Here is a 56,004-nt window from a genome sequence, read left to right on the forward strand (position 1 = left end):
CCCGGAGTCCGTCGACGCCGCGGTCGTCCGGCAGACCCTGGCCGCGGCCGTCGCCGACCCCCGCTCCCCGGTCCACGGCCGGGACCCGGCCGGTCTGGAGGCCCTGCTGACCGGCGAGAACGGCGCCGAACGCCGCCTGGACCTGATGCTGCGGCTCGGCCCGTACGGCGACGGTTTCGGCGCGGACCCGGAGGGCCTGACCCTGGCGGGGCTGCTGGAGCACCCCCACGGCATCGACCTCGGCCCGCTCCGCCCCCGGCTGCCCGAGGTGCTGCGCACCCCCTCCGGCACGGTCGAGCTGTGCCCGGAGCCGATCGCGGCCGACGCCGCCCGGCTGCGCCGGCACCTGGCGGAGCGCCGGGAGTCGCCCGGCGCCCTGGTGCTCGTGGGCCGGCGCCACCTGCGGTCCAACAACAGCTGGATGCACAACGTCCCCGGGCTGAGGGGCGGCAGCAACCGCTGCACCCTCCGCGTCCACCCCGACGACGCCGCCCGGCTCGGCCTGGCCGACGGCGGCCTGGCCGAGATCCGCGGCGACGGGGGCGCGGTCCGGGCGCCGGTGGAGGTGACCGGCTCGGTGCGCCCCGGAGTCGTCAGCCTGCCGCACGGCTGGGGCCACGACCGGCCCGGCACGCGGACGCCGACGGCCTCCGCCGACCCCGGGGCCAACGTCAACCGGCTCCTGGACGGCCGGCTGCTCGACCCGCTGTCGGGGACCGCCGTGCTCAACGGGTTCCCGGTGGAGGTCGCCCCGGTGCCGGCCCCCGCGGACGTCCCCGCGGCCCCGGCGCCGGATCCCGTGTGACCCACGGCATGCGCCGCCCCCGTGACACCCCAAACTAGCGCCGCTAGTTTGGGGTCATGCAGGCACACAACGGCATGTACATCGACGGGGACTGGCGGCCCGCCGCGGGCGGCGGGACGATCGAGGTCGTCAACCCGGCCACCGAGGAGGTCATCGGCGCCGTCCCGGCGGGCGCCGCCGAGGACGTGGACGCGGCCGTGGCCGCCGCCCGGGCGGCCCTGCCCGGCTGGGCCGCCACCGAACCGGCCGAGCGCGCCGCGCGGATCGGCGCGCTGCGCGACGCCCTGGCCGCCCGGCGCGAGACGATCGCCGCCACCGTCACCGCGGAACTGGGCGCCCCCCTCTCCTTCTCGCGGGCCGTCCACGCCGACCTGCCCATCACGGTCGCCGGGACGTACGCCGAACTCGCCGCCGGGCACCCCTTCGAGGAGAAGCTGGGCACCTCCCGGGTGCTCCACGAGCCGGTCGGCGTCGTCGGCGCCATCACGCCCTGGAACTACCCGCTGCACCAGATCGTCGCCAAGGCCGCCCCGGCCCTCGCGGCCGGCTGCACCATGGTCCTCAAGCCCGCCGAGGACACCCCGCTGGTCGCGCAGCTCTTCGCCGAGGCCGTCCACGAGGCGGGCCTGCCCGCCGGGGTGTTCAACCTCGTCACCGGACTCGGCCCGGCCGCCGGGCAGGCCCTGGCCGAGCACGAGGGCGTGGACATGGTCTCCTTCACCGGCTCCACCGCCGTGGGCCGCCGCATCGGGGCCGTCGCGGGAGGCGCGGTCAAGCGGGTCGCGCTGGAACTGGGCGGCAAGTCCGCCAACATCGTCCTGCCCGGCGCCGACCTGGTGAAGGCCGTGAAGATCGGCGTGGGCAACGTGATGGCCAACTCCGGCCAGACGTGCAGCGCCTGGACCCGGATGCTGGTCCACGCCGACCGGTACGACGAGGCCGTGGAGATCGCCGCCGCCGCGGCGGCCAAATACGTCCCCGGCGACCCCGCCGACCCCGCCACCCGCCTGGGCCCGGTGGTCAGCGCCCGGCAGCGCGAGCGCGTCACCGGCTACATCCGCACCGGGATCGCCGAGGGCGCCGAGCCGGTCGCGGGCGGCCCCGACGCCCCCGAGGAGCCGCGGCGGGGGTACTACGTGCGCCCCACCGTCTTCGCCGGCGTCACACCGGAGATGACCATCGCCCAGGAGGAGATCTTCGGCCCGGTCCTGTGCGTGATGCGCTACGAGGACACCGAGGACGCGATCCGCATCGCCAACGACTCCGCCTACGGTCTGGCCGGCGCCGTCTGGGCCGGGGACGACGAGGAGGCCGTCGCCGTCGCCCGCCGCCTGCAGACCGGTCAGGTGGACGTCAACGGGGGCCGGTTCAACCCCCTGGCGCCCTTCGGCGGCTACAAGCAGTCCGGTGTGGGCAGGGAGTTGGGGCCGCACGGCCTGAGCGAGTACCTCCAGACCAAGTCCCTGCAGTTCTGAGCGTCCGCCCGGGAGGCCCGCACCTCCGCCCGACCCGCCCACCCGCTCGTCCCGTTCGCCCAGCCCCGACCCGTCCGACCCGCCCGTCCGACAAGGACACGAGAGGAAACGCCACGTGGTCCGCGCCGTCGTCCTGCCCGCCGTCAACGCCCCGCTGGAACTGGGGGAGATAGAGCTGCCGGAGCCGGGCCCCGGCCGGGTGAGGGTCCGCCTCGCCGCCGCCGGGGTCTGCCACTCCGACCTGTCGCTGTCCAACGGCACCCTGCGCCAGCCCGTCCCCGCCGTCCTCGGCCACGAGGGCGCGGGCACCGTGACCGCCGTGGGCGAGGGCGTCACCGCCGTCTCGCCGGGGGACGCGGTCGTCCTCAACTGGGCGCCCCCGTGCGGGAACTGCCACTTCTGCGCCCGGCTGGGCGAGCCCTGGCTGTGCACCGAGGCGAACGCGGCCTCCGCCGTGCCCTACGCCCGCGCCGCGGACGGCCGGGACCTGTACCCCGGCCTGGGCACCGCCGCGTTCGCCGAGGAGACGGTGGTGAGCGAGCGCGCCGTGCTCCCGCTGCCCGAGGGCGTCCCGCCGGCCGACGCGGCCCTGCTGGGCTGCGCGGTCCTCACCGGCTACGGGGCGGTCCACCACAGCGCCCGGGTGCGGGAGGGCGAGTCCGTGGCCGTCTTCGGCGTCGGCGGGGTGGGTCTGGCGGTGCTCCAGTCCGCGCGGATCGCGGGCGCGGGGACGATCGTGGCCGTCGACGTCTCCCCGGAGAAGGAGGAGCTGGCCCGCGGCGCCGGGGCCACCGACTTCCTGCTCGCCTCCGACGCCACCGCCAGGGAGGTCCGCGGGCTCACCGGCGGGCTGGGCGCGGACGTGGCCGTCGAGTGCGTGGGGCGCGCGGAGACCATCCGCGCCGCCTGGTCCTCCACCCGGCGCGGCGGCCGCACCACCGTCGTCGGCATCGGCGGCAAGGAGCAGCGGGTCTCCTTCTCCCCGCTGGAGATCTTCCACTTCGCGCGGACCCTGTCCGGCTGCGTCTACGGCAACTGCGACCCCGTCCGCGACCTTCCGGTGCTCGCGGACCACGTCCGCGCCGGGCGGCTGGACCTGGGCGCGCTGGTCACCGACCGGATCGGCCTGGACGGCGTGCCGGCGGCCTTCGAGGCCATGCTCGCCGGACGCGGCGGCCGGACGCTGGTGGTGTTCTAGTCCGCGTCCCGCCCCGCTCCGTCCTCCCGCCCCGCCCCGCCCCCGCCGCCGGGGAAGCGGAGCGCCAGCCCGTCGACGAGGGCGCGCAGGCCCGTCTCGAACGCGCCCTCGTCGACCCGCTGCTGGTGCTCGGCCAGCAGGTGGGCCTGGTCCAGGTGCGGGTAGTCCCGTTCGTACAGCGCGGCGTCGTCGACGAAGCCCCGGGCGAAGGAGCCGAGCGCCGAGCCGGCGACGAAGTACCGCATCGTCGCGCCGATGTGGGTCGCCTGGGCGCGCGGCCAGCCGGCGTCGCGCATCGCCCCGTAGACCGCGTCGGCCATCCGGAGCTGGCTGGGCCGCCGGCCGGGCCCCCGCGCCAGGTGGGGGACGATGTTGGGGTGCGCGGCGAGTGCCGCGCGGTAGGAGCGGGCCCAGGCCACCAGGGCGTCCCGCCAGTCGGTGCCGTCGGTGAACATCGACAGGTCGACATCGGCGCACACCGCGTCGGCGACGGCGTCCAGGATCTCGTCCTTGGTGCGGAAGTGGTTGTACAGGGACGGGCCGCTGACGCCCAGCTCGGCGGCGAGCCTGCGGGTGGAGACGGCCGGCAGTCCCTCGGCGTCCACCAGCGCGAGCGCTGCCGCCACGATCCGCTCCCGGCTGAGCAGAGGGGTACGGGGGCGTGCCACGGATCACATCCTCGGGTCGTGTGCGATGTCTGGGAAGCTGTAACTAGCGCTGCTAGTTTAATGGGCATGGATCTGGAGCTGTCCGAGGAGCAGGCCGCCGTACGGCGGCTCGCCAAGGAGTTCGTCGACCGGGAGATCGTCCCGCACGCCGCCGAGTGGGACCGCGCCGAGAGCATCGACCGGGCGGTGGTGAAGGCGCTGGGCGACCTGGGCTTCCTGGGGCTGACGATCCCGGAGGAGTACGGCGGCTCCGGCGGCGACCACCTGGCGTACTGCCTGGTCACCGAGGAGCTGGGCCGCGGCGACTCCGCCGTGCGCGGGGTGCTGTCCGTCTCCCTCGGCCTGGTCGCCAAGTCGATCGCGGCCTGGGGCGACGAGGAGCAGAAGCGGCGGTGGCTGCCCCGGCTCTGCTCCGGCGAGGCCATCGGCTGCTTCGGCCTGACCGAGCCGGGCACCGGCTCCGACGCGGCCGCCCTCACCACCCGCGCCCGGCGGGACGGCGGCGACTGGGTGATCGACGGCGCCAAGATGTTCATCACCAACGGCACCTGGGCCGACGTGGTCCTCCTCTTCGCCCGCACGGGCGCCGAGCCGGGCCACAAGGGCATCACCGCCTTCCTCGTCCCCACCGACACCCCGGGCCTGACCCGCCGGGAGATCCACGGCAAGCTCGGACTGCGGGGACAGGCCACCGCCGAGCTGGCGTTCGAGGGCGTCCGCGTGCCGGACGGCTGCCGGATCGGCCCCGAGGGAAAGGGATTCTCCGTCGCCATGTCCGCCCTTGCCAAGGGGCGCATGTCGGTGGCGGCCGGATGCGTCGGCATAGCGCAGGCGGCGCTGGACGCGGCGGTGGGGTACGCGCGCGAACGCGAGCAGTTCGGGAAGCCCATCGCCCACCACCAGCTCGTCCAGGAGCTGATCAGCGACATCGCCGTGGACGTCGACGCCGCCCGGCTGCTGACCTGGCGGGTGGCCGACCACATCGACCGGGGCCTGCCCTTCGCCACGGAGTCCTCCGTCGCCAAGCTCTACGCCTCCGAGGCCGCCGTGCGGGCCGCCAACAACGCCCTCCAGGTCTTCGGCGGCTACGGCTACATCGACGAGTACCCGGTCGGCAAGCTGCTGCGCGACGCCCGGGTGATGACGCTGTACGAGGGCACCAGCCAGATCCACAAGCTGCTCATCGGACGCTCGCTGACCGGGGTCTCCGCCTTCTGAGGCCCCTCGGCGGCCCGTCCGCCGGGAGCCCCCGCCCCCTTCGCCCCGCTCCCCCTAAGCGGCTGCTCAGCAGTCGATGTATGGTGTTCGCCCGGCCGACGAGACGGAGCGGGGCGAGGTGCGGATGACGGCGGAGACGGAGCCCGGGGCGGAGCCCGAAGTCGTGGACGAGTCCCCGGGCGGCGCGGCGGACGGCGCCGCCCCCGGCGCGGGGGGCGCCGACGCGAGGGAGCCGGACGACGCCTGGGGCGGAGTGACCCCGGACGCCGCCCGGCGGCTGCTGCTGGCGGCGGTCGAGGCGTTCGCCGAGCGGGGCTTCCACGCCACCACCACCCGGGACATCGCCTCGCGCGCCGGGATGAGCCCGGCCGCGCTCTACATCCACTACCGCACCAAGGAGGAGCTGCTCTACCAGATCAGCCGGGTCGGTCATGAGCGCTCGGTGCGCATCCTCACCGAGGCGAACGACAGCGCGACGAGCCCCGCCGACCGGCTGGCCGCGGCCGTCCGCGCCTTCGTCCGCTGGCACGCCGAGCGCCACACCACGGCCCGGGTGGTGCAGTACGAGCTGAACGCCCTCGCCGAGGAGCACTACACCGAGATCGTCGCCCTGCGGCGGCGCAGCGAGGAGATCCTGCGCGGCATCCTGGAGGACGGGGTGGCCGTCGGGGAGTTCGCGGTCGCGGACGTCCGGGGCACCGCCCTGGCGGTGCTCTCGCTCTGCATCGACGTCGCCCGCTGGTTCCGCTCCGGGGGGTCGCGCACCCCCGGGGAGATCGGCGCCCTCTACGCCGACCTCGTCCTGCGGATGGTCGGCGCCCCGGCCGGCGCTCCCCGCGGGGACGGCCGGCCGGAGCGGCAGGGGCCTCAGAGGTAGTAGCGGACGACGCTCTCGGCGACGCACACCGGCTTCTCGCCGCCCTCGCGCTCGACCGTCACCCGCATCGTGAGCTGCGCGCAGCCCTCCGACACCTCGGCGACGTCCAGGACGGCGCCGGTCGCGCGCAGCCGGGAGCCGACCGGCACGGGGGAGGGGAAGCGGACCTTGTTCACGCCGTAGTTGATGCCCATCCGCACCCCCTCGACCCGCATGAGCTGGGGCACCAGCACCGGCAGCAGGGAGAGCGTCAGGTAGCCGTGCGCGATGGTCGTGCCGAACGGCCCGGCCGCCGCCTTCCCGGGGTCCACGTGGATCCACTGGTGGTCGCCCGTCGCGTCCGCGAAGAGGTCGATCCGCTTCTGGTCGATCTCCAGCCAGTCGCTGACGCCCAACTCCTCGCCGACCGCCGCCCGAAGCTCGTCGACCGACGCGAAAACCCGCGGCTCCGCCATCGAAGCTCTCCTCCCCAACCGTGTGACCGTGGTGTCCCTGTGCGCGACTAAGCGCTTGCTCAGCATGCTGGGGAGGCTCGGACATGTCAACGGCCGTCCCGCTCCCGGCCACCCCGCCGCCCACGGCGCGCCACGGCGTGTCACGGCGGGCCCCGGTGCATCCGGGACTCGCCGTGACACGCCGTGCTCCTCCCGTGCCCGAGACCGTGCTCCGCCCGTGCCGGAGCCCTCGGTCCTCCCGGCCTTCCGGAACGGCCCGGGCCGGGAACCGGACGGCGCCCGGCCCGTACGGAAGCCGGCCCGGCGGCCGGACCTCCGGCCGTCAGTGACTGACCGCCATCCTCCCCACGGAATTCGCGGAGCGGCCCGCCGCCTGCTGCGCCTGCCGGGCGGTGTGCATCGCCTGCGCCGCGCGCTGCGCCTCGCGCACCTCCGCCTCCCGGACCAGACGGCGCACGACGTCGGCCAGGGGAGCGGGCGGCGCCGCCTCGGGGTCCTCGACGGGCAGGAGCCCGCGACCGCCCCAGCAGCGCCGGTGCCAGGCGTCGCCCGGCGGCTGCCGGACGCCCTCGTACTTCTGCTCCCTGCGCCGCCGCGCGAAGTCGCGCTCGTACGCCAGCCAGACCTCCCGGGCCTCCTCCAGCTCCTCCAGCGCGGACACCAGCCGCTCGGGGTCGGGGCTGCGGTCGTCCGGGGAGATGCCCGCGCGGGCGCACAGGTGGTGCCAGGTGGCACGGTGCCCGTACGGCGCGAAGCGCTCCAGGCACTTGCGCAGCGCCTGCCGGCGCTGCGACGGGTCTCTCCGGGAATCGCGGACCTGTTCCGCCAGGGCGTTGAAACCGGCCAACGCGTACCACCTCCGACGTAAGCGACCACAGCCGTCATCGCTGGGACGTACCGGACCCTCCAATGGATCCGTGTGCCCCCGAATCTTCCGATGCCACATACCGACTGGTTAGTCTGTGGAGAAATCCGTGGATCACCGGTCACCGGCCCCCGCGGGCCGGCTCCGGCGACCGGCACGAGCCGAGGGGTGGGCACATGGAGAGCTTGCGGGACACGGCGGTCGTGGTGACCGGAGCGGGCGGCGGCATCGGCGCCGCCCTCGCCCGGGCCTTCGCCGCAGCCGGCGCCCGGGTCGCCGTCAACGACCTCGACGCGGGCCGGGCGCGGGCCGTCGCCGAGGAGATCGGCGGCGTGGCCGTCCCCGGCGACGCCTCGGAGATCGTCCCGGCCGCCCGCGAGGCCCTCGGCGGCACCGTCGACACCTTCTGCGCCAACGCCGGCATCGCCCCCTCCGGCGGCCCCGAGGCCGGGGACGCCGTCTGGGGCGCCGCCTGGGACGTCAATGTGATGGCCCACGTCCGGGCGGCGCGCGAACTGCTGCCCGAGTGGCTGGAGCGCGGCCGCGGCCGGTTCGTCGCCACGGTCTCCGCCGCCGGGATGCTCACCATGGTCGGCTCCGCCCCCTACAGTGTCTCCAAGCACGCCGCCCTCGCCTTCGCCGAGTGGCTGTCGGTCACCTACCGCCACCGCGGCGTCGATGTCCACGCGGTGTGCCCGCAGGGCGTGCGGACCGACATGCTCGCCTCCGCCTCCACCGCCGGCGAGCTGGTCCTGAAGGACACGGCCATCGAACCGGAGGACGTCGCCCGGGCCGTGCTGGAGGCGATCGCCGAGAGGCGCTTCCTCGTCCTGCCGCACCCGGAGGTCGGCCGCTACGCGGTCGCCCGGGCGTCCGACACGGACGCGTGGCTGGGTGCGATGAACCGTGTGCAGCGGAAGCTGGAGACAATCCAGCGGCAGCGCCGAGAAGACGGCGGGCACCAGGACGAGCACCAGCATCAGGAGGAAGCGCCATGACGAGCCCGGCGACCAGGCGGCAGGGCAGCACCACCCAGCCGGTTCCGCAGCGGCTGCTGGCAGCCGCCACCCGGCTGTTCGCCGACCGCGGCTACGACCGCACTTCCGTCCAGGAGATCGTCGAGGCGGCGGGGGTGACCAAGGGCGCGCTCTACCACTACTTCGGCTCCAAGGACGACCTGCTCCACGAGATCTACGGCCGCGTGCTGCGCCTCCAGCAGGAGCGCCTGGACGCCTTCGCGGAGGCCGACGCCCCCGTGGAGCAGCGGCTGCGCGACGCCGCCGCCGACGTCGTCGTCACCACCATCGAGAACCTCGACGACGCGTCGATCTTCTTCCGCTCCATGCACCAGCTCAGCGAGGAGAAGCAGAAGCAGGTGCGGGCCGAGCGGCGCCGCTACCACGAGCGGTTCCGCGCCCTGATCGAGGAGGGGCAGAAGGCGGGGGTGTTCAGCACGGCCACCCCGGCCGACCTGGTGGTGGACTACCACTTCGGCTCCGTCCACCACCTCAGCACCTGGTACCGCCCCGGCGGACGCCTCACCCCCCAGCAGGTCGCCGACCACCTGGCGGACCTGCTGCTGCGGGCGCTGCGGCCGTAGGCCCGGGCGGGCCGTGCGGCGGCCGGGAGGGGACGGCCGCCGCGTCCCGGCCCGCCGCGTCCGCCGCCGGTCCGTGCCACTGGTTCACACCCGCCGGTCCGTGTCGCGGGGCCGGACGTCCGCGCCGAGGGGGCACGCCCCCTGGTGGGAGCGCGTGTCCCCCGGAGGCGGCGGCCGGCGCGGTCCGGCGTGTCGCCGGCGGCACCGCCGGCCGGGCGAGCGCCCGGCCCCGGTTCCGGTCCCGGCCCGCGGAGACCGTGGCGGGACGCCGTGCGCCGGCCGCGCGCGGTGCCCCGGTGGGACGCCGCGGCCGCGGACGGCCCGTCACATCCCGTGCCATGCGTTCCGGAAGCTCTCCGGAACTTCCGATACTTTCGGCCCGGCCCTTTGCTCCCAAGCCAGGGCTCCCATAGGGCGATTCGATGGGGAAGTCAGTCAGGCAGGTCTGTGAACAGGGGAGATGACCCCGCGGGAGATTTTCAGCCGTGATCGGGTTTCCGTAATCCTTGCGAGAACCGTTGACAACCCGGTGGGCCGACCCAAAACTGTCGCCATCGACAGACCCCAACGCTGTCGATCCGGGGCGCCGTGGTGCCCCGGTTCTCCGGTCGCCCGCCGCATGGCGACCGGCCATCCCCCCACCGTCGTCGATGCGACGCCGGCGCGCGGCGGCCCTCCCAGGCCGCCGACGGCTCCGCCGCGCCGCATCACGCTGTCCGGCCCCCGGCCGGCCTTCGCAAGGAGGAAGCATGCACAGGAACGACGCCCCCACCCCCCGGCAGATGAGCCGCAGAGGCTTCATCGGCCGCGCCGGCGCCCTGGCGGTGGCCACGTCCGGGCTGATGCTCCCCGGCACCGGCATCGCCCACGCACAGACCATCACCTCGAACCAGACCGGCACCCACAACGGGTTCTTCTACTCGTTCTGGACCGACGCCCCCGGCACGGTCTCCGCGACCCTGGGATCGGGCGGCAACTACAGCACCTCGTGGCGGAACACCGGCAACTTCGTCATCGGCAAGGGCTGGAGCAACGGCAGCCGCAGGACGGTGTACTACTCGGGCAGCTTCAACCCCTCCGGCAACGCCTACCTGTGCCTCTACGGGTGGACCTCGAACCCGCTGGTGGAGTACTACATCGTCGACAACTGGGGCACCTACCGGCCCACCGGGTCGTACAAGGGCACCGTCTACAGCGACGGCGGCACGTACGACATCTACCAGACGACGCGGTACAACGCCCCCTCCGTCGAGGGGACCAGGACCTTCAACCAGTACTGGAGCGTCCGGCAGCAGAAGCGGACCGGCGGCACCATCACCACCGGCAACCACTTCGACGCCTGGTCCCGGGCCGGCATGCGCCTGGGCAGCTTCAACTACTACATGATCATGGCGACCGAGGGCTACCAGAGCAGCGGCAACTCCAACATCACGGTGAGCGGCTGACCGTCCCCCGGCCCAGGAGGACCGGCCCGTCCCCCGGAGCACCGCGCCCGGGCGCTCCTCAGCCCCGCTCGTACCGCTTCAGCTCGCGGCGGGCCAGGGAGCGCTGGTGCACCTCGTCCGGACCGTCCGCGAGGCGCAGGGTGCGGGCCGACGCCCACAGCTCCGCCAGCGGGAAGTCCTGGCTGACGCCGCCCGCGCCGTGGAGCTGCACCGCCCGGTCCAGGATGTCCACGACCGCGCGCGGTACCGCGATCTTGATGGCCTGGATCTCGGTGTGCGCGCCGCGGTTGCCGACGGTGTCCATCAGCCACGCCGTCTTGAGCACCAGCAGCCGGAGCTGCTCCACCGTCACCCGCGCGTCGGCGATCCACTCCCGCACCACGCCCTGCGCGGCCAGCGGCCTGCCGAAGGCGGTGCGGGAGACGGCGCGGCGGCACATCAGCTCGATCGCCCGCTCGGCCATGCCGATCAGCCGCATGCAGTGGTGGATGCGGCCGGGACCGAGCCGCGCCTGGGCGATGGCGAACCCGCCGCCCTCCTCGCCGATCAGGTTCGAGGCCGGGACCCGCACGTCGTGGAAGACGACCTCGGCGTGCCCGCCGTGCCAGTGGTCCTCGTAGCCGTAGACCTTCATGGCGCGCCGGACCTCCACGCCGGGCGTGTCGCGCGGCACCAGCACCATCGACTGCTGGCGGCGGATGTCGGCGGCGTCCGGGTCGGTCTTGCCCATCACGATGAAGACCGCGCAGTCGGGGTTCATCGCCCCGGAGATGTACCACTTGCGGCCGGTGACGACGTACTCGCCGCCCTCGCGCCGGATCCGCGTCTCGATGTTGGTGGCGTCCGAGGAGGCCACCTCCGGCTCGGTCATCGCGAAGGCCGACCGGATCTCGCCGGCCAGCAGCGGCTTCAGCCACCGCTCGCGCTGCTCCTCGCTGCCGAACTGCGCCAGCACCTCCATGTTGCCGGTGTCCGGGGCGGCGCAGTTGGTCGCGGTCGGGGCGAGCTGCGGGCTGCGGCCGGTGATCTCCGCCAGCGGCGCGTACTGGAGGTTGGTCAGCCCGGCGCCGTACTCGGAGTCGGGCAGGAAGAGGTTCCACAGCCCCCGCTCCCGCGCGGCGGCCTTGAGCTCCTCCACCACCGGGGGCGTTTGCCACGGCGAGTCCAGCGCCGCGCGCTGCTCGTCGGCCACCGCCTCCGCCGGGTACACGTGCTCGTCCATGAAGGCCAGCAGCCTCTTGCGGAGCTCCTCGGTGCGGGCGTCGAATCCGAAGTCCATGGCTAGCCCTCCTGAAGGGTGGTGAGGCCGCTGTCCACGAAGACCGGGACGAGGTCGCCGATGCGGTCGAAGCCCGCGCCGACGGTCTGCCCGAGGGTGTAGCGGTAGTGGATGCCCTCGAGGATCACGGCGAGCTTGAAGTACGCGAAGGCGGTGTACCAGGCGATGTCCGACACGTCGCGGCCCGAGCCGGCCGCGTACCGCTCGACCAGCTCCCGCGGCTCCGGGTGGCCGGGGGCCGCGCCGGTGGTCGCGACGGGCGAGCCGGGGAGGTGCCGCCGGGCGCTGTACATCACCAGCAGCCCGAGGTCGGTGAGCGGGTCGCCGAGCGTGGACATCTCCCAGTCCAGGACCGCGGCGATCCGGTCGTCCGCGTCGGCCAGCACGTTGTCGAGCCGGTAGTCGCCGTGGACGATCGCGGGGGCGGGAGAGGCCGGCAGCCGCCTCCCGAGCGCGGCGTGGAGTTCGTCGATGCCCGGCAGGTCGCGGCTGCGGGAGGCGCCGAGCTGCTTGCCCCAGCGCCGCAGCTGCCGCTCCAGGAAGCCCTCGGGGCGGCCGAAGCCGTCCAGCCCCACCGAGGCGGGATCGACCGAGTGCAGCGTGACGAGCGTGTCCACCAGGGAGAGCACCAGCGCGCGGGTGCGCTCCGGGCCGAGCGGGACGAGCTGCTCGGCAGTGCGGTACGGCGTGCCGTCCACGTGGTCCATCACGTAGAAGGGCGCCCCCAGGACGGACTCGTCCTCGCACAGCAGCACCGCGCGGGGGACGGGGACGCCGGTGGGGTCCAGCGCGCTGATCACCCGGTGCTCGCGGGCCATGTCGTGGGCGGTGGCCAGGACGTGGCCCAGCGGCGGACGCCGGACGACCCAGCGGGACGTCCCGTCGGTCACCCGGTAGGTGAGGTTCGACCGCCCGCCCTCGATCAGCTCCGCGCTCAGCTCTCCCCGTACGAGTCCGGGACGCTCGCGGTCCAGGTGCGCGCGCAGCCGCACGGGGTCGAGGCCCGGTGGATGGTGCTCGTTCATCGGATGCTCCTCGCGGGGAGAGGGGGCGTGACGTTCCCCGTCATGATGCCGACCAGTCGGTATGGAGTCCAGGGCGGGGCCGGAAAACCGGAGGGCCGGTGAGGCGGCCGCCCCCCCGCCCGCCGCCCGAGGCGTCGGCGAGGCGGCGTCGGGGCGGCGGCGAGGCACCCCTGAGGAAGCGGCCGGGCGCGGCGTCAGCGGGGCACGGCGGCGTAGGCCAGCGCGACGGTCTCCTCGGGCGTCCCGTCGACGGGCACCACGGCGCCCCTCTCGTCCGGCCCCAGCGGCTCCAGCGTCTCGATCTGGGACCTCAGCAGCGCGGGCGGCATGAAGTGCCCCTTGCGCCGCGCGATGCGCCCGGCGATCAGCTCCGGCGAGCCGTGCAGGTGGACGAAGAACAGCTCCGGAGCGGCCCGGCGGAGGCGGTCGCGGTACCGGCGCCTGAGGGCGGAGCAGGTGACCACGCCGCCGCCGTCCCCCCGCTCCTCCAGCCAGGCGGCGATCGCGTCCAGCCAGGGACGCCGGTCCTCGTCGGTCAGCGGAACGCCCGAGGCCATCTTCGCCACGTTCTCCGGCGGGTGGAAGTCGTCGGCCTCCGCGTACGGCACGCCCAGCCGTTCGGCCAGGGCCGTGCCCACCGTCGTCTTGCCGGAACCGGACACACCCATCACCACGACGAGCGGGCTCACCACAGCCACACCACCACCCCACAGATCGGCACCGTCAGCGTACAGATGGCCACCGCGGCGACCGCGGAAACGCCCAGGGGGCCGGGCCGGGGCACCGCCAGGGCGCGGACGCGGAGACCGGCCACCGCCAGGACCACCGCCCACGCGAGCACGGCCGACGCGGCGAGCACGGCCGGCCCGGCCGGCACGCCCCCCTCCCGGACCGCCCGGCGGACCGCCAGCACCACGACCACCGCGAAGGCCAGCGCCGTGCGCCGCCACGCCAGCCGGGTGCGCTCCGGCTGCGCGGCCGGATCCCGTACGGCCGGGTCCCGCACGCCCCCGGCGCCCGTCCCGGCCCCGGGCCCCCGCCCCCGGCTCACCGGCCGAGCCCTCCCAGCACCACACCGGCCACCACCAGCAGCGCGGCCAGCGCCGTGCCCAGCGCCAGCAGCACGGGGAAGCGGGACAGGGGCAGGTCCTCGCCGCGCCGCATCGCCCGCTCGGTGCGCAGCCAGTGGTTCACCGCCCGCACCGCGCACAGCGCGCCGCCCGCCAGGAGCACCACGGCGATCGCCGTCCGCGCACCCGGGCGCATCCCGGTCAGGAACTGGTCCACCGCGAGCCCGCCGCCGACCAGCGCCAGAGCGGTGCGGATCCACGCCAGGAACGTCCGCTCGTTGGCCAGGGAGAACCGGTAGTCGGGCGTGGTGCCCTCGGCCCGCAGGCGCTCCGGCGCCCACCACAGCCGCGCCGCCGTCCGGAACCTGTCGATCACGCTCCGACCCTACGCCGAACCCGGGCGGGGCTCCCCGCCCCCGTGCGCCCGGTGCCACTCCCGCAGCCGCCGGTGGCACTCCAGGCCGTCGGGCACCACGTCCCACTCCGGCAGCCGCCGCTCCACCTCGTCCTCGGGCAGGAACGCCCACCAGGCCACCTCCTCCGGCTGCGGGGCCACCGGCAGTTCGCACCGCACCTCGTACACGGACAGGAACCAGGTGTGCTCCGGCGACTCGTAGAGGAACGTCAGCCGGTGCTCGGGGCGCGGCAGCCCGCTCACCCCCAGCTCCTCCTCGGCCTCCCGCAGGGCCGCCTCGTCGTAGCTCTCGCCGGCGCCCACCACGCCCCCGACCACCACGTCGTACATCGAGGGGAAGACCAGCTTCTCCGGGGTGCGGCGGTGGACGAAGATCCGCCCCTCGGCGTCCCGCACCCGGACCGAGACGCTCCGGTGCCGCATCCGGCGCGCGGTGGCCACCCCGCGCGGGGCCTGCCCGACCACCCGGTCGTGCTCGTCCACGATGTCCAGCAGCTCGTCCGCGGCCCTGCCCGCCGTCTCGTCGGTCATACGGCCATCCAAACGCATCCGGGCCTCCCACAGGGGTGCCGCCCGCCCGGACGGGGGGTTACTCTCCGGTTCACCAGCGCGGACGAGCCGAGGGACGGGTGGGCAGATGGCGTACGACGCCGACGTGATCGTGATCGGGGCGGGCCTGGCCGGACTCGCGGCCACCGCCGAACTGGCCGACGCCGGACGCCGGGTGATCCTGCTGGACCAGGAGCCCGAGGCGTCGCTCGGCGGCCAGGCGCACTGGTCCTTCGGCGGCCTGTTCCTCGTCGACTCCCCCGAGCAGCGCCGCCTGCGCATCCGCGACAGCCGAGAACTGGCCTGGCAGGACTGGCTCGGCACGGCCGGCTTCGACCGGGAGGAGGACGCCTGGCCGCGCCGCTGGGCCGAGGCGTACGTCGACTTCGCCGCGGGCGAGAAACGCGCCTGGCTGCGCTCCCGGGGCGTGCGGCTGTTCCCCGTGGTCGGCTGGGCCGAGCGCGGCGGCTACGACGCCACCGGCCACGGCAACTCGGTGCCGCGCTTCCACATCACCTGGGGCACCGGGCCCGGCCTGGTCGAGCCCTTCGCACGGCGGGTGCGGCAGGGGGCCGCGAAGGGCCTGGTGGACCTGCGGTTCCGCCACCGCGTCACCTCCCTGGCCCGCAGCGCGGGCGCCGTGGACACCATCGCCGGCGAGGTGCTCGCCCCCAGCGGCGCCGAACGCGGCACCGCCAGCAGCCGCGAGGTGGCCGGCACCTTCGAACTGCGCGCGCAGGCCGTGATCGTCGCCTCCGGCGGCATCGGCGGCAATCACGACCTGGTCCGCGCCAACTGGCCCGAGCGCCTGGGCCCCCCGCCCCGGCGGATGCTCTCCGGCGTCCCCGCCCACGTCGACGGCGCGATGCTCGGCATCGCCGAGCGGGCCGGCGGCCGGATCGTCAACCGCGACCGGATGTGGCACTACACCGAGGGCATCGAGAACTGGAACCCCGTCTGGGCCCGCCACGGCATCCGCATCCTCCCCGGCCCGTCCTCCCTGTGGCTCGACGCCACGGGGAAGCGGCTGCCGGTGCCGCTCTTCCCCGGCTTCGACACCCTCGGCACCCTCGAGCACATCATGCGGACCGGCTACGAGTACACCTGGTTCGTCCTCACCCGGAAGATCATCGAGAAGGAGTTCGCGCTCTCGGGCTCCGAGCAGAACCCCGACCTCACCGGCCGCAGCGTCCGCCAGGTCCTCGGCCGCGCCCGCTCCGGGGCGCCCGGACCGGTGCGCGCCTTCATGGACAAGGGCCCCGACTTCGTCGTCGAACGCGACCTGTCCGCCCTGGTGCGCGGCATGAACGCGCTGACCGGCGACGGCCTGATCGACGAGGAGGCCCTCCGGCACGAGATCACCGCCCGCGACCGGGAGATCGGCAACCCCTTCACCAAGGACCTCCAGATCACCGCCATCCGCGGCGCCCGCGCCTATCTCGGCGACAGGCTGATCCGGGTCGCCCCGCCGCACCGCCTGCTGGACCCCGAGGCGGGCCCGCTGATAGCCGTCCGCCTGAACATCCTGACCCGCAAGACCCTCGGCGGCCTGGAGACCGACCTGTCCTCGCGCGTCCTCACCGAGGGCGGCGAACCGCTGCCCGGCGTCTACGCCGCGGGCGAGGCGGCCGGCTTCGGCGGCGGGGGCATGCACGGCTACCGCTCCCTGGAGGGCACCTTCCTGGGCGGCTGCCTGTTCTCCGGCCGCACCGCCGGCCGCGCGGCGGCGAAGGCCGTCGGCTGAGCGCGGGCGGCCCGCCCGCGCCCCGACCCGCATTCGCGACCGCCGCCGGAACCGTCTGCGGCGGGGAACGCATGGCCGGAAACCGCCGGCCGGCGGCGCACGAGGGAGCACGGGAGTGGGGACGCGGACGGCGGGCCGCGCCGCGGGCGGGGCTCCGGGGAGCACGGCCGGGCGGGAGCGCGGCGGCAGGCCGGGGCCTTCCGCCGCGCACCTCCGGCGTCCGGGCCCGCACGACGCCCGCCGCGGCCCGGAGGATTCCGCGCACGACGCAGCGTCCCCCGTGGGAGACCCACGGGGGACGCTGCGTCATCGGTGTCCGGAGGGGGACTTGAACCCCCACGCCCGATAAAGGGCACTAGCACCTCAAGCTAGCGCGTCTGCCATTCCGCCACCCGGACGAGGTGTGCGCCGCCGGTCACTGCCGCGGCGACGTGTAAACCATAGCACTGGAGCGGGGGAGGGCGATCACACCCGCTGCTGCGCGGAGGGGCCCCGAGGCGGGAGGATGGGGCGATCCCGCTACAGGAGGAGGCAGTGTGAGCGAGCCGAGCGCGACCGCGGCGGACACCGTCAGGGGCGAGGACGAGGTCGTCGGCCTGTGCCGCGATCTCATCCGGATCGACACCAGCAACTACGGGGACCACTCCGGGCCCGGGGAGCGGGCCGCGGCCGAGTACGTGGCCGAGAAACTCGCGGAGGTGGGACTGGAGCCCAGGATCATCGAGTCGCACCCCGGACGGGCCTCGACCGTCGCCCGGATCGAGGGCGAGGACCCCTCGCGGCCCGCCCTGCTCATCCACGGCCACACCGACGTCGTCCCGGCGAACGCCGGCGACTGGACCCACCACCCGTTCTCCGGCGAGATCGCCGACGGCTGCGTGTGGGGCCGGGGGGCCGTCGACATGAAGGACATGGACGCGATGACGCTGGCGGTCGTCCGCGACCGGCTGCGCAGCGGCCGCAGGCCCCCGCGCGACATCGTGCTGGCCTTCCTCGCCGACGAGGAGGCGGGCGGCACCTACGGCGCGCGGTACCTGGTGGACCGGCACCCGGAGCTGTTCGAGGGCGTGACCGAGGCGATCGGCGAGGTCGGCGGCTTCTCCTTCACCGTCAACGAGAAGCTGCGGCTGTACCTGGTGGAGACCGCCGAGAAGGGCATGCACTGGATGCGCCTGACGGTGGAGGGCACCGCCGGGCACGGCTCGATGACCAACACCGACAACGCGATCACCGAGCTGTGCGAGGCCGTCGGGCGCCTGGGACGGCACCGGTTCCCGGTGCGGGTGACCAAGACGGTCCGCTCCTTCCTCGACGAGCTCTCCGACGCCCTCGGCGTCGAGCTGGACCCCGAGGACATGGACACCACGCTGGAGAAGCTGGGCGGCATCGCCAAGCTCATCGGAGCGACCCTGCGGAACACCGCGGCCCCGACGATGCTCGGCGCGGGCTACAAGGTCAACGTCATCCCCGGCCAGGCCACCGCCCACGTCGACGGCCGCTTCCTGCCCGGCCACGAGGAGGAGTTCCTGGCCGACCTCGACCGGATCCTGGGCCCGCGGGTGAGGCGCGAGGACGTGCACAGCGACAAGGCGGTGGAGACCACCTTCGACGGCGCCCTGGTGGACGCCATGCAGACCGCGCTGCGGGCCGAGGACCCGATCGCCCGCGCCGTGCCGTACATGCTCTCCGGGGGCACCGACGCCAAGTCCTTCGACGACCTGGGCATCCGCTGCTTCGGCTTCGCCCCGCTGAAGCTGCCGCCGGAGCTGGACTTCGCCGGGATGTTCCACGGCGTGGACGAACGGGTCCCGGTGGAGGGGCTGCGGTTCGGCGTGCGGGTCCTGGACCGCTTCATCGACCACTGCTGACGCCCCGCGCCGGGTGCCCCGGTAATTCGCCACCGTGTGCGGCCGTCACCGGGACGGGTGAAAGCGTCCATGGGCCGTAGCCCGGTTCCTCCGTTGTCGTTACAGGGAGTGCGGTCCGCGGCTGGGATCGCACTGCCAACAAGGAGGAAGAATGATCAAGAAGGTCGTCGCTGTCGCGGCTGCCACGGGCGGTCTCGTGCTCGCGGGTGCGGGCGTGGCCTCCGCCAGCTCCGGCGCCCAGGGCGCCGCCTTCGGTTCCCCCGGAATCGTCTCGGGCAACGTCGTCCAGGTGCCCGTCCACGTCCCGGTGAACGTCTGCGGCAACACGATCAGCGTGATCGGGGCGCTGAACCCCGCCTTCGGCAACGTCTGCGTCAACCACTGACGTCGCGGCCGGGCCGGTGAGTCCGGCGCACGGCGGCCCCGGAGTGCGCGCCATGCGCTCCGGGGCCGCTGTTTCGGCGGACGGAGAGGCCCAAGCGCCCTCCGGTCGCGGCCCGGCGCAGATCGCAAGGCACCCCATCAGCAGAGGGCAGGGAAGTACACATGCGACAGGTCACCAGGAAGGGCCTGATCACCATCGCCGCGGCCGGCGGAGTGCTGGCCGTGTCGGGCGGTTACGCCCACGCGGACAGCGGCGCCCGGGGCGCCGCCGTCGGCTCCCCGGGCATCGGTTCGGGGAACGCCGTCCAGGCCCCCGTATACGCGCCGGTGAACGCCTGCGGCAACACCGTGACGGGCGTGGGCGCTCTCAACTCCTCCTCCGGCAACGCGTGCGCCAACGGCGGCTCCCACCACTACCACGGTGGCGGCCACCACGGCGGGTACGGCGGTCACGACGGGGGGTACGAGAACCCCGGCCACGACTGGTACCCGGGGGGCCACGAGTGGGACGGCGGCCACGACGGAGGGTACGACGGCGGCTACGGCGGGGAGCACGACGGCGGACACCACGGCGGGAACGGCGGGGAGCACGACGGCGGACACGGGCAGGACACCGGGGCCCGGGGCGTCGCCGCGGGTTCCCCCGGCATCGCCAGCGGCAACACCGTCCAGATCCCCGTGGACGTCCCGGTGAACGCCTGCGGCAACACGATCAGTGTGATCGGGGCGCTGAACCCCTCCACCGGCAACGGATGCTCCAACGGCGACTCCGGGCACGAACCCGGCGAGCCGGGCGAGCCCGGGGAGCCGGAGAAGCCGGGCGACCCCGAGGAGCCGGGCAAGCCCGGGAAGCCGGGCACGCCCGACGACCCGGAGTGCGAGAAGGAGGACGGCAAGGGCGACGGGGACGACTGCGGGAAGCCCGAGAAGCCCGGAAAGCCGGGCGGCGAGAAGCCCGGGCCGGACACCCGGGCTCCGGAGCGGCCCGCTCCGCACGCGCCCGAGGGCGTGCTGGCGGACACCGGCGCACCCGCGCTGGGCACGCTCCTCCCGCTGGGCGCCGGTGCGCTGCTCGGCGGCACCCTGTTCTACCGGCGCGCCCGCACCGCACGGCGCTGACCGCCGGCGGGGCGAACGGAGACACAGCACGAGGAGCGGGTCCCGCCCCCTGCCGGGGGCCGGGGCCCGCTCCTCGTACGGGCCGCGTCACCAGGTGGCGCGCAACTGGCGGATGATCCGCCGCCGCAGCCGCACCTGGCGGCTGCCGTCGGAGTTCAGCCTCAATCGGTCCAGTTCCCAGTGTCCGTACTCGGCGTGTTCGGTCAGCAGGCGTGTGGCGGCCTTGCGGGAAACCCCGCGAGGGACGTACACATCGCGAAATTCGTATTCCGGCATCACATCTATTGTGCGGGCAGGGCCCCGGTACGGATAGCGTCTGCACTATGTCTGATGCTGCGCAGCCCAGCGCTGCCGAGGTACGAGCCGCCGCCGAAGCGCTGAAGACCGCGCTGGACCGTCACCTCGAAGCCGTCGAGCGACGGTCCGCCGGAGGAGGCACGGCCGCCGAGGCCGCCCGGGCGGATGCCGCCGTCCTCGCCGCGTTCGACGAACTCGCCGCGGCGGGGGAGGCCTACGACGAGCTGTTGTACGACGTCTACGACGAGGTCACCCCCTTCGAGGTCCCCGGCGGGGAGAGCATGCCCGCCTACACCGGACCGGAGGAGCCCAGCACCCTCAGCGTCTTCATCCGCCGCGACTACACCGTCGCCGAGCCGCAGCGGCTGATGGCCCAGGCACAGCGGGTCACCGAACTCGACCCGGACTCGGTGGACGGCGACACGGAGGCGCTGGAGGGCCCCTTCGCGGGAAGCGGCGTGCACGCCGCGCTCGGAGTGCTGTTCGGCGAGTACGAGCCCGACGAGATCGCCACCCGCCACAGGGAGTTCGGCCTGGAGGAGGGCGACTCCACCCTGTGGGTGATCGCGGGCGACGAGCCCCCCGAGCCCGGGGAGTGGCTGGGCGCCCCCTTCGAGTCGGCCGATCCGGAGCGGGTCGTGTGCCGCTTCGACGTCAGCGCCGTCTTCGACGAGGAGGACGGCTTCTACGGCATGGCCGTGGAGGAACCCGAGGACGGCCTCGCGCTCGAGGAGGACGAGCCGGAGGAAGACGGACCGGAAGAGGACGAGCCGGAAGAGGACGGACCGGAAGAGGACGAGTTCGAGGAGGCCGCCCCCGAGGAGGACGGGGACGGCCCGGGCCGCGGCCCCTCCGGGACCGCGGCCGGCTAGTCCGCCGCTCCGGGCTCCCGCACCGCCGCCTGCGCGCGCAGCAGCGCGCGCAGGCGGGTCGTGCGCTGCCGGGCCGGTACCTCCGCCACCGCCTTCGGCAGCGCCGGACCCACGCCGTGCACCACGGACAGGTGCCGCTCGCCGCGCCCGAACGCGGTGTACACCCACGCCCGGTCGAGGGCCGGGACCGCGTCGCCCGGCAGCACCACCACGACCGCCGGCCAGCGTGTGCCCACGGCCTGGTGGGCGGTGACCGCCCAGCCGTGCCGCACGGCGCGGGCCACCCGCTCGCGGGGGACGGTGACCCTGCGCCCGGCGCACTCCAGGTGCAGCCCCTCGGCGTCCGCGGAGACGACCGTGCCGAACGCGGCGCGGCCCGGGGCGGGGGAGTGGACCACCCGGTCACCGGGGTCGAACCCGCCGAACCGGCCGGGGCCGGGGTTCAGCCGCTCCTTGAGCGCGGCGTTGAGCACCCGGGTGCCCACGGCGCCGCCGTGGCCGGGGGTGATCACCTGGGTCCGCTCCGCGGGCACCCCGATGGCCCTCGGCACCGAGTCGGCGACCAGCTGCACGGTGCGGTGCACCGCCTCCCCGGCGTCGCGCACGGGGACGATCACCACTTCCCGGCCGGGGGCCTCCACCTCGCCCAGCTCGCCGATCCCGACGCCCGAGACCAGCTCGCCGATCGGGCCCGGGTCCGGCGTGCGGGAGACCACCTGCGGGCAGAAGCGCGCCGCGGCCAGGTCGGCGGCCACCTGGCCGGGCCCCGCCGAGCCGAGCAGGTGGGGGTCCCCGCTGAGCACCAGCCGCGCGCCGTCCGGCATCGCCTCCACCAGGGCCGCCGCCCGCTCGGTGTCGAGCTGGGGGGCGTCCAGCACGGCGAGCAGGTCCAGCGCGTACGCGCCCTCCTCGTCCCGCCCGGGGCCCTCCTGGCCGGTCAGCAGCCCGTCCACGGTCACGGCCGCCGGATCCCCGCCGTCACCGTTGCCGAGCAGCTCCGCCAGCCGCCGCCTGCCGTCCTCGCCGTGGGCCGCCGCGTACGCCCGCAGACCCAGCGACCGGGCCGCCGCGACGAGCGCCGCGGGCTCGGCTCGGGCGGCCTCGGCGCCGGTGTGCACGACCAGGGCGCTGCGCGCGGACGCCCGGACCAGCTCGGCCGCCGACGGGACGGGCGCCGCGGCCGCGGCCGCCTCCCAGCGTTCCGCCTCCTCGCCGCCGGGCGCGGCGAAGGTGCCGGCCAGCCGGGCCAGGCCCTCGGCCAGGCTCTCCTCGGCCAGGGCGTGGCGGTCCAGGCCCAGCAGCAGCCGCACCGGCCGCTCGTCCCCCTCCTCCCCGGCGTCCCCGCCGCCGGAGCGTCCGGCGTCCCCGGTGTTCCCGGTGTTCTCGGTGTTCCCGGTGTCCTCGAAGGCCAGCACCGCGCCGGAGTCGACCGCCTCGCGCACCGCCTCCTCCGGATCCGGCACGGTGTGCCGGGCCAGCTCCCGGACGAGGGCCTCCAGCGGCAGGACCGTGTGCCCGGCCCGCGCGGCCCGCTCCAGCAGCCACACGGCCAGGGCCCGGGTGCGCCGCTCGTCGCCGGGTCCGCACTCGGCGCCCAGCAGCGCGCGGGCGAAGCCGTCCGCCTGCTCCGGCCGCACGCCGGGGACCGCCAGGAGCTGCCACGGGTCCGCGCGCAGCACCTCCTCCGCCCCCTCGCCCAGGACCTCCACGGCCCCCTCGCCCAGGGCCTCGGGCGCGCCGCCCCCGGCGAGCAGCGCCGTGACGCCCGCGGGCACCGCCACGGGACCGGCCGGCGCCGGACGCGCACCGGGCGCGGGCGCGGGCCGCGCGGGTGCGGGACGCCGGGGCGCGGGCTTCGGCTCGGCGAAGAACTCGGCCGCGGAGCGCTCGCCGCTCTCCACGGCGCGCACGGCGGCCATGAGCTCGGCGGCCTTGTCCGCCCTGCCCGCCGCGCCCGCCCCGGCGGCCCCGCCGGTCTCGTTCGCGTCTCCGCTCCGGGACGCCTCCCCGGCGGCGGTCCGGGGGGTGTCCCGGGCGGTTCCGCCCCTGGCGTCGTCTGGGTCCTCGGCACCGGACGCGGTCACAGCGTGCTCCAGTCGTGGTCGGGATAGCGGTGCACCGGGGCCGACACGTCGTCCAGCGCCCGGCGGATCTCGTCAGGAAGAGTAAGGCTCTCCACCGACAACACCTCGTCGAGCTGCCGCGACGTGCGCGCGCCGACGATCGGCGCGACCACCCCGGGCCGGTCCCGCACCCAGGCGAGCGCCACCTGGAGCGGGGTGACGGCCAGCCCGTCGGCCGCCGTGGCGACCGCGTCCACGATCCGCGCCGCCGCGTCGTCGAGGTAGGGCGCGACGAAGGGCGCCAGGTGCTCCGAGGCCCCGCGCGAGTCCGGCGGCGTGCCGTCGCGGTACTTGCCGGTGAGCACGCCCCGCCCCAGCGGCGAGGACGGCAGCAGCCCCACCCCCAGGTCCAGCGCGGCGGGCAGCACCTCCCGCTCCACCCCGCGCTGGAGCAGCGAGTACTCCATCTGCGTACTGGCCAGCCGGGTGCGCGTCCCGGGCGAGGCGAGCTGCCAGGCGGCGGCCTTGGCGAGCTGCCAGCCGCAGAAGCCCGCCACCCCGGCGTAGCGGGCGCGGCCGCTGCTCACCGCGGTGTCGATCGCCTGGAGGGTCTCCTCCAGGGGCGTGAAGGGGTCGTAGGCGTGGATCTGCCACAGGTCCACGTGGTCGGTGCCCAGCCGCTCCAGCGAGGCGTCGAGCGCGGCCAGCAGGTGGCCGCGCGAGCAGTCGAAGCGGCGGTCCGGGTCGGGCACGCCGCCCGCCTTGGTGGCGATCACCAGGTCCCGGCGGGGCACCAGATCGGCCATCAGCCGCCCCAGCAGGTACTCGGCGCCTCCGTCGGCGTACACGTCGGCGGTGTCCACCAGGGTGCCGCCCGCCTCCCAGAAGGCCTTCAGCAGGCCGGCCGCCTCCCTCTCCCCGGTGTCCCGCGTCCAGGTGAGGGTGCCGAGCCCGATCCGGGATACGCGGAGGCCGGTGCGGCCCACGTGCCTGTGCTCCATGGGCGTTGAGCGTACTTGCGGCCGCGCGCTAGAGTCCCGGGGACAAGAACGTTACTGATCGGTAAGGGGACGCGGATGCGGCTCGGGATCAACCTCGGCTACTGGGGAGCCGGGATGGACGCGGACAATCTCGCGGTCGCCAGGGAGGCCGACCGTCTCGGCTACTCCGTCTGCTGGGCCGCGGAGGCCTACGGCTCCGACGCCGCCACCGTGCTGGCCTGGGTCGCCGCGCAGACGGAGCGGATCGACGTGGGATCGGCGATCTTCCAGATCCCCGCCCGCACCCCCGCCATGACGGCCATGACCGCCGCCACCCTCGACACCCTCTCCGGCGGGCGCTTCCGGCTCGGCCTCGGCGTCTCCGGACCGCAGGTCTCCGAGGGCTGGTACGGGGTGCGGTTCGACAAGCCGCTCGCCCGCACCCGCGAGTACGTGGAGATCATCCGCAAGGCGATGTCCCGCGAGCGCCTGACCCACTCCGGCGAGCACTGGACGCTGCCGCTGCCGGACGGCCCCGGCAAGCCGCTGAAGCTCACCGTGCATCCGGTCCGCGAGCACATCCCGCTGTACATCGCCGCCATCGGGCCGAAGAACCTGGAGCAGACCGGCGAGATCGCCGACGGCGCCCTGCTGATCTTCTTCTCGCCCGAGCACGCCGAGGAGACCACGCTCGGCGCGCTGCGCGCCGGACGCGAGAAGGCGGGCAAGACCCTCGACGGCTTCGACGTGGCGCCCACCGTGCCGCTGGCCGTGGGCGACGACGTCGACGCGCTGGCCGACACCTTCCGCCCGTACACCGCGCTGTACGTCGGCGGCATGGGCAGCCGCAAGCAGAACTTCTACAACCGGCTCGCCCAGCGGATGGGGTACGAGAAGGAGGCCGCCGAGATCCAGGACAAGTACCTGTCCGGCGACAAGCAGGGGGCCGCGGCGGCCGTGCCCCGGCAGCTCATCGACTCCACCGCGCTGCTCGGGCCGGTCGACCGGATCGCCGACCGGATGCGGGCCTACGCCGAGGCCGGGGTGACCACCCTGTCGCTCTCGCCCGCGGGCTTCACCCTGGAGGAGCGGATCGCCGCGCTGCGGGCCGGCGTGGAGGCGCTGGAGCGCTCCGGAGTCGCCTCCTGAGGGACGCGCCCGCGCCGGGCGTCCCCGGGACGTGTTCACGGCCGTGGTGGGGGCTCGGGGTCCTCCCCGCCACGGCCGTCGCAGGGCACAACGCCCGGCTCCGCCGCGGGTTACGGCCCCGGCGGGGAACCCTCCGTTCGGCCCAAGGGGCGCGGTGAGCTGTTGCCGCGGACCGGGCGTCCCGTTTGACTCGACTTCTGCGGACACGTCCACGGAGGTACCGGTCATGCCCTGGACAAAAGACCTGCTGCGCGAAGCCCTCGACGACGACGCCTCCTTCCGTCTGCTGTGTTCCCTGGCCGTCGGCGCCGAGGCCCGCAACGGCCGCGGGAACGGCAGGGTCGCCGCGTCCGTCCCCCCCGCCCGGCGCGATCTGGCGCCCGGCATGGCGCGCCACGGCGCCCGGCAGGAGAGGAACGCCCGCCTGCTGGGCGAACTGCCCGGCAGGCGCGGCCTGGAGACGGTCGCCGTGCCGCCCGAGGCCGACCACGCCCTGCTCCTGGAACGGCGGGGAGCCTGCCCGGCGCACGTCAAACTGGACCGCGGGGAACCCCTGAACGAGCGGGACGTCATCGCCCACCTGGCCCACGCGTACGCCGCCGAGAGCCGGGCCGCCGCATGGCTCGCGCCGGTGGCCGAACGCCTCCCCGGGGACCCGGAGGCCGCCCGCCTGGTGCGGGAGGTCGCCCGGACCAAGCGGGACCACCTCGCCTACTGCCGGGAGGGCCTGCTGCGGTTCGTCCGCACCGGGCACGGCGCCGCCGTCCGGCTGCTGCTGCGGGAGAACGCGCTGGCGGAGGCCCGCGCCCACCACGACGCCGCCCTCGCCCTGCTGGCCCACCTGGGCCACCTGCTGGGCTGGCGGATGGCGAGGTCGGTGGTCCTGGAGGCGCGCGTCCACGCGGTGTACGCGCTGGAGCGGCTGACCGGCCGGTACCGCACCGCGGGCCTCGTCCCGTTCGAACGCCCCGCCCCGCCCGACCGGACCGCCGGCGCCGGCGTGCCGCCCGGCCCCGCCGCTACAGCCAGCCCCGGCGCTTGAACAGCAGGTACAGGCCGGCGCTCACGGCGGCCATCAGCACCGTCACCGCCGGGTAGCCCAGCGGATGGCCCAGCTCGGGCATGCGGGAGAAGTTCATCCCGTAGACCCCGGCGATCATGGTCGGAGCCGCGGCCACGGCCGCCCACGCCGAGATCCTGCGCAGGTCGTCGTTCTGCCGGACGCCCACCTGCGCCAGATGGGCCGACAGGATGTCCGACAGCAGCCGGTCCAGCCCCTCGACCTGGTCGTTCACCCGGACCAGGTGGTCGTGGACGTCGCGGAAGAACGGACGCGAGCGCTCCGGGACGAACGGCACCCCGGCGCCCGCCAGCCGCTCCATCGGCTCCACCAGCGGCCCGCAGGCCCGGCGGAACTCCAGCACCCGGCGCTTGAAGGCGTAGATGCGGCCCGCGGCGCCGCGCCCGTCCGGGCCGCCCGGTGTGAAGACCCGCTCCTCCAGCGCGTCGAGGGCCGCGTGCAGCTCCGCGGCCACCTCCACGTAGTGGTCGACCACCGCGTCGCTCACCGCGTACACCACGGCGGCCGGACCGTGCCGGAGCACCCCGGGATCCCGCTCCAGGCGCTCCCGCACCCGGCCCAGGGGGTCGATGCCGCCGTGGCGCACGGACACCACGAAGGAGTCGCCGAGGAACAGCATCAGCTCCCCGGTCTCCACCGTGTCCGCCGCGCCGTCGTGGCCCACCGGCTTGAGCACCAGGAACAGCGAGTCGTCGTAGACCTCCAGCTTCGGGCGCTGGTGGGCCGAGAGGGCGTCCTCCACCGCCAGCGGGTGCAGCCCGAACGCCTCGGCGACCGAGCCGAACTCCTCCTCCGACGGCTCGTGCAGGCCGATCCACAGGAAGGCGTCGCCGGCCGCGCGGGCCGCCGAGACCGCCCCGGCCGGGTCCGCGGGGCCCTCGGTGCGGAGCCCGTCGCGGTAGATGGCGCAGTCCACTGTCACAGGCCCATCGTGCCCGACCGGGGACGCCGTACGGGTGAGGACGGTTCCGCGGTCCTCGCCTACGCTGGCTGCCATGCCCACGCTGCTCCTCGTCCGGCACGGCCGGTCCACCGCCAACACCTCCGGGCTGCTCGCCGGCCGCACCCCCGGCGTCCACCTGGACGAGCACGGCACCGCCCAGGCCGCCGCGCTCCCCGGCCGCCTGGCCCCGCTCCCCCTGGCCGCCGCCGTCCACAGCCCGCTGGAACGCTGCCGCCAGACCCTGGCCCCGCTGGCACAGGCCCGGCCGGAGCTGCCGCTGCACACCGAGGAGCGGATCAACGAGTGCGACTACGGCGACTGGACCGGCCGCAAACTCGCCGAGCTGAACGACGAGCCGCTGATGGCCGCCGTCCAGCAGCACCCCTCCGCCGTCGCCTTCCCCGGCGGCGAGACGATGCGCGGCATGCAGGCCAGAGCGGTGGAGGCCGTGCGCGACTGGAACGAGCGCATCGAGAAGGAGCACGGAGCCGACGCCGCCTACCTGATGTGCTCGCACGGCGACGTCATCAAGGCCCTGGTCGCCGACGCCCTGGGGATGCACCTCGACCTCTTCCAGCGCGTCCACGTCGAGCCCTGCTCGGTCACCGTCATCCGCTACACCCCGCTGCGGCCCTTCCTGCTGCGGCTGGGCGACACCGGTGACCTCTCCTCCCTCGCCCCGCGCGGGGAGGACGCGGGCACCGGCGTGCCGCAGGCCGGGGGCGGCGGGACCGCCGCCGTGGGGGGCGGGGCCTGAGGGAGGGCCCCGACGGAGCACGGCGGTCGGCACGGTGATCGCCGGGCGCAGTAGGGTGCCAGTGACCCAGCAGTCGACCCGATGGAGCAGGACGTGTCCCGTCAGGTGTTCCTCTACGACCCCCCGGAACGCTTCGTGGCCGGTACGGTCGGGCTGCCTGGCCGCCGCACCTTCTACCTCCAGGCGTCCGCGGCCGGCCGCACCACCAGCGTCGCCCTGGAGAAGGCACAGGTGGAGGCGCTCGCCGAACGCATCGACGAACTCCTGGACGAGGTCGTGCGGCGCACCGGCGGCAGCGCCCCCGTCCCGGCCGTCGCGCCCGCCGACACCGCCGACACCGCGCCCCTGGAGACCCCCGTCGAGGAGGAGTTCCGGGTCGGCACCATGGCACTCGCCTGGGACGGCGAGGAGGAGTGCGTGGTGGTGGAGGCCCAGGCCCTGGTCGAGCTGGACGTGGAGTCCGAGGAGGACCTCGTCGAGGCCGAGGAGCGGCTGCTGCGGGACGACGAGAACGGCCCTCCGGTGCTGCGCGTGAGAATCAGCGGGGCGATGGCCCGGGCCTTCGCCAAACGCGCCATGGACGTCGTCAGGGCGGGCCGTCCGCCGTGCCCGCTGTGCAGCCTGCCCCTCGACCCGGAAGGACACGTGTGCCCGCGCCAGAACGGATACCGCCGCCAGTCGTGACGCCGGGGACGCCGGCGGCCCGGGAGGCGCCGGACGGGACGGCCGGGCTGCTGGCCCACGGCGAGCTGACGGTGCGCGGACGCCTCCGCGACGCCTCCAACGCGGTGCTGTACTGCACGGTCTCCCGTGCCGGGCGCGAGGTGCCCTGCGTCTACAAGCCGGTGCGCGGCGAGCGCCCGCTGTGGGACTTCCCCGACGGCACCCTGGCGCAGCGCGAGGTGGCGGCGTACGAGGTGTCCGAGGCGCTCGGCTGGCACCTGGTGCCGCCGACCGTGCTCCGCGACGGCCCGTACGGCGAGGGCATGTGCCAGCTGTGGATCGGACCGCCGCCGGACGGCGGGGAGGAGCGTCCCGGCGGCGGGGAGGACGGGGACGGAGGGGCCGGCGCGGACGCGGCCGGCGGCCTCCTCGCGCTCGTGGAGGGCGACGAGCCCGGAGAGGGCTGGAAGGCCATCGGCCTGGTCGGCGTGGGGGAGGGACGCACCGCGCTGCTGGTGCACGCCGACGACGCGCGGCTGCGCCGCCTCGCCGTCCTCGACGCGGTGATCAACAACGCCGACCGCAAGGGCGGGCACCTGCTGACCGCCCCGGACGGGCGGCTGTACGGCATCGACCACGGGGTGACCTTCCACACCGACGACAAACTGCGCACGCTGCTGTGGGGCTGGGCGGGCGAGCCGCTGCCCGGCGAGACGCTGGGGCCGCTGCGCGGCCTGGCCGCCGCACTGGCCGACGGCGCCCCGCTCACCGCCCGGCTGGCCGGCCTGATCACCCCCGCCGAACTGGACGCCCTGCGCGGGCGGGTCGACGGCCTCCTGGCCACCGGCCGCCACCCGCTGCCCGGAGGGGACTGGCCCGCCATCCCCTGGCCGCCCGTCTGACGGCGGCCCGGCGGGCGCCGGACGGGGCCGGGCCCGGCGGCCGTCCGGCGCCGCCCCGCCGGTCCCGGGCGACCGCGTGTTCCGGCCACTGCGCGGATCCCGCTCGTGGGGACCGCCGATCGCCGGTTACGCTCATGACCATGCATGCCTGGCCCGCTTCCGAGGTGCCCGCCCTGCCAGGTCAGGGCCGCGACCTCAGCCTCCACGACACCGCGACCGGCGGACGGGTGACCCTCGCCCCCGGTCCCGTCGCCCGCCTGTACGTCTGCGGCATCACGCCGTACGACGCGACCCACATCGGGCACGCGGCGACCTACAACGCGTTCGACCTCGTGCAGCGCGTGTGGCTCGACACCAAGCGGCAGGTCCACTACGTGCAGAACGTCACCGACGTCGACGACCCGCTGCTGGAGCGGGCCGCGGCCACCGGCGACGACTGGACCGCACTGGCCGAGCGCGAGACGGCCCTCTTCCGCGAGGACATGACCGCCCTGCGCATGCTCCCCCCGAAGCACTACGTCGGCGCCGTCGAGGCCATACCCATGATCGTCCCGCTCATCGAGCGGCTGCGCGACGCCGGCGCCACCTACGAGATCGACGGCGACGTCTACTTCTCCGTCTCCGCCGACCCCCGCTTCGGCGGGGTCTCCCGCCTGGACGCCGAGACGATGCGGCACCTGTCCGCGGAACGCGGCGGCGACCCCGACCGGCCCGGCAAGAAGAACCCGCTCGACCCGATCCTGTGGATGGCCGCCCGCGAGGGCGAGCCCTCCTGGGACGGCGGCTCGCTCGGCCGCGGCCGCCCCGGCTGGCACATCGAGTGCGTCGCCATCGCCCTGGAGCACCTGGGCATGGGCTTCGACGTCCAGGGCGGCGGCTCCGACCTGGCCTTCCCCCACCACGAGATGGGCGCCTCGCACGCCCAGGCGCTCACCGGCGAGCACCCCTTCGCCAAGGCGTACGTCCACGCCGGGATGGTCGCCCTGGACGGCGAGAAGATGTCCAAGTCCAGAGGGAACCTGGTCTTCGTCAGCAGACTGCGCCGCGACGGGACCGACCCGGCCGCCATCCGCCTGGCCCTCCTGGCCCACCACTACCGCTCGGACTGGGAGTGGACGGACGCCGTCCTGGACGAGGCGGTCGCACGGCTCGGCCGCTGGCGCGCCGCCGTCTCCCGCCCCGACGGCCCGCCGGCCGACGACCTGGTGGAGGAGATCCGCGAGGCCCTCGCCGACGACCTCGACGCCCCCGCCGCGCTGGCCGCCGTCGACCGCTGGGCCGACCGCCAGCGGGAGGCCGGCGGCACCGACACCGGGGCTCCCGGCCTGGTGACCCGTGCCGTGGACGCCCTGCTGGGCGTCGCCCTCTGACACGTCCCGGACACGGACCCCGGACACGGCAGCGCCCCGGCCGGCCCCTCACGGGCCGGCCGGGGCGCTGCGCCGTCGTCCGGGTCAGGCGTCCTCGCCGGGCGTCCCGGTGCCGGGTCCGTCCTCGCCGGGCTCCTCCGGGCCGTCCCCGCCCTCGTCCCCCTCCTCCGGGGGCTTCGGCGTCCGGCCCCGGCCACCGCCGAGGTCCCCGGAGGTGTCGCGCAGGTAGGAGCCGCTCTCGGAGGCCGTGCCGCCGCCGGCGGTGTGGCCGTCGCGCCGCCGCAGGTAGCGCTCGAACTCCTTGGCGATCGCCTCGCCCGTCGCCTCCGGCAGGTCCGCGGTGTCCCGCGCCTCCTCCAGCGACTGCACGTACTCGGCCACCTCGCTGTCCTCGGCCGCGAGCTGGTCCACGCCCAGCTGCCAGGCCCGGGCGTCCTCCGGCAGCTCGCCCAGCGGGATCCGCACGTCCAGCAGGTCCTCCAGCCGGTTGAGCAGGGCGAGGGTCGCCTTCGGGTTGGGCGGCTGCGAGACGTAGTGCGGCACCGCGGCCCACAGGCTCACGGCCGGAACGCCCGCGTGCGCGCACGCCTCCTGCAGGACGCCGACGATGCCCGTGGGCCCCTCGTAGCGGGACTCCTCCAGATCCATCGTGCGGGCCAGGTCCGGGTCGGACGTCGTTCCGGTGACCGGGACCGGCCTGGTGTGCGGGGTGTCGCCGAGCAGGGCGCCGAGCACGACGACCATCTCCACGCCGAGCTCGTGGGCGAAGCCCAGGATCTCGTTGCAGAACGAACGCCAGCGCATGCTCGGCTCGATGCCGCGCACCAGCACCAGGTCGCGGGCCCGGCCCCGGCCGTCGGCCTCGCCGAGCCGCACCACCGACAAGCGGGTCGTGGGCCAGGTGATCCTGCGCGCACCGCCCTCCAGCCACACCTGGGGCCGGTTGACCTGGAAGTCGTAGTAGTCCTCGGCGTCGAGCGCCGCGAACACCTCCCCCTTCCACTCCCGCTCCAGATGGGCGACCGCGGCGGAGGCGGCGTCACCGGCGTCGTTCCAGCCTTCGAACGCGGCCACCATGACCGGGTCAACCAGCTCGGGAACCCCCTCGAGCTCGATCACCCAGTGCCTCCTTCCGGCCGACGCGGAGCACCTGGCTCCGTACCGGCTGACGTCCTCATTACCGTGCGGCCCCAGCCTACGGCGTGACCGTGCCCGCTCCGCAGCCTCCGCACGCCTTTCGGGACGGCGGCGCGCGAGGACCGCGCCGGGACCGGGGAGCGGGCACGGACGCCGCGGCTGCCCGGGAGCGGCCGGCGGGGCAGGACCGGCCGGCGGGACACCCCCCGCACGGCACGCGTACGGTACGGGAACGGCGCGGGGACGAACACAGGGACGAGCACAGGGACGACACGGAGAAGGAGCCACGGCCACCATGACGAGACAGTCCGCGACACGGACGCTGGGCCGCACCGGAGTGCGGGTGACACCCCTCGGCCTCGGCTGCGCCCCCATCGGGAACTTCCGCCGCCCCGTCGGCGAGGAGCAGGCCCGCGCGGTGGTCGGGGCCGCCCTGGAGGAGGGCTGGACGTACCTGGACACCGCGCCCCACTACGGCGTCGGCCTCTCGGAGGAGCGCATCGGCCGCGCGCTGGCCGGCCGCGACCGCGCCGCGCTCACCGTCTCCACCAAGGTCGGCCGGCGGCTGCGCCCGCTCGCCCCGGGCGAGGAGCCGCCCGACGGCGAGGGCTTCGTCGACACCCCGCCGCGCGCCCGCGTGTGGGACCTGACCCGGGACGGGATCCGGGCCACCGTCGAGGCGTCCCTGGAGCGGCTGGGCACCGACCGGGTGGAGGTCCTGCTCCTGCACGACGTGGAGAACCACGTCCGCGAGGTGTACGAGACGGGCTTCCCGGCGCTGGCCGAGCTGCGCGCGGAGGGAGCGGTGGGGGCGATCGGCTTCGGCATGAACCACAGCGACCACCTCGCCCGGTTCGTCGCCGACCTCGACGTCGACGTGGTGCTGTGCGCGGGCCGCTGGACCCTCCTGGACCACCGGGCCGCCGCCGACCTGCTGCCGGTCTGCTCCCGGCGCGGCACCTCCGTCGTCGTCGGCGGGGTCTACAACTCGGGGCTGCTCGCCGACCCCCGTCCCGGCGCCACGTTCGACTACCGCGAGGCGCCGCGGGAGCTGCTGGAGCGGGCGCGGCGGATCGGGGAGGTGTGCGCGGAGTTCGGGGTGCCGCTGAGGGCGGCCGCCCTGCGCTTCCCGTTCGGCCACCCCGCGGTGGCCTCGGTGGTGGTCGGCTGCGCCACCGCGGAGGAGGTGCGGGACAACGCGCGGATGTTCGCGCACGAGGTCCCGGACGGGCTGTGGCACGAGCTGACCGGGCGCGGGCTGCTGCCGGAGGGCCTTCCGCTGCCGACGGCGGGGTGAGCCGGGCGGGGCGGGCGGGACGGTCCGGAGGGCTCGGCGGGCCACGCCGGTCCTGCCCGGCGCCGGCGGGCGTTCCCCGGCGCGGGGCCCGGCGCCGCTCACGGGCGCGGGCCCGTACGGGCGGGGAGGCCGGTGCCGTACGGGCCCGCGGGACGCGGGGGACGCTGAGGACGCTGAGCGGGCGCGGGCGTCACCGCGGGCGCGCCGCCAGCACCTCCTCGACCCCGGCGCGGACCTCCTCGGTGTCCAGGCCGCGGACGGTGAGCGTGGTGCGGCGGCGCAGCACGTCGTCCGCCGTCGCCGCCCACTCGTGGTCCCGGGCGTAGACCACCTGGGCCCAGATCTCCGGGGCGTCCGGGTGGACGCGCTCGCCCAGCGCCGGGTCCTCGTGGACCAGGCGGGCGATGTCGAAGGCCAGCGCCCCGTAGTGGGTGGCCAGGTGCCGGGCGGTCGGCGGATCGAGCGGGACGCCCGGCGCGCGGTCCACCAGCAGCCGGTGGGCGACCGCGTCGGGGTTGGCCACCCCCGGCAGCGGCACCCGGCGCACCAGCTCGGAGACCGGCACGGCGTCCTCGGTGATCCCGGCGGCCGAGACGCCGGGCAGCTTCGCCAGCTTCCGCAGCACCGTGCGGCCGATGTGCCGGTAGGTGGTCCACTTGCCGCCCGCGACCGAGAGCATCCCGCCGCGGCCCTCGGTGACCACCGTCTCCCGTTTGGCGGACTCCACGCCGCCCGGGCCGCCGGGCAGCACCCGCAGGCCCGCGAAGGCGTACGTCATCAGGCCGCGGTCCAGGTGCTCGTCCCGCACCGAGAGCGCGGCCTCGTCCAGGATCTGCCGGATGTCGGCCTCGGTGACGGCGACGTCGGCCGGGTCGCCCTCGTACGCCTCGTCCGTGGTGCCCAGCAGCAGGTGGTCCTCCCAGGGGAGGGCGAAGGCGATGCGGTACCTGTCGACGGGCGTGGCCATGGCGGCCTTCCACGGCGCCTTGCGCCGCAGCACCAGGTGGGCGCCCTTGGAGAGCCGGACGCTGGGAGCCGCGCCCGCGTACTCCATCCGCCGCAGGCGGTCCACCCACGGGCCGGTGGCGTTGAGCACCAGGCGGGCGTCGACGCCGAACTCGGTGCCGTCCAGCCGGTCCCGCACCTCGGCGCCGGTGACCCGGCCGTGGGTGAAGCGCAGGCCCGTGACCTCGGCGTGGTTGAGGACCACGGCGCCGCTGTGCACGGCGGCCCGGACGGTCATCACCGCGACCCGGGAGTCGTTCATCTGGTGGTCGCCGTAGACCGCGACCGCCCTGAGGTTCTCGGTGCGCAGCGCGGGGTTGGCGGCGGCGGCCCTCGCGGGGGAGATCAGCCGCCCCACCCCGTCGCCGAAGGCCGACAGGGCCGAGTAGGCGAAGACGCCCGCGCCGAGCTTGGCCGCGCCGTGCGGGCCGCCCCGGTAGACCGGCAGGTAGAAGGTGAGCGGGTTGACCAGGTGCGGGGCCACGTCCCTGGCCAGCACCCGCCGCTCGTGGTGGTTCTCGGCGACCAGCCTCACCGCGCCGGTCTGCAGGTAGCGCAGACCGCCGTGGACGAGCTTGGAGGAGGCGGAGGAGGTGGCGCCGGCGAAGTCCCCGGCGTCCACCATCGCCACCCGCAGCCCCGCCTGCGCGGCGTGCCAGGCGACCGAGGTGCCCAGGATGCCGCCGCCCACGACCAGCAGGTCGAAGACGGCGCCCGACAGCACCTCCCTGGTCTCGGCGCGGCCCGGAGCGGGTCCGGGGGCCGGGCGCGTCCCGAGGGTGGGGACGCCTCGCAGGGTGTTCATGCGGTTCACTTCTCCTCTTCGATCCAGCCCATGGTCCGCTCCACGGCCTTGAGCCAGTTCTCGTACTCGCGTTCGCGGACGTCCGCCGCCATGCGGGGCGTCCACTCCGCCGCCCGCCGCCAGTTGGCGCGCAGCGCGTCGGTGTCGGGCCAGAACCCGACGGCCAGGCCGGCGGCGTAGGCGGCGCCCAGACAGGTGGTCTCGGCGACCATGGGCCGCACCACCGGGGCGTCCAGCACGTCCGAGATGCACTGCATCAGCAGGTTGTTGCTGGTCATGCCGCCGTCCACCTTCAGGGCGGTCAGCTCGACGCCGGAGTCCTTCGCCATCGCGTCGACGATCTCGCGGGTCTGCCAGGCCGTGGCCTCCAGCACCGCCCGGGCGATGTGCGCCTTGGTGACGTAGCGGGTCAGGCCCGCGATGACCCCGCGCGCGTCGGAACGCCAGTAGGGGGCGAACAGCCCGGAGAAGGCGGGGACGAAGTAGGCGCCGCCGTTGTCCTCGACCGAGCTCGCCAGCGTCTCGATCTCGGCGGCGCTGTTGATCAGCCCCATCTGGTCGCGCATCCACTGCACCAGCGAGCCGGTGACGGCTATCGAGCCCTCCAGCGCGTACACCGGGTCCTGGTCGCCGATGCGGTAGCCGACGGTGGTCAGCAGGCCGTTGTAGGAGTTGACGACCTGGGAGCCGGTGTTGAGCAGCAGGAAGGTCCCGGTGCCGTAGGTCGACTTGGCCTCGCCCGGCGAGAAGCAGGTCTGGCCGAACAGCGCGGCCTGCTGGTCGCCGAGCGCGGAGGCCACCGGCACGCCCTCCAGGACGCCCCGGGCCTCGCCGTAGACCTCGGAGGAGGAGCGGATCTCGGGCAGCATCGCCATGGGCACGCCGATGGAGTCGCAGATCCTCGGGTCCCAGTCCATGGTGCGCAGGTTCATCAGCAGGGTGCGGGAGGCGTTGGTGACGTCGGTGACGTGCACGCCGCCGTCGGTGCCTCCGGTGAGGTTCCAGATCAGCCAGGAGTCCATCGTGCCGAAGGCGATCTCGCCCGCCTCGGCGCGCTCGCGCAGTCCTTCGACGTGGTCCAGCAGCCAGCGGATCTTCGGGCCCGCGAAGTAGCTGGCCAGGGGCAGGCCGGTCTCGCGGCGGAAGCGGTCCTGTCCGACGTTGCGCCCCAGTTCGCGGCAGAGGGCGTCGGTTCGGGTGTCCTGCCAGACGATGGCGTTGTGGACCGGCTCGCCGGTGGTCCTGTCCCACAGCAGCGTCGTCTCGCGCTGGTTGGTGATGCCCAGGGCCCGGACGTCCTCGCGGGTGATGCCCGCCCGGTCGAGGGCCTCGGCGACCACCTCCCGGACGTTGGTCCAGATCTCGGCGGCGTCGTGCTCGACCCAGCCCGGCTCGGGGAAGATCTGCTCGTGCTCCTTCTGGCCGACGGAGACGATGCGGCCGTCCCGGTCGAAGACGATGCAGCGGCTGGAGGTCGTGCCCTGGTCGATGGCGGCGATGAACTCGCGGCGGGTGTCGCTCATGGTGGGTGCTCCAAGAGGGCGCGGGATCGCGGGTTTCTTCGGAAGGGGCGTCGGGGAGGGCGCTCAGGTGAACGCGAGGCGGTAGAGGCAGCCCGCGAGGACCCCGCCCAGCAGGGGGCCGGCCACCGGAACCCAGGCGTAGCCCCAGTCCGAGCCGCCCTTGTTCGGCAGCGGCAGCAGGGCGTGGACGATGCGCGGTCCCAGGTCGCGGGCCGGGTTGATGGCGTAGCCGGTGGGGCCGCCCAGCGACAGGCCGAGCCCGACGACCACGAGGGCGGTGACGAGCACGCCGGTGCCGGACAGGGCCAGCCCCTCGGTGAGGCCCTGGGTGAGGATCGCCAGGACCAGCACGGTGGTGGCGACGGTCTCGGTGGCCAGGTTCTGCACGGGGTGGCGGATCTCGGGCGCGGTGGAGAAGACGCCGAGCACCGGGCCGGGGGCGCCGGAGCGCCGCCCGCCGGCGGGGACCGGCTCCGCGCCGGGGCCGCCGGCGGTCTCGCGGTCGGTCAGGTGCGCCTGGAAGTGGCCGTAGTAGCAGACCCACACCAGGGCGGCGCCGGCCATGGCGCCGAGCATCTGGCCCGCCACGTAGAGGGGCACGTCGCCCCACTCGCCGCTCTGCACGGCGATGCCGACGGTGACGGCCGGGTTGAGGTGGGCCCCGGAGAGCCCCAGGGAGATGTAGGCGGCGGTGAGGACGGCGAAACCCCACCCGAAGGTGATGGCGACCCAGCCCGCGCCCACCGCCTTGGAGCGCTTGAGCGTGACGGCGGCGCACACGCCGCCGCCGAGCAGGATGAGGACGGCGGTGCCGATGGTCTCGCCCAGGAATATGTCGGAGCTGGACACCCGCGACTCCTTTGCTCGTGTCCGGGGAGCCGGATGGAGGATGTGGGGCAGGCGGACGGAGTTCCGTTCGGTGTTCGACATTGTCGACCGCCGAACGGCAGTTTTATGCGCGGCGAACATCCCGTCAAGGGCATGGACGGACGGAACAGAACCCGGGAACGGCCCCGCGCGGAAGAAGCAGAACGAACAACCCGAAAACACCCGCCCGCACAGCCCGCCCCGAGCCGGCCGAACACGACCCCGTGGACGGAAGCGGACCGGGGAACAGGCGGGAGAACAGGATAAAAGTGTGCCAAGCGAAAACAGGCGCCCCACCGAGGCGGTCGCGGGGACCCGCCGGAAAGGGAAAGCAGGGAAGGGGGAGCAGGGAAGGGAAAGCAGGGAAGGGGGAGCAGAGAAGGGGGGAGCCGGGAAGGGAAAGGCCCGGCGGGGGGCCCGCGGTCTCAGAAGCGGCTCGCGCCCAGGTCGCGCGAGACCGCCCGGGCGCAGTCCCGCACCGCGGCCACCAGGCGCGGCCGGATCGACCCGCCGACGCACACCCGCTCCACCGCGCCGGTGACCGCCACGGCGCCCACCGGCATCCGCCGGTGGTCGTGGATCGGGGCGGCGACGGAGGCCACGCCCTCCCAGGTCTCCTCCACGTCCGAGCCCCAGCCGCGGGCCCGGGTGAGCTCCAGGACCCCCTCGAACGCCTCCCGCCCGGTGACCGTGCGCGCCGTCAGGGCCTCGCGCTCGACGCCCATCGCCTCGCTGCGCGCCACCGGGTCGTACGCCGCCAGCACCTTTCCCAGGGCTGTGCTGTACAGCGGCTGCATCGCCCCCACCTCCAGCACCTGGCGGCTGTCGTCGGGACGGAAGACGTGGTGCACGATGAGCACGCCCCGCTGGTGGAGCACGCCCAGGTAGACGCTCTCGCCGCTGGACCGGGCCAGGTCGTCGGTCCATACCAGGGCCCGGGCCCGCAGCTCGTGCACGTCCAGGTAGCTGTTGCCCAGGCGCAGCAGCTCGGCGCCGAGCTGGTACTTGCACGAGACCGGGTCCTGCTCGACGAAGCCCTCCTGCTGGAGGGTGCGCAGCAGACCGTGGGCGGTGCCCTTGGCCAGCTCCAGGGCGGAGGCGATGTCGGACAGTCCCAGACGGCGCTCGCCCCCGGCCAGCAACCGCAGCACCGCCGCCGCCCGCTCCAGCGACTGGATCGTCCGGGCCATCGCGCACCTCTTCTCTGTTCGGTTCTCGCTCCGGCAGACCGGAAAAGGGATTCGGCGATGTCGAACGCTATCGGATCATGACGATGCCGTGGTAGCCGTCCGGCCCGCGGCCGTCCACTCCTCGGAACACCCCCTGGCCCCGGAGCGCCGGCGGATACCCTGACTGGGTGCGCTTCCGCACGGAAGACGCATAGCCGACAGCCGTCGCACCCCAGGGAGCCCTTCATGGCAGCCTCGCAGTCCCCGTCCGCCCCCCTGCCCCCGTCCGCCCCGGCGGGCCCGTCGAAGAACCCCCGTGCCGACGCCCTCCGCGAGGCGCTGGCCTCGCGGGTGGTGGTGGCCGACGGGGCGATGGGCACCATGCTGCAGGCCGCGGAGCCGTCCCTGGAGGACTTCCAGCAGCTGGAGGGCTGCAACGAGATCCTGAACGTCACCCGCCCGGACATCGTGGCCTCGGTGCACGAGGCGTACTTCGCGGTCGGGGTGGACTGCGTGGAGACCAACACCTTCGGCGCGAACCTGTCGGCGCTGGGGGAGTACGGGATCGCCGACCGGATCGTGGAGCTGTCCGAGGCCGGGGCGCGGATCGCGCGCGAGGTGGCGGACTCCTTCACCGCCTCCGACGGCCGGCCGCGGTGGGTGCTGGGCTCGATGGGGCCGGGCACCAAGCTGCCCACCCTGGGGCATGTGGAGTACGCCGCGCTGCGGGACGCCTACCGGCGCAACGCCGAGGGGCTGATCGCCGGCGGCGCGGACGCGCTGCTGATCGAGACCACCCAGGATCTGCTGCAGACCAAGGCCGCGGTGCTGGGCGCCCGCCGGGCGCTGGCGGAGGCCGGGCTGGAGCTGCCGGTGATCTGCTCGGTGACGGTGGAGACCACCGGCACCATGCTGCTGGGCAGCGAGATCGGCGCGGCGCTCACGGCGCTGGAGCCGCTGGGCATCGACATGATCGGCCTGAACTGCGCCACCGGCCCGGCCGAGATGAGCGAGCACCTGCGCTACCTGGCCCGGCACGCGAAGGTGCCGATCGCGTGCATGCCCAACGCCGGACTGCCGGAGCTGACAGCGGAGGGGGCCCACTACCCCCTCACCCCGGGCGAGCTGGCCGACGCGCAGGAGACGTTCGTGGCCGACTACGGGCTGTCCCTGGTGGGCGGCTGCTGCGGCACCACTCCCGAGCATCTGCGGCAGGTGGTGGAGCGGGTGCGGGACCTGGCCCCGGCGCGGCGGGAGGTGCGCCCGGAACCGGGGGCGGCGTCGCTGTACCAGGCGGTGCCGTTCCGGCAGGACACCGCGTACCTGGCGATCGGGGAGCGGACCAACGCCAACGGGTCGAAGAAGTTCCGCGAGGCCATGCTCGAGGGCCGCTGGGACGACTGCGTGGAGGTGGCGCGCGAGCAGATCCGCGAGGGCGCGCACCTGCTCGACCTGTGTGTGGACTACGTGGGCCGCGACGGCGTGGCGGACATGTCCGAGCTGGCCGGGCGGCTGGCGACGGCCTCCACGCTGCCGATCGTGCTGGACTCCACCGAGCCGGCGGTGATCGCGGCCGGGCTGGAGAAGCTGGGCGGCCGGGCGGTGATCAACTCGGTGAACTACGAGGACGGCGACGGTCCCGGCTCGCGGTTCGCGCGGATCACCGGGCTGGCCAGGGAGCACGGGGCGGCGCTGATCGCGCTGACCATCGACGAGGAGGGCCAGGCCCGGACCGCCGAGCGGAAGGTGGCGGTCGCCGAGCGGCTGATCGCCGACCTGACCGGGAACTGGGGCATCCGCGAGGAGGACATCCTCGTCGACTGCCTGACGTTCACCATCTGCACCGGCACCGAGGAGTCCCGCAAGGACGGGGTGGCGACCATCGAGGCGATCCGCGAGCTCAAGCGGCGCCACCCGGCGGTGCAGACCACGCTGGGGCTGTCCAACATCTCCTTCGGGCTGAACCCGGCCGCCCGCATGGTGCTCAACTCCGTCTTCCTGCACGAGTGCGTCAAGGCCGGGCTGGACTCGGCCATCGTGCACGCCGCGAAGATCCTGCCGATCGCCCGGATCCCCGAGGAGCAGGTCGAGGTGGCCCTGGACCTGATCTACGACCGGCGGCGGGAGGGCTACGACCCGCTGCAGCGGTTCCTGGCGCTGTTCGAGGGGGTGGACGCCAAGAGCGTGCGGGCCTCCCGGGCCGAGGAGCTGGCGGCGCTGCCGCTGGAGGAGCGGCTGCAGCGGCGGATCATCGACGGCGAGCGCAACGGGCTGGAGGCCGATCTGGACGAGGCGCTGGCGTCCCGTCCGGCGCTGGAGATCGTCAACGACACGCTGCTGGCCGGGATGAAGGTGGTCGGCGACCTGTTCGGCTCCGGACAGATGCAGCTGCCGTTCGTGCTCCAGTCCGCCGAGGTGATGAAGGCCGCGGTGGCCCATCTGGAGCCCCACATGGAGAAGGTCGAGGGGGAGGCGGGCAAGGGCACGATCGTGCTGGCCACCGTGCGCGGCGACGTCCACGACATCGGCAAGAACCTGGTGGACATCATCCTGTCCAACAACGGCTACACGGTGGTCAACCTCGGGATCAAGCAGCCGGTGTCGGCGATCGTGGAGGCCGCCGAGCAGCACGGCGCGGACGTGATCGGCATGTCCGGGCTGCTGGTGAAGTCCACGGTGGTCATGAGGGAGAACCTGGAGGAGCTCAACGCCCGCGGGCTGGCCGCGAAGTACCCGGTCATCCTCGGCGGCGCGGCGCTGACCCGCGCCTACGTCGAGCAGGACCTCCACGAGATCTACGACGGCGAGGTCCGCTACGCCCGCGACGCCTTCGAGGGGCTGCGGCTGATGGACGCGATGATGGCCGTCAAGCGGGGGGTGCCCGGGGCGAAGCTGCCCGAGCTGCGGCAGCGGCGGGTGCGGGCGGCCACCGTGGAGGTGGCCGAGCGCGCCGAGGAGGGCCCGGTCCGTTCGGACGTGGCGGTCGACAACCCCGTCCCCACCCCGCCGTTCTTCGGCAGCCGGGTGGTCAAGGGCGTTCCGCTCAAGGAGTACGCCTCCTGGCTGGACGAGGACGCGCTGTTCAAGGGCCAGTGGGGGCTGAAGCAGGCCCGCACCGGTGACGGGCCGAGCTACCGGGAGCTGGTCGAGACCGAGGGGCGCCCCAGGCTGCGGGGCTGGCTGGAGCGGCTCCACACCGAGAACCTCCTGGAGGCGGGGGTCGTCTACGGCTACTTCCCCTGCGTCTCCGAGGGCGACGACCTGGTGATCCTGGCCGAGGACGGCACCGAGCGCACCCGGTTCACCTTCCCCCGGCAGCGCCGCGGACGCCGGCTGTGCCTGGCGGACTTCTTCCGACCCGCCGACTCCGGTGAGACCGACGTGGTCGGGCTGCAGGTCGTCACGGTCGGCAACCGGATCTCCGAGGCCACGGCCGAGCTGTTCGCCGCCGACTCCTACCGCGACTACCTGGAGCTCCACGGCCTGTCGGTCCAGCTCGCCGAGGCCCTGGCGGAGTACTGGCACGCCCGGGTGCGCGCCGAGCTCGGCTTCGCCGGGCAGGACCCGGACGCGATCGAGGACATGTTCGCCCTGAAGTACCGGGGGGCCCGCTTCTCGCTGGGCTACGGGGCCTGTCCCGACCTGGAGGACCGGGCCAAGATCGCCGAGCTGCTCCGGCCCGAGCGGATCGGGGTGAAGCTGTCGGAGGAGTACCAGCTCCACCCCGAGCAGTCCACCGACGCCTTCGTCGTCCACCACCCCGAGGCCAAGTACTTCAACGCGCGGTAGCCGGCGGTCCGCCGTACACTGTTCTGTCCGGTAGAGGCCGGTTGCCCGATCCCGCGGGGGTCGGGCGACCGGCCTTCGCGCCCCTTGCAGGAGGTATCGGATGACCCGTCCCCGTTCCCGCACCGAGATGTCCCCCGCCCTCGACGGAGGGGCCGCCGAGCCCGCCTTCGACGGAGGGGTGTCCCTTCCCGTCCTCGGCAGGCGGGCCCCCTCTCCGGGCGTCGCCCACGCGGCTCCCGCGGCCACGGGTCTCCAGGCCGTCCTGCTGGACATGGACGGCACTCTGGTGGACACCGAGGGCTTCTGGTGGGAGACCGAGGTGGAGGTGTTCGCCGAGCTGGGGTACGAGCTGGCGGAGGAGCACCGGGAGGTGGTGGTCGGCGGGCCGATGAGCCGGAGCGCCACCTACCTCATTCAGGCCACCGGGGCGGACATCTCGCTGGCGGACTTGACAGTCCTGCTGAACAGCAGGTTCATCGAGCGCATCGGGCGGGGTGTCTCCCTGATGCCCGGCGCCCGGCGGCTGCTGACGGAACTGGTCGCGCACGGGGTGCCCGCGGCGCTGGTGTCGGCCTCGCACCGCAGGGTGATGGAGCGGATGCTGGTCTCCCTGGGGCCGGAGCACTTCGCCCTCACCGTGGCGGGGGACGAGGTGGAGCGCACCAAGCCGTACCCGGACCCGTACCTGCTGGCGGCCTCCCGGCTCGGGGCGGACCCGGCGTGCTGTGTCGTGGTGGAGGACACCGCGACGGGTGTGGCGGCGGGGGAGGCGGCCGGCTGCCCGGTGGTGGCGGTGCCGTCGGTGACGTGCATCGAACCGGCGGAGAAGCGGACCGTCGTGACGTCTCTGGAAGAAGTGGACCTGCCTTTTCTGCGCTCTCTGATCACGCCCGTACACTGAGAGTGCGCCGTTCGCCGCGCGGCGAATACACGGAAAACTGTGGGCATTGGCGCGCTTATTTTCCGTGACTAATGCGGTGGCCGAATTCTCGCTTTTCGTCTGCCAGTTGAGGGCGTGACATTCGTCACGTCGGTGCGGCCCGGTGGGTGAATCCCGCTGTGGCCGCGGGTCGTCTTCGCCCTTTTTCGGGGCGTCCATGTGTCCCGGTTGGTGCCCGCTCGCGCCGATCGCTCCGGCGTCCGTTTATCGGATGATGCTTGCCCGTTATCGGGACGTGATATTTCCTTGCCGCCGACCCGGACGGGAGGCATGTGCCTCGGCTACTAATGTCTGTGCCCCGGCCATACATTCCGCAACAACGGCCGGACGAGGAGACCGTCACCGATGAACCGTAAGTTGTTGGTACTGCCCGCCGTGGTGGGACTGCTCGCTCCGGCTCTCGTCGCGTGCGGCGACGAGAGCGGGGGCGAAAACGGCGGAACGATCGTTGTCGGTACCACCGACCGGATCGAGGCGACGGCGGACGCGCCCGCTCCGCTCGACCCGGCGGCCGTCTACGACGTCACCACCTGGAATGTCTTCCGCAACACCTTCCAGACCCTCATGCGGCTGCCCCGGGCGGGCACCCAGCCGGAGGAGGAGGCCGCCGAGAAGTGCGGCTTCACCGACCAGCGCAGCGAGCAGTACCGCTGCACCCTCCGCAAGGGCCTGAAGTTCTCCAACGGCAACGCACTGACCGCGGAGGACGTCGTCTTCTCCATCGAGCGCATGATCGGCATCGCCGACCCCGGCGGCCCGGCGTCGCTGCTGGACACCCTCGACCGCGTCGAGGCCCCCTCCGAGCACGAGGTGGTCTTCCACCTCAAGCAGCCCGACGCGACCTTCCCCCACAAGCTCGCCACCCCGGCGACGGCGATCGTGGACAGCGAGGTCTACCCGGCCGACAAGGTCCTCGAGGGCTACGAGATCACCGGTTCCGGTCCCTACGTCCTGGAGTCCTTCGACGCCGAGAGCGGCAGGGCGGTCCTCGCCCGCAACGAGCAGTACCAGGGCGACCTGGAACTGAACAACGACAAGGTCGAGCTGCGTTTCTTCGACGACTCCGAGGCCATGGAGAAGGCCATGGTCGACGGCGAGGTCGACGTGATGAACCGGAGCCTGTCGCCCGAGCAGATCCAGCGGCTGACCGGCGAGGAGGGCGACGGCATCGAGGTCTTCGAGATGTCCGGCCAGGAGATCCGCTACCTCGCCTTCGCCACCGACGACAAGACCGTCGGCCGCAAGGCCGTGCGCCAGGCCATCGCCCAGGTGGTGGACCGCGGCGAACTGGTCCGCGACGTGTACGACCGGACCGCCGAGCCGCTGTACTCCATCGTCCCCAGCGGGCTGACCGGCCACCGCAACTCCTTCTTCAACACCTACGGCGAGCCGGACGTCGAGGCCGCCCGCGACATCCTGGAGAGCGCCGGCGTCGAGACCCCGGTCCGCGTCCGGCTCACCTACACCACCGACCACTACGGTCCGGCCACGGAGAAGGAGTTCACGACGCTCGCCAGGCAGCTCAACGACTCGGGGCTGTTCAAGGCGACCGCCGAGGGCGTGCCGTGGAAGACGTACCTTCCCACCGCCAGGAAGCAGCAGTACGAGATCTACGGCATGGGCTGGTTCCCGGACTTCCCGGACCCGGACAACTTCATCGCCCCGTTCTTCGGCAAGGACAACTTCCTGGGCTCCCGGTACGCCAACAACGAGATCCGCAACCAGCTCATCCCGCGGACCCGGGTGAAGGAGGAGCGGGACGGGGCCGTCGAGGACTTCGTCCGCGCCCAGGACATCGTCGCCGACGAGGTGCCCGTGCTGCCGCTGTGGCAGGGCAAGCAGTACGTCGCCGCCCGCGAGGGCGTCACGGGAGTGGAGTGGGCGCTCAACTCCTCCTCGGTGCTCCAGCTGTGGGAGCTGGGCCGGGGCACGCAAGGCTGAACGGAGCGGAACCGCGCCGCCCCCGAGGGGCGGCGCGGTTCCGCGGAACGGGGGCGCAAGGGCAGATACCCGGACAGAGACGGATCGAGGACGGATACGTGAGGAAAAGGCGTGGGCGGACGCTTGCGGCAGGTACGGCCCTGATCGCCGTCCTGCTCACCGGATGCGGTGAGCAGGACGCGGCGAGTGCCGGGGTGGGCGAGCGGATCGTGATGGGGATGACCGACGAGGTCCTGGCCACCGATCCCGCCTCCGGTTACGACCCCGGTTCGTGGCTGGTCTTCAACAACGTCTTCCAGTCGCTGCTCGCCTTCCCCCGGGGCGGGACCTCCCCGCAGCCCGAGGCCGCGGAGAAGTGCGAGTTCACCGACGGCGAGAGCCGGGTCTTCCGGTGCACGCTCAAGGACGGGCTGAAGTTCACCAACGGCAATCCGCTCACCTCCGAGGACGTGAAGTTCTCCTTCGAGCGGACGCTGCGCATCAACGACCCCAACGGGCCGGCCGTGCTGCTGTCGACCATCGAGAAGATCGAGGTGCCGGACGACCGGACCGTCGTCTTCCGTCTCGACCGGCCGGACGCCACCTTCCCGCAGAAGATCGCCTCCGGCGCGGGGTCCATCGTCGACCACCGCGCGTACCCGGCCGACAAGCTGCGCACCGACGGCAAGGCCGTCGGCTCGGGCGTCTACAAGCTGGACTCCTTCGGCGAGAAGGAGGCCGTCTTCTCCGTCAACCCGGACTACACCGGGCCCGCCGAGGTCAAGAACTCCGGAATGACCATGCGGCTCTTCCACGGCGACCAGAAGGCGCTGAAGGAGGCCGTGCAGAGCGGCGAGGTGGACCTCGCCTACCGCGGACTGGCCACGGACGACATCGCGGACCTGGAGACGTCGTCCGAGGACACCGGGATCGAGGTCGTCGACGGCTCCAGCGCCGAGGTGCACCACCTGGTGTTCAACACGGACCACCCGGTCACCGGCAAGAAGGGCGTCCGCCAGGCCATCGCCTACCTGCTGGACCGCTCCGCGCTGGTCCGCGACGTCTACCGGCGCACCGCCGAGCCGCTGTACTCCATCGTCCCCGCCGGGATCACCGGCCACAACACCGCCTTCTTCGACACCTACGGCGACCGGCCGCAGCCGGACAAGGCCAGGGACGCCCTGCGGGCCGAGGGCATCAAGGACAAGGTCGAACTGACCCTGTGGGCCACCCCGGTGCGCTACGGACCCGACACCGTCCGGGAGTTCAGGGAGATCGCCCGGCAGCTCAACGCCAGCGGCCTGTTCCGGGCCACGGTCAGGAGCGTCGAGCTGGAGCAGTACGAGAAGGACATCGACGCGGGGAAGTACGGCGTGTACGTCAAGGGCTGGGTGCCCGACTACCCCGACGCCGACAACTTCACCGCGCCGTTCTTCGGCGAGGACAACGTGCTGCGCAACGGCTACGACGCCGGCCGGATCACCTCCGAGCTGCTGCCGCGCACCGCCTCGACGAGCGACCGCGCCGCCACCGTCGAGGACTTCGGCGCCATCCAGGACATCGTCGCCCGGGACCTGCCGATCCTGCCCGTCTGGCAGGGCAAGCAGTACGCCGTGGCGCGCGAGGACGTCTCCGGGCTGGAGTGGACGCTGGACGCCTCCACCGTCTTCCGCTTCTGGGAGATCGGCAAGGGCGCCGGGGACTGACGGCAGGAACCGGCGGGGGTCCGGGCGGGGCGGGGCGGCGGAAGGCCGCCCCGCCCCGCCTTCACCGGTCGCCGGGGCGGACCAGTCCGCTCTCGTACGCGTACACCGCCGCCTGCACCCGGTCGCGCAGGCCCAGCTTGGTCAGCACATGCCCCACGTGGGTCTTCACCGTCGTCTCGCTGACGAAGAGTTCCGCGGCGATCTCGGCGTTCGACAGCCCGCGCGCCACCAGCTTGAGGACCTCCACTTCGCGCTCGGTGAGGGTGTGGAGGCTGTCCGGAACCCGCTCCTCGCCCGAGGGCAGCTTCCCGGCGTACTTGTCGAGCAGCTTGCGGGTGATGCTGGGCGCGAGCATCGCCTCGCCCGCGGCCACCACCCGGATCGCCTGCACCAGCTCTGCGGCCGGGGCGTCCTTGAGGAGGAAGCCGCTGGCGCCCGCGCGCAGCGCCTCCACCACGTACTCGTCCAGGTCGAAGGTGGTGAGCACCAGCACCCTGGCGGCGCCGTCCTTGGCCGGGCCGGTGATCCGGCGGGTGGCCTCCACCCCGTCCATGCGGGGCATCCGGATGTCCATCAGCACCACGTCCGGCTGGAGCGCCCGTACCTGGTCCAGTGCCTGCTGGCCGTCCCCGGCCTCACCCACCACGGCGATGTCGCCCTCGGCCTCCAGGATCATCCGGAAACCGGTGCGCAGCAGTGGCTGGTCGTCGACCAGCAGGACGCGGATTGCCACGGAAACTCCTCACGGGGCCTGGGGCTCGGGACGGACCCCATTCTCGCCTAAGAGGCCGCGCCGCCCCCGTCCGGGAGGCCGTCGGGCAGCCGGGGCTGGACCACCAGCGGATACGGCGGGGGGGTGCCCCCGAACTCCGGGCACAGCGACCGGTGCGCGCACCAGCCGCACAGCGGCCCGGGCCTGGGCCGCCAGTCGCCGGTCTCGGTCGCCCGCCGGATCGCGTCCCACAGGGCCAGCAGCTTGCGCTCCACACCGCGCAGGTCGGCCTCGTCCGGGTCGTAGCTGAGCACGTCCCCGCTGCCCAGGTAGACCAGTTGCAGCCGGCGCGGCACCGTGCCGCGCAGCCGCCACAGCACCAGGGCGTAGAACTTCATCTGGAACAGCGCGTCCGCCGCGTACTCGGGACGGGGGGCCTTGCCGGTCTTGTAGTCGACGATCCGCACCTCGCCGGTGGGCGCCACGTCCACCCGGTCGATGATGCCGCGCAGCCGCAGCCCCGACTCCAGCCGCGCCTCCACGAACAGCTCGCGCTCGGCGGGTTCCAGCCGGGCCGGGTCCTCCAGGGAGAACCACCGCTCGACCAACTCCTCCGCCTGGGCCAGCCACCGCGCCAGTTCGGCGCCGTCGGCGGCTCCCTCGCCGCCGTCCTCGCCGTCCCCGGTGAACAGCTCGGCCAGCTCCGGGCGTTTGGCCAGCAGCCGCTCCCACTCCCGGACCACCATCGACCTCGCCCGCCGCACGCTGCGCTCGGCCGCGGGGGAGTCGAAGAGCCGCTCCAGCACCGCGTGGACCACCGTTCCCCGGGTGGCGGCGGGCGTCGGCTTCTCGGGGATCTTGTCGATCACCCGGAAGCGGTACAGCAGCGGGCACTGCATGAAGTCGGCGGCACGCGACGGTGACAGGGAGTTGGGCGGCGACGCCGGAGAGGGCGCCTTGCCGGATGCCGATCGGGAGACCATGGTGAAGACCCTACGGCCCGGTACCGACACACTGCCGCTTACCATCGATGGCGTACCCCTTCGCACCTCCCCCGCGCCGCACGACCGCGGGGGCGCCACCGGCGGGTGCGAGGGCACTTTCTACGAGGGGAACCCGTGGCGGACACGGACAACAACGGGCGGCGGGAGCCCGGCTCCGGCAAACCGGCGAGGAACGGGCCGGGTCGCCCGCGGGAGAGCGGCGGCGGCATCCTGATGGGCCGCCCCTTCGGCGTACCCGTCTACGTGGCGCCGAGCTGGTTCGTCATCGCGGCCCTGATCACCTGGGTCTTCGGCGGCCAGCTGGAGCGCGTGCTGCCGGAGCTGGGCGCGGCCCGCTACCTGGTCTCCCTGTTCTTCGCGGTCGCCTTCTACGCCTCCGTCCTGGTCCACGAGCTGGCGCACACCGTGGCCGCGCTCCGTTTCAAGCTCCCCGTGCGCCGTATCCAGCTGCAGTTCTTCGGCGGGGTGTCGGAGATCGAGAAGGAGACCGAGACGCCGGGCCGGGAGTTCGTCCTGGCGTTCGTCGGGCCGCTGCTCTCCCTGCTCCTGTCGGGCGTGTTCTACCTGGGCCTGCTCGTGGTGGAGCACGGCACGGTGCCCGCCGTGCTGCTCGCCGGGCTGATGGTCTCCAACCTCATCGTCGCGGTCTTCAACCTCCTGCCCGGCCTGCCCCTGGACGGCGGCCGGATGCTGCGCGCGGTGATCTGGAAGATCAGCGGCAGGGCCATGACCGGCACCGTCGCCGCCGCCTGGACCGGGCGGGCGCTCGCCGTCGCCGTCCTCGTCGGGATGCCGCTGCTCGGCTACGCCGGGGGCTACGCCGACGAGGGGTTCGGCAGCCAGGAGTCGCTCATCGACGCCCTGCTCGCCGCGATCCTCGCCGCGATCATCTGGACCGGCGCCGGCAACAGCCTGCGGATGGCCCGGCTGCGCGAGCGCCTGCCCGAGCTGAGCGCCCGGGCCCTCACCCGCCGGGCCGTCCCCGTCGCCTCCGACACCCCCCTGTCGGAGGGGCTGCGCCGCGCCAACGAGGCCGGGGCCCGCGCGCTGGTGGTCGTGGACGGCCAGGGCGACCCGGTCGCCATCGTGCGCGAGGCGGCCATCGTCGGCGTGCCCGAGCACCGCCGCCCCTGGGTCGCGGTGAGCACCCTCGCCCAGGACATCACCGACGGCATGCGGGTGTGGGCCGAGCTGGCGGGGGAGGAGCTCCTGGAGTACCTGAGGGCCACCCCGGCCACGGAGTACCTGGTGGTGGAGGAGACGGGCGAGATCTACGGCGTGCTCTCCGCCGCCGACGTGGAGCGGGCCTTCGTGGCGGCCATGGCCAAGCCCGCCTCCTGAGGCCGCGACCCCCGGAGCGCGGGGCCGAGGGGGCCTCGATTACGGACCGGGGCCCGGCTCGACTAGGCTTGCCCCCATGTCCGAACCGACCGGTGCCGCCCGCCGTCGCGGGCCCTTCCAGGTCGGGGACCAGGTCCAGCTCACCGACCCCAAGGGACGCCACTACACCTTCACGCTCGAGGAAGGGAAGAGCTTCCACACCCACAAGGGAGCCTTCCCCCACGACGAGCTGATCGGTGCTCCCGAGGGCACGGTCGTCCGTACCACGGGTAACGTCGCCTACCTCGCGCTGCGCCCCCTGCTCCCCGACTACGTCCTGTCCATGCCGCGCGGCGCGGCCGTCGTCTATCCCAAGGACGCGGGGCAGATCCTGGCGATGGCCGACATCTTCCCCGGCGCGCGCGTCGTCGAGGCGGGCGTCGGCTCCGGCTCACTGAGCACCTTCCTGCTGCGCGCCGTCGGCGACCAGGGCATGCTGCACTCCTACGAGCGCCGCGCCGACTTCGCCGACATCGCCAGGCAGAACGTCGAGCGCTACTTCGGCGGCCCCCACCCCGCCTGGCGGCTCACCGTCGGCGACCTCCAGGACAACCTGTCGGACACCGACGTCGACCGGGTCATCCTGGACATGCTCGCCCCCTGGGAGTGCCTGGACGCGGTCTCCAAGGCGCTCGTGCCCGGCGGCATCCTGTGCGCCTACGTCGCCACCACCACCCAGCTCGCCCGCACGGTGGAGTCGATCCGCGAGCACGGCACCTTCAACGAGCCGACGGCCTGGGAGAACCTGCTCCGCACCTGGCACGTCGAGGGACTGGCCGTCCGCCCCGACCACCGCATGGTCGGGCACACCGGGTTCCTGCTCACCGCCCGCCGCCTCGCCGACGGCGTCGAGCCCCCGATGCGCCGCCGCCGCCCCGCCAAGGGCGCCTACGGCGAGGACTACACCGGACCGGGCGGCGGCTCGGGCCGGAGCTGATCGGGCGGCACGGCGGCTCGCCGCCGCCGTGCCGCCCGGCGGGGCGGGCCGGACCCGGCCGTTCCGCCGCCGTGTGATGTGTGGCACGATGCTGGACACCCCCGGCCGCCCGCACTCACAGGAGTCGACCCGCGTGCAGCTTCCGGCAGGCTCTGCGCCGTCCCCCTCCGCGTCGTCCCCTTCCGGGTCCCGTCCCGCTCCCTCCGCGTACGTCCCTCCCCAGCCCGCCCCGGCGGCGCCGTCCTCCCCGCCGCCTTCCCGTCCCGCGCTTCCGCACACCCGCGCCCGCGCGGTGCACTGGATCGTCACGGCCGCGGCGCTGGGCGCCGTGCTGGGCGGCGCCGCGCTCCTGCGGCCCGCCGGCGCCACGGCCACGCCGACCCCGGACGCCGCGGTGGCCCCCGGCCCGGACGCGGAGGAGGCCCGCTACCCGCTGGACTGCGGACGCGAACGGCCCGAGGTGACCGACCGGGCCGCGGTGGACTTCGACGGCGACGGGCGGGCCGAGACCGTCGCGGCGGTCCGCTGTCCCGCGGGGATCGGCACACCGCCCGGCGGGGTGTACGTCCTGGCGCACCCCACCCGCGAGGGAGCCCGGCCGAGGATCGCCGAGACCCTGGTGGACCCGGAGGAGGGCATGACCGTGCAGAGGCTCACCGCCCGCGACGGCACGGTCCGCGCCCGCCTGCTCGGCTACTCCTCGGACGAGGTGCCCCGCTGCTGTCCGGACCGGATGAGGGACGTCGAGTGGGACTGGCGGGACGGGACGTTCGTGCTGGAGGCGGCGCCCACGGCGCGGAGCGTGTGACCCGCTACCGCGCGTCGGGGCCGTACACCTCGGTCTTGTCCGAAACCCGTCGTACGTGGATGCATTCGCCCGGGCACTCCCGGGCCGAGTCCACCACGTCGCCGAGGAGCGGCAGCGGCACGGGGGCGGCCGCTCCCGGTTCCGTCAGCAGCTCCGCCTCACCGCCGTCGGGGGCCGGGGGCTTGACGTAGGCGAGCCCGTCGACGTCCAGCTCGAAGACGTCGGGCGCGTACTGGGCGCAGATGCCGTCCCCGGTGCAGAGGTCCTGGTCGATCCAGACTTCCAGTTCCTCGGCCTGTTCCTTCTGCGCACCCATGCCGCTGCCTGCCGTTCCTGCCCTCGTGACCGGACTGTGTACCGGAAACCTGATGTGATCTTGGCGAAATAGAGCCACCCGTGACGGGGGTTGGCGGTCTCGACGATACAACCGACCTCTTTCCGGGAGGGTTGGGTGGGTATTCACCCGGGGTAAGGGAGTGCGCAAGGGTGAAGATCGGACAAGGCCCGACCGTCTTCGTGATCTAGGGGTTTCAACCCCCGGCACGCCAGGTAGGGTCAGGAAGCGTCCAGCTCCCCTTGGAGGAGGTGAGGACCGTGGCAGCCCACGACGACGACATCAACCGCGGCATCCGGCCCGAGCGGGGTACCGACGACCCGGCCGGCCAGGTTGCCCATCTCGAGCAGGAGATCGCCGTCCTGCGCCGCAAGCTCGCCGACTCTCCGCGGCACACTCGGATTCTCGAGGAGCGGATCGTCGAGCTGCAGACGAACCTGGCCAGCGTGTCCGCGCAGAACGAGCGGCTCGCCAGCACACTCCGCGAGGCCCGCGACCAGATCGTGGCCCTCAAGGAGGAGGTCGACCGGCTGGCCCAGCCACCGGCCGGCTTCGGGGTCTTCCTGCAGGCGAACGAGGACGGCACGGCCGACATCTTCACCGGCGGGCGCAAGCTCCGGGTGAACGTCAGCCCCAGCATCGACCTCGGCGAGCTCAAGCGTGGCCAGGAGGTCATGCTGAACGAGGCGCTCAACGTGGTCGAGGCCATGGACTTCGAGCGCGCCGGGGACATCGTCACCCTCAAGGAGGTCCTGGAGGACGGCGAGCGCGCCCTGGTGATAGGGCACACCGACGAGGAGCGCGTGGTGCGGCTCGCCGAGCCGCTGCTGAACACCACGCTGCGCGCCGGTGACGCGCTGCTGCTGGAGCCGCGCTCCGGGTACGTCTACGAGGTCGTCCCCAAGAGCGAGGTCGAGGAGCTCGTCCTCGAAGAGGTCCCGGACATCGACTACACCAGGATCGGCGGCCTGGGCGGGCAGATCGAGCTCATCCGCGACGCGGTGGAGCTGCCCTACCTCTACCCGGACCTGTTCAAGGAGCACGAACTCCGTCCGCCCAAGGGCGTCCTGCTGTACGGGCCGCCCGGCTGCGGCAAGACGCTCATCGCCAAGGCCGTCGCCAACTCCCTGGCCAAGAAGGTCGCCGAGGTGACCGGGCGGCCCCAGGGGAAGAGCTACTTCCTCAACATCAAGGGTCCCGAGCTGCTCAACAAGTACGTCGGCGAGACGGAGCGGCACATCCGGCTGGTCTTCCAGCGCGCGAGGGAGAAGGCGAGCGAGGGCACGCCCGTCATCGTCTTCTTCGACGAGATGGACTCCCTCTTCCGCACCCGCGGCTCCGGCGTCAGCTCGGACGTGGAGAACACCATCGTCCCGCAGCTGCTCTCGGAGATCGACGGTGTGGAGGGCCTGGAGAACGTCATCGTCATCGGCGCCTCCAACCGCGAGGACATGATCGACCCGGCGATCCTGCGCCCCGGCCGCCTCGATGTGAAGATCAAGATCGAGCGTCCGGACGCCGAGGCCGCCAGGGACATCTTCTCGAAGTACCTGACGCCCAACCTCCCGCTGCACCCGGACGACCTCGCGGAGCACAACAACGACCCCGAGGCGACCGTCGCCGCGATGATCCAGTCGGTCGTCGAGCACATGTACGCGGAGTCCGAGGAGAACCGCTTCCTGGAGGTCACCTACGCCAACGGTGACAAGGAGGTCCTGTACTTCAAGGACTTCAACTCGGGCGCGATGATCCAGAACATCGTCGACCGGGCCAAGAAGATGGCGATCAAGGCGTACCTGGACCACAACCAGAAGGGTCTGCGGGTCTCCCACCTGCTCGCCGCGTGCGTGGACGAGTTCAAGGAGAACGAGGACCTGCCCAACACCACCAACCCCGACGACTGGGCCCGCATCTCCGGCAAGAAGGGCGAGCGGATCGTCTTCATCCGCACCCTCGTCACCGGAAAGCAGGGCGCGGACACCGGACGCTCCATCGACACGGTGGCCAACACCGGTCAGTACCTGTAAGAAGTCACCGTCCGGCTGCGGATGTCCGGGTTCCCCTCCCGCCGGGAGGGGAATGGCATCCGCAGCCGGATCTTTTCCGAGGAAGGCGGGGAGGTCGGCGATGATCTCCCAACCGCGGTCCGACCGTCCTAGGCTCGTCCGTACTGCCGCCTCGCGCAGTGCGGGCCCGAGGACCGGGTACGGGCCGGCGGAGGCGCAGCGGGACTTGAGCGGCGGCCCGACGGCGGGCCGCCGCCGGGCAAGGAGGGCCGCATGACCGTACGGCGAGTAATGGGCATCGAGACGGAGTACGGGATCTCCGTGCCCGGCCATCCGAACGCCAATGCCATGCTCACCTCGTCCCAGGTCGTCAACGCCTACGCGGCGGCGATGCACCGGGCGCGCCGCGCCCGCTGGGACTTCGAGGAGGAGAACCCGCTGCGCGACGCCCGCGGATTCGACCTCGCGCGCGAGGCCGCCGACGCCAGCCAGCTCACGGACGAGGACATCGGCCTGGCGAACGTGATCCTCACCAACGGCGCGCGGCTGTACGTCGACCACGCCCACCCGGAGTACAGCGCCCCCGAGGTGACCAATCCGCGCGACGCGGTGCTGTGGGACAAGGCGGGCGAGCGGATCATGGCGGAGGCCGCCCGCCGCGCGGCCGAGACCCCCGGCGCCCGTCCGATCCACCTCTACAAGAACAACACCGACAACAAGGGCGCCTCCTACGGGACGCACGAGAACTACCTGATGAAGAGGGAGACCCCCTTCTCGGAGATCGTGCGCCACCTGACGCCCTTCTTCGTCTCCCGCCAGGTCGTCACCGGCGCGGGCCGGGTCGGAATCGGCCAGGACGGCTCGGAGCACGGCTTCCAGATCAGCCAGCGGGCCGACTACTTCGAGGTCGAGGTCGGCCTGGAGACCACGCTCAAGCGGCCCATCATCAACACCCGCGACGAGCCGCACGCGGACGCCGAGAAGTACCGCCGGCTGCACGTGATCGTCGGGGACGCCAATCTGTCGGAGATCTCCACCTACCTCAAGCTCGGCACCACCTCCCTGGTGCTGTCCATGATCGAGGACGGCTTCATCGCCGTCGACCTGGCCGTGGACCAGCCCGTGCGCACCCTGCACGAGGTCAGCCACGATCCGTCGCTGCGGCACCTGGTCACGCTGCGCAGCGGGCGGAGGCTCACCGCGGTGCAGCTGCAGATGGAGTACTACGAGCTGGCGCGCAAGTACGTGGAGGAGCGCTGGGGCACGGACGCCGACGAGCAGACCAGGGACGTCCTGGCCCGCTGGGAGGACGTCCTGGGCCGTCTGGAGAACGACCCGATGAGCCTGGCGGGCGAGCTGGACTGGGTGGCCAAGAGAGAGCTGATGGAGGGCTACCGGCGCCGCGACGGCCTCGACTGGGACGCCGCCCGGCTGCACCTGGTGGACCTGCAGTACGCCGACGTGCGCCCCGACAAGGGCCTGTACAACCGCCTGGTGGCCCGCGGCAGGATGAAGCGGCTGCTGGACGA

50 protein-coding genes and 1 tRNA gene (2 of these 51 cut by a window edge) are annotated in these 56,004 nt (G+C 73.8%); 29 read left to right on the forward strand and 22 right to left on the reverse strand.

Going from position 1 to position 56,004, the window contains the following annotated elements; genetic code table 11:
- From ABD358_RS09345 to ABD358_RS09355, 3 genes are all read left to right on the forward strand, one after another.
- A protein-coding gene (locus ABD358_RS09345; RefSeq protein WP_344630422.1) for a molybdopterin-dependent oxidoreductase crosses the window boundary here: on the forward strand, positions 1–805 show its 3' end. Its footprint begins 1,505 nt before the window's first position; only the last 805 of its 2,310 coding nucleotides appear in the window; the start codon falls outside the window, past its left edge; it ends in the stop codon at positions 803–805.
- Positions 806–861: 56 nt separating this feature from the next.
- A complete protein-coding gene (locus ABD358_RS09350; protein WP_344630423.1) occupies positions 862–2,280 on the forward strand; it encodes an aldehyde dehydrogenase family protein in 1,419 nt (472 codons plus the stop codon).
- Positions 2,281–2,395: 115 nt separating this feature from the next.
- Positions 2,396–3,478 (forward strand): Zn-dependent alcohol dehydrogenase, encoded by a 1,083-nt coding sequence (locus tag ABD358_RS09355; RefSeq protein WP_344630424.1) that lies wholly within the window; start codon positions 2,396–2,398, stop codon positions 3,476–3,478.
- Here the strand turns inward: ABD358_RS09355 and ABD358_RS09360 are convergent.
- Positions 3,475–4,146 carry a TetR/AcrR family transcriptional regulator gene (locus ABD358_RS09360; protein WP_344630425.1) on the reverse strand — a complete coding sequence of 224 codons (672 nt, stop codon included), beginning with the start codon at positions 4,144–4,146 and terminating at the stop codon, positions 3,475–3,477. The genes ABD358_RS09355 and ABD358_RS09360 overlap by 4 nt on opposite strands.
- A gap of 66 nt (positions 4,147–4,212) precedes the next feature.
- On the opposite strand from ABD358_RS09360, the gene ABD358_RS09365 reads away from it, so the two are divergent.
- Positions 4,213–5,364, forward strand: a complete 1,152-nt coding sequence (locus ABD358_RS09365) for an acyl-CoA dehydrogenase family protein (protein ID WP_344630426.1) — start codon at positions 4,213–4,215, stop codon at positions 5,362–5,364.
- A 124-nt stretch (positions 5,365–5,488) separates the two neighbouring features.
- Entirely contained in the window at positions 5,489–6,241 is a 753-nt protein-coding gene (locus ABD358_RS09370; protein WP_344630427.1) for a TetR/AcrR family transcriptional regulator, read from the forward strand.
- Here the strand turns inward: ABD358_RS09370 and ABD358_RS09375 are convergent.
- Entirely contained in the window at positions 6,232–6,696 is a 465-nt protein-coding gene (locus tag ABD358_RS09375; protein WP_344630428.1) for a MaoC family dehydratase, read from the reverse strand. The genes ABD358_RS09370 and ABD358_RS09375 overlap by 10 nt on opposite strands.
- Before the next feature lie 322 nt (positions 6,697–7,018).
- Positions 7,019–7,543, reverse strand: a complete 525-nt coding sequence (locus tag ABD358_RS09380) for a hypothetical protein (protein ID WP_344630429.1) — start codon at positions 7,541–7,543, stop codon at positions 7,019–7,021.
- Between the two features lie 194 nt (positions 7,544–7,737).
- Here ABD358_RS09380 and ABD358_RS09385 point away from each other — a divergent pair, with 194 nt between their 5' ends.
- The 3 genes from ABD358_RS09385 to ABD358_RS09395 all read left to right on the forward strand — a co-directional run bounded on the left by ABD358_RS09385 (position 7,738) and on the right by ABD358_RS09395 (position 10,606).
- Complete coding sequence (locus ABD358_RS09385) at positions 7,738–8,559, forward strand: SDR family oxidoreductase (RefSeq protein WP_344630430.1); 822 nt, start codon at positions 7,738–7,740, stop codon at positions 8,557–8,559.
- The gene (locus tag ABD358_RS09390; RefSeq protein ID WP_344630431.1) at positions 8,556–9,161 is read left to right on the forward strand and encodes a TetR/AcrR family transcriptional regulator; all 606 of its coding nucleotides are present in this window, start codon (positions 8,556–8,558) and stop codon (positions 9,159–9,161) included. The genes ABD358_RS09385 and ABD358_RS09390 overlap by 4 nt, the downstream gene beginning before the upstream one ends.
- 749 nt (positions 9,162–9,910) lie before the next feature.
- A complete protein-coding gene (locus tag ABD358_RS09395) occupies positions 9,911–10,606 on the forward strand; it encodes a glycoside hydrolase family 11 protein (RefSeq protein WP_344630432.1) in 696 nt (231 codons plus the stop codon).
- 58 nt (positions 10,607–10,664) lie between these two features.
- Here the strand turns inward: ABD358_RS09395 and ABD358_RS09400 are convergent, their stop codons facing one another.
- The 6 genes from ABD358_RS09400 to ABD358_RS09425 all read right to left on the reverse strand — a co-directional run bounded on the left by ABD358_RS09400 (position 10,665) and on the right by ABD358_RS09425 (position 14,926).
- Positions 10,665–11,885 (reverse strand): acyl-CoA dehydrogenase family protein, encoded by a 1,221-nt coding sequence (locus tag ABD358_RS09400; RefSeq protein WP_344630433.1) that lies wholly within the window; start codon positions 11,883–11,885, stop codon positions 10,665–10,667.
- A 2-nt stretch (positions 11,886–11,887) separates the two neighbouring features.
- Positions 11,888–12,910 (reverse strand): phosphotransferase family protein, encoded by a 1,023-nt coding sequence (locus tag ABD358_RS09405; protein ID WP_344630434.1) that lies wholly within the window; start codon positions 12,908–12,910, stop codon positions 11,888–11,890.
- 194 nt (positions 12,911–13,104) lie between these two features.
- Positions 13,105–13,578 carry a gluconokinase gene (locus tag ABD358_RS09410; protein WP_344630573.1) on the reverse strand — a complete coding sequence of 158 codons (474 nt, stop codon included), beginning with the start codon at positions 13,576–13,578 and terminating at the stop codon, positions 13,105–13,107.
- Positions 13,579–13,595: 17 nt separating this feature from the next.
- Entirely contained in the window at positions 13,596–13,961 is a 366-nt protein-coding gene (locus ABD358_RS09415; RefSeq protein WP_344630435.1) for a DUF202 domain-containing protein, read from the reverse strand.
- Positions 13,958–14,353, reverse strand: a complete 396-nt coding sequence (locus ABD358_RS09420; protein WP_344630574.1) for a YidH family protein — start codon at positions 14,351–14,353, stop codon at positions 13,958–13,960. The genes ABD358_RS09415 and ABD358_RS09420 overlap by 4 nt, the downstream gene beginning before the upstream one ends.
- A 12-nt stretch (positions 14,354–14,365) precedes the next feature.
- A complete protein-coding gene (locus ABD358_RS09425) occupies positions 14,366–14,926 on the reverse strand; it encodes an NUDIX domain-containing protein (protein WP_344630436.1) in 561 nt (186 codons plus the stop codon).
- 106 nt (positions 14,927–15,032) lie between these two features.
- On the opposite strand from ABD358_RS09425, the gene ABD358_RS09430 reads away from it, so the two are divergent.
- Positions 15,033–16,688, forward strand: a complete 1,656-nt coding sequence (locus ABD358_RS09430; RefSeq protein ID WP_344630437.1) for an FAD-binding dehydrogenase — start codon at positions 15,033–15,035, stop codon at positions 16,686–16,688.
- 313 nt (positions 16,689–17,001) lie between these two features.
- On the opposite strand, the gene ABD358_RS09435 is transcribed toward ABD358_RS09430, so the two are convergent.
- Positions 17,002–17,086: transfer RNA gene (locus ABD358_RS09435), tRNA-Leu, on the reverse strand.
- A 138-nt stretch (positions 17,087–17,224) separates the two neighbouring features.
- On the opposite strand from ABD358_RS09435, the gene ABD358_RS09440 reads away from it, so the two are divergent.
- The 3 genes from ABD358_RS09440 (at position 17,225) to ABD358_RS09450 (ending at position 20,059) form a co-directional block, all read left to right on the forward strand.
- Complete coding sequence (locus tag ABD358_RS09440; protein WP_344630438.1) at positions 17,225–18,556, forward strand: M20/M25/M40 family metallo-hydrolase; 1,332 nt, start codon at positions 17,225–17,227, stop codon at positions 18,554–18,556.
- Positions 18,557–18,707: 151 nt separating this feature from the next.
- Positions 18,708–18,941, forward strand: coding sequence for a chaplin ChpH (chpH, locus tag ABD358_RS09445; RefSeq protein WP_344630439.1), 234 nt, complete (start codon positions 18,708–18,710; stop codon positions 18,939–18,941).
- Between the two features lie 161 nt (positions 18,942–19,102).
- Positions 19,103–20,059 carry a chaplin gene (locus tag ABD358_RS09450; RefSeq protein WP_344630440.1) on the forward strand — a complete coding sequence of 319 codons (957 nt, stop codon included), beginning with the start codon at positions 19,103–19,105 and terminating at the stop codon, positions 20,057–20,059.
- A gap of 87 nt (positions 20,060–20,146) precedes the next feature.
- Here the strand turns inward: ABD358_RS09450 and ABD358_RS09455 are convergent, their stop codons facing one another.
- Entirely contained in the window at positions 20,147–20,335 is a 189-nt protein-coding gene (locus ABD358_RS09455) for a DUF5703 family protein (RefSeq protein ID WP_093662929.1), read from the reverse strand.
- A 47-nt stretch (positions 20,336–20,382) separates the two neighbouring features.
- Here ABD358_RS09455 and ABD358_RS09460 point away from each other — a divergent pair, with 47 nt between their 5' ends.
- Positions 20,383–21,228 carry a hypothetical protein gene (locus ABD358_RS09460; RefSeq protein ID WP_344630441.1) on the forward strand — a complete coding sequence of 282 codons (846 nt, stop codon included), beginning with the start codon at positions 20,383–20,385 and terminating at the stop codon, positions 21,226–21,228.
- Here ABD358_RS09460 and ABD358_RS09465 read toward each other — a convergent pair.
- Both ABD358_RS09465 and ABD358_RS09470 read right to left on the reverse strand, forming a co-directional pair.
- Positions 21,225–23,312, reverse strand: coding sequence for a helix-hairpin-helix domain-containing protein (locus tag ABD358_RS09465; RefSeq protein ID WP_344630442.1), 2,088 nt, complete (start codon positions 23,310–23,312; stop codon positions 21,225–21,227). The genes ABD358_RS09460 and ABD358_RS09465 overlap by 4 nt on opposite strands.
- Complete coding sequence (locus ABD358_RS09470; RefSeq protein ID WP_344630443.1) at positions 23,309–24,292, reverse strand: aldo/keto reductase; 984 nt, start codon at positions 24,290–24,292, stop codon at positions 23,309–23,311. Before ABD358_RS09470 ends, ABD358_RS09465 begins: the two co-directional genes overlap by 4 nt.
- Positions 24,293–24,367: 75 nt before the next feature.
- On the opposite strand from ABD358_RS09470, the gene ABD358_RS09475 reads away from it, so the two are divergent.
- On the forward strand, positions 24,368–25,420 hold the full coding sequence (locus ABD358_RS09475; RefSeq protein ID WP_344630444.1) for an LLM class F420-dependent oxidoreductase: 1,053 nt from the start codon (positions 24,368–24,370) through the stop codon (positions 25,418–25,420).
- A 226-nt stretch (positions 25,421–25,646) separates the two neighbouring features.
- Positions 25,647–26,462 carry a ferritin-like domain-containing protein gene (locus ABD358_RS09480; RefSeq protein ID WP_344630445.1) on the forward strand — a complete coding sequence of 272 codons (816 nt, stop codon included), beginning with the start codon at positions 25,647–25,649 and terminating at the stop codon, positions 26,460–26,462.
- Here ABD358_RS09480 and ABD358_RS09485 read toward each other — a convergent pair.
- Positions 26,440–27,423 carry a magnesium and cobalt transport protein CorA gene (locus ABD358_RS09485; protein ID WP_344630575.1) on the reverse strand — a complete coding sequence of 328 codons (984 nt, stop codon included), beginning with the start codon at positions 27,421–27,423 and terminating at the stop codon, positions 26,440–26,442. The two genes, ABD358_RS09480 and ABD358_RS09485, sit on opposite strands and share 23 nt — an antisense overlap.
- A 73-nt stretch (positions 27,424–27,496) precedes the next feature.
- Here ABD358_RS09485 and ABD358_RS09490 point away from each other — a divergent pair, with 73 nt between their 5' ends.
- From ABD358_RS09490 to mshC, 4 genes are all read left to right on the forward strand, one after another.
- A complete protein-coding gene (locus ABD358_RS09490; protein WP_344630446.1) occupies positions 27,497–28,201 on the forward strand; it encodes a histidine phosphatase family protein in 705 nt (234 codons plus the stop codon).
- A 93-nt stretch (positions 28,202–28,294) separates the two neighbouring features.
- Positions 28,295–28,885 (forward strand): DUF3090 domain-containing protein, encoded by a 591-nt coding sequence (locus ABD358_RS09495; RefSeq protein ID WP_344630447.1) that lies wholly within the window; start codon positions 28,295–28,297, stop codon positions 28,883–28,885.
- Positions 28,849–29,766, forward strand: a complete 918-nt coding sequence (locus ABD358_RS09500) for an SCO1664 family protein (protein ID WP_425576283.1) — start codon at positions 28,849–28,851, stop codon at positions 29,764–29,766. Before ABD358_RS09495 ends, ABD358_RS09500 begins: the two co-directional genes overlap by 37 nt.
- A gap of 140 nt (positions 29,767–29,906) precedes the next feature.
- The gene (gene mshC, locus ABD358_RS09505) at positions 29,907–31,136 is read left to right on the forward strand and encodes a cysteine--1-D-myo-inosityl 2-amino-2-deoxy-alpha-D-glucopyranoside ligase (RefSeq protein ID WP_344630449.1); all 1,230 of its coding nucleotides are present in this window, start codon (positions 29,907–29,909) and stop codon (positions 31,134–31,136) included.
- 84 nt (positions 31,137–31,220) lie between these two features.
- Here mshC and ABD358_RS09510 read toward each other — a convergent pair whose 3' ends face one another.
- Complete coding sequence (locus ABD358_RS09510; RefSeq protein WP_344630450.1) at positions 31,221–32,255, reverse strand: PAC2 family protein; 1,035 nt, start codon at positions 32,253–32,255, stop codon at positions 31,221–31,223.
- 313 nt (positions 32,256–32,568) lie between these two features.
- Between ABD358_RS09510 and ABD358_RS09515 the strand changes: the two genes are divergently transcribed.
- A complete protein-coding gene (locus ABD358_RS09515; protein WP_344630451.1) occupies positions 32,569–33,570 on the forward strand; it encodes an aldo/keto reductase in 1,002 nt (333 codons plus the stop codon).
- Between the two features lie 190 nt (positions 33,571–33,760).
- Here ABD358_RS09515 and ABD358_RS09520 read toward each other — a convergent pair whose 3' ends face one another.
- The 4 genes from ABD358_RS09520 to ABD358_RS09535 all read right to left on the reverse strand — a co-directional run bounded on the left by ABD358_RS09520 (position 33,761) and on the right by ABD358_RS09535 (position 38,960).
- A complete protein-coding gene (locus tag ABD358_RS09520) occupies positions 33,761–35,380 on the reverse strand; it encodes a glycerol-3-phosphate dehydrogenase/oxidase (protein ID WP_344630452.1) in 1,620 nt (539 codons plus the stop codon).
- 5 nt (positions 35,381–35,385) lie between these two features.
- Entirely contained in the window at positions 35,386–36,903 is a 1,518-nt protein-coding gene (gene glpK / locus ABD358_RS09525; RefSeq protein ID WP_344630453.1) for a glycerol kinase GlpK, read from the reverse strand.
- A 63-nt stretch (positions 36,904–36,966) separates the two neighbouring features.
- Positions 36,967–37,752, reverse strand: a complete 786-nt coding sequence (locus ABD358_RS09530; RefSeq protein WP_344630454.1) for an MIP/aquaporin family protein — start codon at positions 37,750–37,752, stop codon at positions 36,967–36,969.
- Between the two features lie 443 nt (positions 37,753–38,195).
- Positions 38,196–38,960, reverse strand: a complete 765-nt coding sequence (locus tag ABD358_RS09535; protein WP_344630455.1) for an IclR family transcriptional regulator — start codon at positions 38,958–38,960, stop codon at positions 38,196–38,198.
- 225 nt (positions 38,961–39,185) lie between these two features.
- Here ABD358_RS09535 and metH point away from each other — a divergent pair, with 225 nt between their 5' ends.
- The 4 genes from metH (at position 39,186) to ABD358_RS09555 (ending at position 47,294) form a co-directional block, all read left to right on the forward strand.
- A complete protein-coding gene (gene metH / locus ABD358_RS09540) occupies positions 39,186–42,728 on the forward strand; it encodes a methionine synthase (RefSeq protein WP_344630456.1) in 3,543 nt (1,180 codons plus the stop codon).
- A gap of 100 nt (positions 42,729–42,828) precedes the next feature.
- Positions 42,829–43,629: an HAD family hydrolase gene (locus ABD358_RS09545; protein ID WP_344630457.1), complete on the forward strand. Its 801-nt coding sequence runs from the start codon at positions 42,829–42,831 to the stop codon at positions 43,627–43,629.
- 384 nt (positions 43,630–44,013) lie between these two features.
- Positions 44,014–45,609, forward strand: coding sequence for an ABC transporter substrate-binding protein (locus tag ABD358_RS09550; RefSeq protein WP_344630458.1), 1,596 nt, complete (start codon positions 44,014–44,016; stop codon positions 45,607–45,609).
- A 98-nt stretch (positions 45,610–45,707) separates the two neighbouring features.
- A complete protein-coding gene (locus ABD358_RS09555; RefSeq protein WP_344630459.1) occupies positions 45,708–47,294 on the forward strand; it encodes an ABC transporter substrate-binding protein in 1,587 nt (528 codons plus the stop codon).
- A gap of 61 nt (positions 47,295–47,355) precedes the next feature.
- Here ABD358_RS09555 and ABD358_RS09560 read toward each other — a convergent pair whose 3' ends face one another.
- Positions 47,356–48,027: a response regulator gene (locus tag ABD358_RS09560; RefSeq protein ID WP_344630460.1), complete on the reverse strand. Its 672-nt coding sequence runs from the start codon at positions 48,025–48,027 to the stop codon at positions 47,356–47,358.
- Between the two features lie 47 nt (positions 48,028–48,074).
- Complete coding sequence (locus ABD358_RS09565; RefSeq protein ID WP_344630461.1) at positions 48,075–48,989, reverse strand: RecB family exonuclease; 915 nt, start codon at positions 48,987–48,989, stop codon at positions 48,075–48,077.
- 135 nt (positions 48,990–49,124) lie between these two features.
- On the opposite strand from ABD358_RS09565, the gene ABD358_RS09570 reads away from it, so the two are divergent.
- The 3 genes from ABD358_RS09570 to ABD358_RS09580 all read left to right on the forward strand — a co-directional run bounded on the left by ABD358_RS09570 (position 49,125) and on the right by ABD358_RS09580 (position 52,135).
- Positions 49,125–50,351: a site-2 protease family protein gene (locus ABD358_RS09570; RefSeq protein ID WP_344630462.1), complete on the forward strand. Its 1,227-nt coding sequence runs from the start codon at positions 49,125–49,127 to the stop codon at positions 50,349–50,351.
- A gap of 76 nt (positions 50,352–50,427) precedes the next feature.
- Positions 50,428–51,327 (forward strand): tRNA (adenine-N1)-methyltransferase, encoded by a 900-nt coding sequence (locus ABD358_RS09575; RefSeq protein WP_344630463.1) that lies wholly within the window; start codon positions 50,428–50,430, stop codon positions 51,325–51,327.
- A 292-nt stretch (positions 51,328–51,619) separates the two neighbouring features.
- A complete protein-coding gene (locus ABD358_RS09580; protein WP_344630464.1) occupies positions 51,620–52,135 on the forward strand; it encodes a hypothetical protein in 516 nt (171 codons plus the stop codon).
- 4 nt (positions 52,136–52,139) lie between these two features.
- Here the strand turns inward: ABD358_RS09580 and ABD358_RS09585 are convergent, their stop codons facing one another.
- Positions 52,140–52,451, reverse strand: coding sequence for a ferredoxin (locus tag ABD358_RS09585; RefSeq protein WP_344630465.1), 312 nt, complete (start codon positions 52,449–52,451; stop codon positions 52,140–52,142).
- A gap of 278 nt (positions 52,452–52,729) precedes the next feature.
- Between ABD358_RS09585 and arc the strand changes: the two genes are divergently transcribed.
- Together arc and dop are read left to right on the forward strand one after the other, a co-directional pair.
- Entirely contained in the window at positions 52,730–54,496 is a 1,767-nt protein-coding gene (arc, locus tag ABD358_RS09590) for a proteasome ATPase (protein WP_344630466.1), read from the forward strand.
- 252 nt (positions 54,497–54,748) lie between these two features.
- Positions 54,749–56,004: the 5' portion of a depupylase/deamidase Dop gene (gene dop / locus ABD358_RS09595; protein ID WP_344630467.1), read on the forward strand. 256 nt of this gene lie beyond the right edge of the window; the window shows 1,256 of its 1,512 coding nt (coding positions 1–1,256); its start codon is at positions 54,749–54,751; its stop codon lies off the right edge, out of view.

Origin of the sequence: Streptomyces glaucosporus (assembly GCF_039533345.1) — a bacterium.
GTDB classification, from domain to species: domain Bacteria; phylum Actinomycetota; class Actinomycetes; order Streptomycetales; family Streptomycetaceae; genus Streptomyces; species Streptomyces glaucosporus.

Excerpts from the sequence above, each read along its gene's own strand:
- ABD358_RS09350 (WP_344630423.1), top strand. The coding sequence starts at position 862 with ATGCAGGCACACAACGGCATGTACATCGACGGGGACTGGCGGCCCGCC.
- ABD358_RS09550 (WP_344630458.1), top strand. The coding sequence starts at position 44,014 with ATGAACCGTAAGTTGTTGGTACTGCCCGCCGTGGTGGGACTGCTCGCT.
- metH (WP_344630456.1), top strand. The coding sequence starts at position 39,186 with ATGGCAGCCTCGCAGTCCCCGTCCGCCCCCCTGCCCCCGTCCGCCCCG.
- ABD358_RS09520 (WP_344630452.1), bottom strand. The coding sequence starts at position 35,380 with ATGAACACCCTGCGAGGCGTCCCCACCCTCGGGACGCGCCCGGCCCCC.
- ABD358_RS09515 (WP_344630451.1), top strand. The coding sequence starts at position 32,569 with ATGACGAGACAGTCCGCGACACGGACGCTGGGCCGCACCGGAGTGCGG.
- ABD358_RS09545 (WP_344630457.1), top strand. The coding sequence starts at position 42,829 with ATGACCCGTCCCCGTTCCCGCACCGAGATGTCCCCCGCCCTCGACGGA.
- ABD358_RS09390 (WP_344630431.1), top strand. The coding sequence starts at position 8,556 with ATGACGAGCCCGGCGACCAGGCGGCAGGGCAGCACCACCCAGCCGGTT.
- ABD358_RS09455 (WP_093662929.1), bottom strand. The coding sequence starts at position 20,335 with ATGCCGGAATACGAATTTCGCGATGTGTACGTCCCTCGCGGGGTTTCC.
- ABD358_RS09475 (WP_344630444.1), top strand. The coding sequence starts at position 24,368 with ATGCGGCTCGGGATCAACCTCGGCTACTGGGGAGCCGGGATGGACGCG.
- ABD358_RS09385 (WP_344630430.1), top strand. The coding sequence starts at position 7,738 with ATGGAGAGCTTGCGGGACACGGCGGTCGTGGTGACCGGAGCGGGCGGC.
- ABD358_RS09575 (WP_344630463.1), top strand. The coding sequence starts at position 50,428 with ATGTCCGAACCGACCGGTGCCGCCCGCCGTCGCGGGCCCTTCCAGGTC.
- ABD358_RS09405 (WP_344630434.1), bottom strand. The coding sequence starts at position 12,910 with ATGAACGAGCACCATCCACCGGGCCTCGACCCCGTGCGGCTGCGCGCG.
- ABD358_RS09430 (WP_344630437.1), top strand. The coding sequence starts at position 15,033 with ATGGCGTACGACGCCGACGTGATCGTGATCGGGGCGGGCCTGGCCGGA.
- ABD358_RS09585 (WP_344630465.1), bottom strand. The coding sequence starts at position 52,451 with ATGGGTGCGCAGAAGGAACAGGCCGAGGAACTGGAAGTCTGGATCGAC.
- ABD358_RS09370 (WP_344630427.1), top strand. The coding sequence starts at position 5,489 with ATGACGGCGGAGACGGAGCCCGGGGCGGAGCCCGAAGTCGTGGACGAG.
- chpH (WP_344630439.1), top strand. The coding sequence starts at position 18,708 with ATGATCAAGAAGGTCGTCGCTGTCGCGGCTGCCACGGGCGGTCTCGTG.
- ABD358_RS09375 (WP_344630428.1), bottom strand. The coding sequence starts at position 6,696 with ATGGCGGAGCCGCGGGTTTTCGCGTCGGTCGACGAGCTTCGGGCGGCG.
- ABD358_RS09410 (WP_344630573.1), bottom strand. The coding sequence starts at position 13,578 with ATGGGTGTGTCCGGTTCCGGCAAGACGACGGTGGGCACGGCCCTGGCC.
- ABD358_RS09490 (WP_344630446.1), top strand. The coding sequence starts at position 27,497 with ATGCCCACGCTGCTCCTCGTCCGGCACGGCCGGTCCACCGCCAACACC.
- mshC (WP_344630449.1), top strand. The coding sequence starts at position 29,907 with ATGCATGCCTGGCCCGCTTCCGAGGTGCCCGCCCTGCCAGGTCAGGGC.
- ABD358_RS09425 (WP_344630436.1), bottom strand. The coding sequence starts at position 14,926 with ATGACCGACGAGACGGCGGGCAGGGCCGCGGACGAGCTGCTGGACATC.
- ABD358_RS09395 (WP_344630432.1), top strand. The coding sequence starts at position 9,911 with ATGCACAGGAACGACGCCCCCACCCCCCGGCAGATGAGCCGCAGAGGC.
- ABD358_RS09565 (WP_344630461.1), bottom strand. The coding sequence starts at position 48,989 with ATGGTCTCCCGATCGGCATCCGGCAAGGCGCCCTCTCCGGCGTCGCCG.
- ABD358_RS09450 (WP_344630440.1), top strand. The coding sequence starts at position 19,103 with ATGCGACAGGTCACCAGGAAGGGCCTGATCACCATCGCCGCGGCCGGC.
- ABD358_RS09535 (WP_344630455.1), bottom strand. The coding sequence starts at position 38,960 with ATGGCCCGGACGATCCAGTCGCTGGAGCGGGCGGCGGCGGTGCTGCGG.
- ABD358_RS09480 (WP_344630445.1), top strand. The coding sequence starts at position 25,647 with ATGCCCTGGACAAAAGACCTGCTGCGCGAAGCCCTCGACGACGACGCC.
- ABD358_RS09365 (WP_344630426.1), top strand. The coding sequence starts at position 4,213 with ATGGATCTGGAGCTGTCCGAGGAGCAGGCCGCCGTACGGCGGCTCGCC.
- ABD358_RS09460 (WP_344630441.1), top strand. The coding sequence starts at position 20,383 with ATGTCTGATGCTGCGCAGCCCAGCGCTGCCGAGGTACGAGCCGCCGCC.
- ABD358_RS09400 (WP_344630433.1), bottom strand. The coding sequence starts at position 11,885 with ATGGACTTCGGATTCGACGCCCGCACCGAGGAGCTCCGCAAGAGGCTG.
- glpK (WP_344630453.1), bottom strand. The coding sequence starts at position 36,903 with ATGAGCGACACCCGCCGCGAGTTCATCGCCGCCATCGACCAGGGCACG.
- ABD358_RS09470 (WP_344630443.1), bottom strand. The coding sequence starts at position 24,292 with ATGGAGCACAGGCACGTGGGCCGCACCGGCCTCCGCGTATCCCGGATC.